General features: G+C 61.2%; 39 protein-coding genes and 1 pseudogene. 16 read left to right on the top strand and 24 right to left on the bottom strand.

Features of this window, described 5'->3' with window-relative positions; translation table 11 throughout:
- The coding region (locus ACQKQA_RS18530; RefSeq protein ID WP_427560571.1) for a hypothetical protein at nucleotides 1-343 on the top strand (343 nt) is incomplete at its 5' end.
- Nucleotides 344-430: 87 nt separating this feature from the next.
- On the opposite strand, the gene ACQKQA_RS18525 is transcribed toward ACQKQA_RS18530, so the two are convergent.
- Nucleotides 431-874, bottom strand: coding sequence for an adenylyltransferase/cytidyltransferase family protein (locus ACQKQA_RS18525; protein WP_427560568.1), 444 nt, complete (start codon nucleotides 872-874; stop codon nucleotides 431-433).
- A gap of 2 nt (nucleotides 875-876) precedes the next feature.
- A complete protein-coding gene (locus tag ACQKQA_RS18520; protein WP_427560566.1) occupies nucleotides 877-1,854 on the bottom strand; it encodes a hypothetical protein in 978 nt (325 codons plus the stop codon).
- A 9-nt stretch (nucleotides 1,855-1,863) separates the two neighbouring features.
- On the opposite strand from ACQKQA_RS18520, the gene ACQKQA_RS18515 reads away from it, so the two are divergent.
- Together ACQKQA_RS18515 and ACQKQA_RS18510 are read left to right on the top strand one after the other, a co-directional pair.
- Entirely contained in the window at nucleotides 1,864-2,379 is a 516-nt protein-coding gene (locus ACQKQA_RS18515; RefSeq protein WP_427560563.1) for a hypothetical protein, read from the top strand.
- Between the two features lie 146 nt (nucleotides 2,380-2,525).
- Nucleotides 2,526-2,789 (top strand): annotated as a pseudogene (locus tag ACQKQA_RS18510) (phosphate-starvation-inducible protein PsiE); the annotation flags it as partial.
- Here the strand turns inward: ACQKQA_RS18510 and ACQKQA_RS18505 are convergent.
- The 3 genes from ACQKQA_RS18505 to ACQKQA_RS18495 form a co-directional block, all read right to left on the bottom strand.
- The gene (locus ACQKQA_RS18505) at nucleotides 2,786-3,115 is read right to left on the bottom strand and encodes a DUF3509 domain-containing protein (RefSeq protein ID WP_427560560.1); all 330 of its coding nucleotides are present in this window, start codon (nucleotides 3,113-3,115) and stop codon (nucleotides 2,786-2,788) included. The pseudogene ACQKQA_RS18510 and the gene ACQKQA_RS18505 sit on opposite strands and share 4 nt — an antisense overlap.
- A gap of 218 nt (nucleotides 3,116-3,333) precedes the next feature.
- Nucleotides 3,334-4,635 carry a serine/threonine transporter gene (locus tag ACQKQA_RS18500; protein WP_427560558.1) on the bottom strand — a complete coding sequence of 434 codons (1,302 nt, stop codon included), beginning with the start codon at nucleotides 4,633-4,635 and terminating at the stop codon, nucleotides 3,334-3,336.
- A gap of 63 nt (nucleotides 4,636-4,698) precedes the next feature.
- On the bottom strand, nucleotides 4,699-6,075 hold the full coding sequence (locus tag ACQKQA_RS18495) for an L-serine ammonia-lyase (protein ID WP_427560555.1): 1,377 nt from the start codon (nucleotides 6,073-6,075) through the stop codon (nucleotides 4,699-4,701).
- A 135-nt stretch (nucleotides 6,076-6,210) separates the two neighbouring features.
- On the opposite strand from ACQKQA_RS18495, the gene ACQKQA_RS18490 reads away from it, so the two are divergent.
- A complete protein-coding gene (locus tag ACQKQA_RS18490; RefSeq protein ID WP_427560552.1) occupies nucleotides 6,211-7,158 on the top strand; it encodes a LysR substrate-binding domain-containing protein in 948 nt (315 codons plus the stop codon).
- A 213-nt stretch (nucleotides 7,159-7,371) separates the two neighbouring features.
- Nucleotides 7,372-7,779, top strand: coding sequence for an HPF/RaiA family ribosome-associated protein (locus ACQKQA_RS18485; RefSeq protein ID WP_427560550.1), 408 nt, complete (start codon nucleotides 7,372-7,374; stop codon nucleotides 7,777-7,779).
- 176 nt (nucleotides 7,780-7,955) lie between these two features.
- Here ACQKQA_RS18485 and ACQKQA_RS18480 read toward each other — a convergent pair whose 3' ends face one another.
- From ACQKQA_RS18480 to ACQKQA_RS18460, 5 genes are all read right to left on the bottom strand, one after another.
- Nucleotides 7,956-9,296, bottom strand: a complete 1,341-nt coding sequence (locus ACQKQA_RS18480; RefSeq protein ID WP_427560547.1) for an ABC transporter ATP-binding protein — start codon at nucleotides 9,294-9,296, stop codon at nucleotides 7,956-7,958.
- Entirely contained in the window at nucleotides 9,289-10,029 is a 741-nt protein-coding gene (locus ACQKQA_RS18475; protein ID WP_427560545.1) for a DUF6875 domain-containing protein, read from the bottom strand. The genes ACQKQA_RS18480 and ACQKQA_RS18475 overlap by 8 nt, the downstream gene beginning before the upstream one ends.
- A gap of 567 nt (nucleotides 10,030-10,596) precedes the next feature.
- On the bottom strand, nucleotides 10,597-12,957 hold the full coding sequence (gene fecA, locus ACQKQA_RS18470) for a TonB-dependent Fe(3+) dicitrate receptor FecA (protein WP_427560542.1): 2,361 nt from the start codon (nucleotides 12,955-12,957) through the stop codon (nucleotides 10,597-10,599).
- A 208-nt stretch (nucleotides 12,958-13,165) separates the two neighbouring features.
- Nucleotides 13,166-14,131: a FecR domain-containing protein gene (locus ACQKQA_RS18465; RefSeq protein WP_427560540.1), complete on the bottom strand. Its 966-nt coding sequence runs from the start codon at nucleotides 14,129-14,131 to the stop codon at nucleotides 13,166-13,168.
- A 36-nt stretch (nucleotides 14,132-14,167) separates the two neighbouring features.
- Nucleotides 14,168-14,656, bottom strand: coding sequence for a sigma-70 family RNA polymerase sigma factor (locus ACQKQA_RS18460; protein ID WP_427560537.1), 489 nt, complete (start codon nucleotides 14,654-14,656; stop codon nucleotides 14,168-14,170).
- A gap of 236 nt (nucleotides 14,657-14,892) precedes the next feature.
- On the opposite strand from ACQKQA_RS18460, the gene dacB reads away from it, so the two are divergent.
- Nucleotides 14,893-16,362 carry a D-alanyl-D-alanine carboxypeptidase/D-alanyl-D-alanine endopeptidase gene (gene dacB / locus ACQKQA_RS18455; RefSeq protein ID WP_427560576.1) on the top strand — a complete coding sequence of 490 codons (1,470 nt, stop codon included), beginning with the start codon at nucleotides 14,893-14,895 and terminating at the stop codon, nucleotides 16,360-16,362.
- Nucleotides 16,363-16,515: 153 nt separating this feature from the next.
- Here dacB and ACQKQA_RS18450 read toward each other — a convergent pair whose 3' ends face one another.
- A complete protein-coding gene (locus ACQKQA_RS18450) occupies nucleotides 16,516-17,391 on the bottom strand; it encodes a helix-turn-helix domain-containing protein (protein WP_427560534.1) in 876 nt (291 codons plus the stop codon).
- 176 nt (nucleotides 17,392-17,567) lie between these two features.
- On the opposite strand from ACQKQA_RS18450, the gene ACQKQA_RS18445 reads away from it, so the two are divergent.
- Nucleotides 17,568-18,467 carry a DMT family transporter gene (locus ACQKQA_RS18445; RefSeq protein WP_427560531.1) on the top strand — a complete coding sequence of 300 codons (900 nt, stop codon included), beginning with the start codon at nucleotides 17,568-17,570 and terminating at the stop codon, nucleotides 18,465-18,467.
- Between the two features lie 251 nt (nucleotides 18,468-18,718).
- On the opposite strand, the gene ACQKQA_RS18440 is transcribed toward ACQKQA_RS18445, so the two are convergent.
- Nucleotides 18,719-19,693, bottom strand: coding sequence for a 2-hydroxyacid dehydrogenase (locus ACQKQA_RS18440; RefSeq protein ID WP_427560529.1), 975 nt, complete (start codon nucleotides 19,691-19,693; stop codon nucleotides 18,719-18,721).
- Nucleotides 19,694-19,850: 157 nt separating this feature from the next.
- Nucleotides 19,851-20,819, bottom strand: a complete 969-nt coding sequence (locus tag ACQKQA_RS18435) for a LysR family transcriptional regulator (RefSeq protein WP_427560526.1) — start codon at nucleotides 20,817-20,819, stop codon at nucleotides 19,851-19,853.
- A 264-nt stretch (nucleotides 20,820-21,083) separates the two neighbouring features.
- Here ACQKQA_RS18435 and ACQKQA_RS18430 point away from each other — a divergent pair, with 264 nt between their 5' ends.
- From ACQKQA_RS18430 to ACQKQA_RS18415, 4 genes are read left to right on the top strand one after another with little or no spacing between them, the layout of a single operon-like run.
- Nucleotides 21,084-22,595: an efflux transporter outer membrane subunit gene (locus ACQKQA_RS18430; RefSeq protein ID WP_427560523.1), complete on the top strand. Its 1,512-nt coding sequence runs from the start codon at nucleotides 21,084-21,086 to the stop codon at nucleotides 22,593-22,595.
- A 38-nt stretch (nucleotides 22,596-22,633) separates the two neighbouring features.
- Nucleotides 22,634-24,841 (top strand): FUSC family protein, encoded by a 2,208-nt coding sequence (locus ACQKQA_RS18425; protein WP_427560521.1) that lies wholly within the window; start codon nucleotides 22,634-22,636, stop codon nucleotides 24,839-24,841.
- On the top strand, nucleotides 24,831-25,031 hold the full coding sequence (locus tag ACQKQA_RS18420; protein ID WP_007930063.1) for a DUF1656 domain-containing protein: 201 nt from the start codon (nucleotides 24,831-24,833) through the stop codon (nucleotides 25,029-25,031). The genes ACQKQA_RS18425 and ACQKQA_RS18420 overlap by 11 nt, the downstream gene beginning before the upstream one ends.
- A 10-nt stretch (nucleotides 25,032-25,041) precedes the next feature.
- A complete protein-coding gene (locus tag ACQKQA_RS18415) occupies nucleotides 25,042-25,902 on the top strand; it encodes an efflux RND transporter periplasmic adaptor subunit (RefSeq protein ID WP_427560518.1) in 861 nt (286 codons plus the stop codon).
- Between the two features lie 96 nt (nucleotides 25,903-25,998).
- Here the strand turns inward: ACQKQA_RS18415 and ACQKQA_RS18410 are convergent, their stop codons facing one another.
- The 3 genes from ACQKQA_RS18410 to ACQKQA_RS18400 all read right to left on the bottom strand — a co-directional run bounded on the left by ACQKQA_RS18410 (nucleotide 25,999) and on the right by ACQKQA_RS18400 (nucleotide 28,602).
- Nucleotides 25,999-27,021 carry a sel1 repeat family protein gene (locus ACQKQA_RS18410; RefSeq protein ID WP_427560516.1) on the bottom strand — a complete coding sequence of 341 codons (1,023 nt, stop codon included), beginning with the start codon at nucleotides 27,019-27,021 and terminating at the stop codon, nucleotides 25,999-26,001.
- Nucleotides 27,022-27,274: 253 nt separating this feature from the next.
- The gene (locus ACQKQA_RS18405) at nucleotides 27,275-28,099 is read right to left on the bottom strand and encodes an SDR family oxidoreductase (protein WP_427560514.1); all 825 of its coding nucleotides are present in this window, start codon (nucleotides 28,097-28,099) and stop codon (nucleotides 27,275-27,277) included.
- A 38-nt stretch (nucleotides 28,100-28,137) separates the two neighbouring features.
- Nucleotides 28,138-28,602, bottom strand: a complete 465-nt coding sequence (locus ACQKQA_RS18400) for a multidrug transporter (RefSeq protein ID WP_427560511.1) — start codon at nucleotides 28,600-28,602, stop codon at nucleotides 28,138-28,140.
- A gap of 181 nt (nucleotides 28,603-28,783) precedes the next feature.
- On the opposite strand from ACQKQA_RS18400, the gene ACQKQA_RS18395 reads away from it, so the two are divergent.
- The 5 genes from ACQKQA_RS18395 to ACQKQA_RS18375 all read left to right on the top strand — a co-directional run bounded on the left by ACQKQA_RS18395 (nucleotide 28,784) and on the right by ACQKQA_RS18375 (nucleotide 31,643).
- Nucleotides 28,784-29,185, top strand: coding sequence for a PAAR domain-containing protein (locus ACQKQA_RS18395; protein WP_427560508.1), 402 nt, complete (start codon nucleotides 28,784-28,786; stop codon nucleotides 29,183-29,185).
- Complete coding sequence (locus tag ACQKQA_RS18390; RefSeq protein WP_427560505.1) at nucleotides 29,182-29,718, top strand: DUF4123 domain-containing protein; 537 nt, start codon at nucleotides 29,182-29,184, stop codon at nucleotides 29,716-29,718. The genes ACQKQA_RS18395 and ACQKQA_RS18390 overlap by 4 nt, the downstream gene beginning before the upstream one ends.
- Nucleotides 29,711-30,097 (top strand): hypothetical protein, encoded by a 387-nt coding sequence (locus ACQKQA_RS18385; RefSeq protein ID WP_427560502.1) that lies wholly within the window; start codon nucleotides 29,711-29,713, stop codon nucleotides 30,095-30,097. Before ACQKQA_RS18390 ends, ACQKQA_RS18385 begins: the two co-directional genes overlap by 8 nt.
- 362 nt (nucleotides 30,098-30,459) lie before the next feature.
- Nucleotides 30,460-30,915: a Tox-REase-5 domain-containing protein gene (locus ACQKQA_RS18380; RefSeq protein WP_427560499.1), complete on the top strand. Its 456-nt coding sequence runs from the start codon at nucleotides 30,460-30,462 to the stop codon at nucleotides 30,913-30,915.
- Between the two features lie 14 nt (nucleotides 30,916-30,929).
- Complete coding sequence (locus ACQKQA_RS18375; RefSeq protein WP_427560496.1) at nucleotides 30,930-31,643, top strand: Imm52 family immunity protein; 714 nt, start codon at nucleotides 30,930-30,932, stop codon at nucleotides 31,641-31,643.
- A 592-nt stretch (nucleotides 31,644-32,235) separates the two neighbouring features.
- Here ACQKQA_RS18375 and ACQKQA_RS18370 read toward each other — a convergent pair.
- The 8 genes from ACQKQA_RS18370 to ACQKQA_RS18335 all read right to left on the bottom strand — a co-directional run.
- Nucleotides 32,236-32,712 carry a hypothetical protein gene (locus tag ACQKQA_RS18370; RefSeq protein WP_427560494.1) on the bottom strand — a complete coding sequence of 159 codons (477 nt, stop codon included), beginning with the start codon at nucleotides 32,710-32,712 and terminating at the stop codon, nucleotides 32,236-32,238.
- Nucleotides 32,713-32,740: 28 nt separating this feature from the next.
- On the bottom strand, nucleotides 32,741-33,133 hold the full coding sequence (locus tag ACQKQA_RS18365) for a hypothetical protein (protein ID WP_427560573.1): 393 nt from the start codon (nucleotides 33,131-33,133) through the stop codon (nucleotides 32,741-32,743).
- A gap of 464 nt (nucleotides 33,134-33,597) precedes the next feature.
- On the bottom strand, nucleotides 33,598-33,990 hold the full coding sequence (locus ACQKQA_RS18360) for a hypothetical protein (RefSeq protein WP_427560492.1): 393 nt from the start codon (nucleotides 33,988-33,990) through the stop codon (nucleotides 33,598-33,600).
- Complete coding sequence (locus ACQKQA_RS18355; RefSeq protein WP_427560490.1) at nucleotides 33,987-34,955, bottom strand: hypothetical protein; 969 nt, start codon at nucleotides 34,953-34,955, stop codon at nucleotides 33,987-33,989. Before ACQKQA_RS18355 ends, ACQKQA_RS18360 begins: the two co-directional genes overlap by 4 nt.
- A 587-nt stretch (nucleotides 34,956-35,542) precedes the next feature.
- Nucleotides 35,543-36,994, bottom strand: a complete 1,452-nt coding sequence (locus ACQKQA_RS18350) for a mannose-1-phosphate guanylyltransferase/mannose-6-phosphate isomerase (RefSeq protein WP_427560487.1) — start codon at nucleotides 36,992-36,994, stop codon at nucleotides 35,543-35,545.
- Between the two features lie 130 nt (nucleotides 36,995-37,124).
- The gene (locus ACQKQA_RS18345) at nucleotides 37,125-37,781 is read right to left on the bottom strand and encodes an alginate O-acetyltransferase AlgF (RefSeq protein WP_427560484.1); all 657 of its coding nucleotides are present in this window, start codon (nucleotides 37,779-37,781) and stop codon (nucleotides 37,125-37,127) included.
- Nucleotides 37,782-37,796: 15 nt separating this feature from the next.
- Nucleotides 37,797-38,972 carry an alginate O-acetyltransferase gene (locus ACQKQA_RS18340; RefSeq protein WP_427560477.1) on the bottom strand — a complete coding sequence of 392 codons (1,176 nt, stop codon included), beginning with the start codon at nucleotides 38,970-38,972 and terminating at the stop codon, nucleotides 37,797-37,799.
- A gap of 11 nt (nucleotides 38,973-38,983) precedes the next feature.
- The coding region (locus tag ACQKQA_RS18335; protein ID WP_427560475.1) for an MBOAT family O-acyltransferase at nucleotides 38,984-40,402 on the bottom strand (1,419 nt) is incomplete at its 5' end.

Raw genomic sequence — 40,402 nt, 5'->3', positions numbered from 1 at the left:
CGCTTCAGGTTTACCTGCAAATTTGGCAAGACCGTTGAAACATTTGAATCAGTTGCGGAATAAGTTTGCTCACAATCTCGAAAAAGAGCTGGAAGACCTAGATGTTAATAAGTACTACACTCTTGTAGATGGTTTTGTTGTTGAGGTGGGAACACCGCATGGGTGTGAAGGACCTGTTAAAAATGCACAAGTGATGTCTGATGGAACACCAGTTAAAGCATCTGATAGTCTCCGAGTGGGGTTAATAGTGGCGACATTTTTTTTAATGACAAAAGCCGGAATATGGTTGGTGAATGATCTCAATCGGCGGGGACAATTAAGTCTTGGTGAGCAGCTAAAATAATTGCTTGTCCTCAGACCGCTATTAGCGGTCTGCTCTGCTTTTTTATAAGGCAGTGATCGTGGTTTTTCCGGCGTTCAATTAATTTTCTTAAACGGGCATAACGGGTTGCGATATTAGAAGTGTAGTGGATATGTTTTTTGTATAGGGGATCATTACTATCTCTTTTGATGGATAGCACTGTTTTAGTTTTTTTATCTTTTGGCTGCGGTCGCTTGAAAGAAATATTATATCGACCTTAAAGTTGGCGATATAGAAGTGGCTATCTGCATTTTTTAGGAAAGTGTATTCGTTAAGTCTTGAAACTTCTGTGATTCGAACGTTTTGATGCTGGATCGGCCTCTGATCTCCTTTCTGTTCTTTCACTCGTTGATCCGAGTCGACTCCGATTATCAGTATGTCGCATTGTTTTTGACATGAGCTAATAAAATTTTTATGCCCCATATGAAGCAGATCAAATACTCCACTTGTATATCCTATCTTGCATGTTTTTTCTAAGTGCTTGCTTTTGATGGCTTCGAGCGTCTCAATCATGATTAAGCGTGGAAGGCGTATTGGAGTTGAGTGATGAGCTCTACGAGGTCAGAGTCTCTATATGTTCCTATATATATATCAAATGGTGTAGAGAATGATTCGTAGGCGGATTTTATTGCGTTGATAGTAGAATTAATTGTTTCATCGGGACTCAGGTTTCCGCTACCTAAAGCAAAAACAGGAATAAAGATGGACTTGTGGTTTTCTTCTTTTGCAACGCTAAATGCAAATTTTATAATTCTTGTTAGTGCTGTGTCTTGTATAGTGGTTGTTTTGTCTTGGTTTTTTTGAATTGCTACTGCGGTAATTATTTTTTTTACGTTATTGTTAATCGCTTCAAAGGCTGGACATGGAATACAAGTGCCAAGCTCAAAATTTGACATCTTGCCATTTTGTGTTTTCCATTCACTAATGAAGTCGGCGAGGTTGTCTTTTTTAATTTCTTGTGTTTTGTGGAATGTGGCGGCAAGCCTTCTAACTCTTCCGGAAACTGATGTTCCAGTGATTGACCCAAGTTCTAGTCCAGTATCTTCTGATGTTATTATTATGTCTGCCTCACTAATTTCAGTGATGTCGCCGTTATAGCAGTGGATGTTGGAGGCTCCTAATTTCCAATGACCCACGATTTTCTTTGTTGAGTTGATTTTCTCTGGTTTTATTTTTCTTTGATCTATCTTCGCTAGAGCTAAAAAAAATAAAGAAAATACGAAAAAAATTGTAAAGGCTACAGCGTTTAAAGAAAGAAAGGTTGTGATGCAGGGAGTTGTTTTTTTTTGTTCAATTAGGCTTGAAATTATTTCGAATAAAGGGTTTATGGCTACGCAGCTAACTGATGCAAATAGCAAGCGAAATGAAAATTTCGTGTACAGGCTTTTTTTGATATGGCTTTTAAATAATGTATGTGCGTAGTATTCGATTTTTACTTTTGCTGCTGAGAGTGGGTTTTTCATTTGGAAAGTCTTAAATTTCTTGCTTATCATGGAACTACCTTGGATAAGGCGAGGTGTATAGTTGAATCCGGCTACGAAGTCAATACTAGTGACGAAGATTGGCTAGGTAGTGGTGTTTATTTTTTTGTTGATGGTTTTGCTTGCCCCAAATCAAATGCGAAAGAATGGGCATTATTTAAGTATCATGGATGTAACCCCTGTGTGGTTGCTAGCGAAGTTTTGGTTTCACCTGAAAAGGTACTTGATCTTAGGGATGCGAGCGGTCTCTATATTTATAATGAGGCAAGAGCGAGGATTCTAAGTGAGAATTATGAAAGTCTTCTAAAGCGAAGAGACTTGTCAAAAAAGAAAAGGCGAGATATACGGTTGGATGACGCTATTGTTACTAGGAAGGTTGTTTCTTTGCTGAATGTTTCTGTGCTTTTTCATAATTTATATATAAAAAATAAAATTCATAGGGGATTGGAGTTGGAGTCATCCTATCCTAATTCTACAGTCTGTTGTGTGGCGGATCCTAATTTGATTGTTCGAAGCTGGGTTGTGGAGAGATACTAGGGGATCATCCTGTTGTGCATAATGTTTTTATTTTGACTTGGCCTGAGTAGTTCTAATAGCAGTGGTGGTGATCTAGGTTTGGAGCTAGAGCTGTTGGATTTGCGATGGGAATTAAAGAGTATGATTTTTGGTTGGTTATGTTGGTCAAGACCAACCACATGCCGGTGCGCTTTCTGATCTACGTGGCGATCACCGCACTGACCCGTCTGCTGATCTCCAACGTGTCGCACCACAACCCGCCGGACATGGGCATCATCTACCTGTGTGGCGGCATCCTGCTGCTGGCGTTCGCCATCCTGGTGGTGCGCTACGCCTCGTCGCAGTTCCCCTCGGTGAAGATCGAGTACCCGCAGCGCAAGACCGGCGCGGGGTCCGGCGAGCACCCGGAAGTCGAGAAGGGCGAGCTTTAAATCGACACGGTCAGCGGCGGTCGCTGATCGGGCCGGTGTTTGCCGGCCGGCAGCGGCAACTTGAAGGTGTCGCTGTCGGTCATGGCTTCGAGGATGGCCACGGCGCTGTGGCCCTGTTCGATGGCGATGCCGAACTGAATGCTCTGCACCAGGCGCTTGAGGCGCTGCGGATCGCCGCGCTGCTCGGCGCTGATCATGCGTTTGGCCACCACCCGGCCAGCCTGGGACAGGGTCAGCATGATGCTGCCGTCCAGGCCCTGGATGCTCAGGTTGACCCGGTATTCCGGGGTGAAGGCATCGGTAATCAGTTGAAAGGGATTGTCCATGGTGCGTCACCGCCTGATTGGATCGTGCAGTCATTGACCGGCCGGGGTCGGGATTGGTTCGTTTGTCCTGACCACTGGCAGGCCGTTCGCCGAGGTCGGCCAACATCCCTATTCCTCGCCTCCTGCAAAGCAAGGGGCATGCCGGGAAAAACGCCGGCCCGTAAATCCGGGGGCGAAAAAAAACGGACCAGAAGGTCCGTTTTTTTTGCCTGCCCGTTTCAGGGCATGACCGAATAAATGATCGCTGACAGTGCGACCAGGCCGACCAGCACCACGAACACATTCGACAGCCGCCCCGAATACTGGCGCAGGGAAGGCACGCGCCGGATCGCATACATCGGCATCAGGAACAGCAGGCAGGCGATGACCGGCCCGCCCATGGTTTCGATCATGCCGAGGATGCTCGGGTTGAACGTGGCCACGGCCCAGCAGGTCAGGACCATGAACAGCGCGGTGCAACGCTCCAGAGCGCGGGGCGACATGGCCCGGCCACGGCCGCGCAGGCTCTTCACGATCAGACCCTGGAAGCCTTCGCTGGCGCCGATGTAGTGGCCGAGGAAGGATTTGGTAATGGCCACCAGCGCGATCAGCGGCGCCGCGTAGGCGATCACCGGGGTCTGGAAGTGGTTGGCCAGGTACGACAGGATCGAGATGTTCTGTGCCTTGGCCGCAGCCAGGTCAGCCGGCGACAGGGCCAGCACGCAGCTGAAGCAGAAGAACATCACGGTCAGCACCATCATGCCGTGGGCCACGGCGAGGATGCCGCTGCTCTTGCGTTCGGCCTGGGCGCCGTAGTGGCGTTTCTGGTCGACGGCGAAGGCGGAGATGATCGGCGAATGGTTGAACGAGAACACCATCACCGGGATCGCCAGCCACAGGGTCTTGAGGAACAGCGGCATGGACATGCCGTCGTTGGCCGAGGCGAAGAACGCGCCGTTCCAGTTCGGAATCAGGCTCACGGCCAGCAGCAACAGCGCGGCGACGAAGGGATAGACCAGCATGCTCATGGCCCGGACGATCACGCCCTGGCCGCAACGCACAATGGCCATCAGGCCGAGGATCAGCAGCAGCGACAGCACCGCGCGCGGCGGTGGCGTCATGTGCAACTGGTGTTCCATGAAGTTGCCCAGGGTGTTGGTCAGCGCCACGCTGTACACCAGCAGGATAGGGAAGATGGCGAAGAAGTAGAGCAGGGTGATCAGCTTGCCGGCGCCGACGCCGAAGTGCTCTTCCACCACCTCGGTGATGTCCCCGGAACGCCCGGACAGCACGAAGCGGGTCAGCCCGCGATGGGCGAAGAAGGTCATAGGGAAAGCCAGCAGCGCCAGCACGATCAGCGGCCAGAAGCCGCCGACCCCGGCGTTGATCGGCAGGAACAGGGTGCCGGCGCCGATCGCGGTGCCATACAGGCCGAGCATCCAGGTGGTGTCGTGCTTGCTCCAGCCCTGGCTGGTGCGCGCGGTGCTGCGGGTCGTCTCTAGCGCCGGGTTTTCGGCAGCGGGTGTACGTACATCGGTCATCGGTATTGCCTCGTTATTATTCTTGCTCGGGCTCACGTATTGCAGGCGGTCAGGGAATGCTCCTCAGCACTCCACCCAGCTTACGGCCAGGCCGCCCCGTGAAGTTTCTTTGTATTTGTCGTGCATGTCGGCGCCGGTATCGCGCATGGTGCGGATCACCCGGTCCAGTGAAATGAAGTGCTTGCCGTCGCCGCGCAGGGCCATCTGGGTGGCATTGATCGCCTTCACCGCGGCGATGGCGTTGCGCTCGATGCAGGGCACCTGCACCAGGCCGCCGACCGGGTCGCAGGTCAGGCCGAGGTTGTGTTCCAGGCCGATTTCGGCGGCGTTTTCCAGCTGTTCCGGGGTGGCGCCGAGGACCTCGGCCAGGCCGGCGGCGGCCATGGCGCAGGCGGAACCCACCTCGCCCTGGCAGCCGACTTCGGCGCCGGAGATCGAGGCGTTTTTCTTGCACAGGATGCCCACCGCGGCGGCGCCGAGGAAGAAGTCGATCACGTCGTCGTCCGACGCTTCGGGGTTGAACTTCATGTAGTAATGCAGCACCGCCGGAATGATCCCCGCCGCACCGTTGGTCGGGGCGGTGACCATGCGTCCGCCGGCGGCGTTCTCCTCGTTCACCGCCAGGGCGTACAGGTTGACCCACTCCATGGCCGACAGGGTCGAGCTGATGACGTTCGGCTTGCCGATTTCCAGCAGGTTGCGGTGCAGCTTGGCCGCGCGGCGCGGTACATCGAGGCCGCCGGGCAGGGTGCCTTCGTGGCGCAGGCCGTGCTCGACGCATTCGCGCATCACCGCCCAGATATGCAGCAGGCCGCTGCGGATCTCCGCGTCGCTACGCCAGGCCCGTTCGTTGGCCATCATCAGTTCGGAGACCCGCAACTGATGCCGCTGGCACAGGGCCAGGAGTTCCACCGCGCTGTTGAAGTCGTAGGGCAACTCGACGCTGTTGGCCGCCGGGGCACCGTCGCTGACTTCGGCTTCCTCGACGATAAAACCGCCGCCCACCGAGTAGTAGGTCTGCTGCCACAGCGGGCCGTCCGCGCCGAAGGCCGCCAGCGTCATGGCGTTGGGGTGGTAAGGCAGGCTTTCGTCGAGCAGCAGCAGGTCGCGCTGCCAGTCGAAGGCGATGGTCGAGCGACCGCCGAGGTTCAGCTCGCCGCTGTCGCGCAGCTGCTGGATGCGCGGGCCGATGCTGGTCGGGTCGATGCTGTCGGGCCATTCGCCCATCAGGCCCATGACGCAGGCGCGGTCGGTGGCATGGCCGACGCCGGTGGCGGACAGCGAGCCGTACAGACGGATCTCCACCCGCTGTACCTGCGCCTGCAAACCCTGTTCGAACAGGCCCTGGGCGAAGGTCGCGGCAGCGCGCATCGGGCCGACGGTGTGGGAGCTGGACGGACCGATGCCGACTTTGAAGAGATCGAAAACACTGATAGCCATGCTAAAGCCTTACAAGCAATGGAAGAGAAATCGCTGCCATTTTTTGTAGGCCGAGCGTTAGGTCGGCGATACTGCCTAGCTCGGTCAATGCTGACCAACGAATTTTCCTAAGACAGCCTTTAGCAGGACTAAACGATGAGCCGTCAGTTTCATGCCCAGACCTACGTCTGGCTGCATGTGTTTTCCTGTGCCGCGCGGCACTTGTCGTTCACCCGCTGCGCCGAAGAGCTGCACATCACCCCGGGGGCGGTCAGCCAGCAGATCCGCCTGCTGGAAGAGCGGCTCGGGTTTCGCCTGTTTCACCGCCGTGCCCGCGGAGTGGAACTGAGCGCCGAGGGGCAGCGGCTGGCGATCACGGTGAACGAGGCCTACGGCAGCATCGACGCCGAGTTGCGGCGGCTGGATGCCGGGATGATCAGCGGCACCTTGCGCCTGCGCTCGATCCCGTCGTTTCTCGGCAAGTGGCTGACCCCGCGCCTGCCCCGGTTGCAGCAGCGCTTTCCGGACATTCAACTGCGGCTGGTGGCCGAGGACAGCAGCGTGGCCTTGCACGAAGGCGATTTCGACCTGGCCATCGACCTCAACGACGGCAGTTATCCAGGGCTGTTATCCACAACCCTGCTGGACGAGCAGATTTTTCCGGTCTGTGCCCCGGGCCTGCTGCGCGGCCGCCCGCCCCTGCACGGCCCGGCGGACCTGGTGCACTTTCCGCTGTTGCACGACATCACCGCCTGGCGCGGCAGCTATGAGTACGCGGAGTGGGAGTTCTACCTCAATGCCATCGGTTTCGAGGGTGCGGATGTGCGGCGCGGGCACACCTTCAATCGCAACCACCTGACCATCGAGGCGGCGATTGCCGGCATGGGCGTGGCGATTGCCCGGCGCACCCTGCTCAACGATGAGCTGGAGCGCGGCACCCTGATCGTGCCGTTCGGTCTCGCGGTGCCCAATCACAAGCGTTATGTGCTGCTGTATGCGCCGGGCGCGCTGAGCCATCCGGGCGTGCGCGCGGTGCATGACTGGCTGGTGGAAGAGGCGGAGATCTTTCGCGGTTTGCACCCGTTGGGAGGGGGGCACGGCTAAGCAGAAAGGACAGGGGAGTGGGGCGACCCAACTCCCGACATTAACAGCGCTTTTGCACTTTGTCCGGCTTTATTTGCCAATAAATATTTATCTTTTTCCAGGGGTTGAATTGTTCTTCGCCGTGCCTAATTGTGTAACCAAGAGGTCACGAAATGCAGGTTCGAACGCATTGACCTGACTCTCTTACGAGCAAGCTGAAATAAGGGAAGAACTATGCAAATCCAAGTCCATAGCGATAACCATATTCAAAGCAGCCTTCGGATGGAGGAGTGGGTGCGCAGCACCGTTGAAAGCACGCTCGAACGCTACGAGGAGGACCTGACCCGGGTGGTGGTCCACCTGCGGGACGAGAACGGTGACAAGGCCGGTCCCCACGACATACGTTGCCAGCTGGAGGCACGGCCAAAAGGCCATCAACCAGTCTCCGTGACCCACAAGGCCGATACCCTGGAGCAGGCCATCGACGGCGCCAGCCTCAAACTGGAAAGTGCCCTGGAGCACATGTTCGGCAAGCTGCGCGGCAAGCGCGCAACGGTGGTGCCGATCCGCGATGGAGCCAAGGCGGACGCCTTGCTCGAAGAAGAATTCCTGGAGAACCAACAGGCCGCGCTCAATAGCTGACGGCGCAGTGATCTTTCAAGAACAGGCGCCTGCGGCTCTGACGAAAGACATCTAAATGCAGGCCCTCATGAGTTGGAGGGAAACAGCAAAAGGCCATCGCCGTGCGATGGCCTTTTTTGTTGATCGTCCTGGCGTTTTCGCGGCAGGTCGATGGCTGATCGGGCAAGAACGGGTAATCAGATCACCCCCTGGAAGTGCCGCACTTCAATAATCAATGTTTCTTCGGCTTTCTGATTCAGGATATTGCCGACCCGTACCTTGTTCTGCGTGTCCAGATTGGCGTCCCATTCATCCAGCAGGATGATTGGGGCTTTTTGCTCCAAGACATGAAGGAGCTTCTTGACCTGACTTTCTCCCGTGGAAAGCGGCGCTTCTGTTTCATGAAAACTGGCGTGACTGGGCAGCAGGATCGACTCGGTGAATTCTGACTTGATCAGTTTCAGCAAGGATGACTTTCCCGCGCCATTCTTGCCTGATATGAGAAATCTGCCTTTCAGGTGGGCGATTGTACGAATGTCATCGAACAATCGATCTATGGGGATGGTCTGCCCGTTGAGGGTATTGCAAATCGACAGGTCATCGCGAGCGACTTGTTGGTTGAGGTTCAGCGATTCCAGGGTGTTGGTGAAATCCAGCAGATTGCTGATTCTTTTACGAAAGTACAGATACTTGCTGTTGTACAGGCTCATCGAGTGAACGTTTCCGAATACCTGCAGAGAGCGCGGTAAAGTGGCAACGATCATTCCCCAAGGGACAGACTGACTCAGGGGCAGCCCTTGCAGATATATCAGGATCAAGACGACGGCAATGCATATTGGAAGGCACGCCGCCAGTTGCTCGAGCCTGACGTAGTACAGGGAGGATCTGAGGAAGTCCGCGATCAATGATCTGGACGATGCCTCGGAGGCGCCAATCATGGATGAGTTTGCATTCAGGTAGTAGTCCCAGAGCGAACTTGTACGTTTGACTACATTGAGCCTCTTTTGCTGTATCTCCGTGGCGGAGATGTTGATCCTGCTTTTCATTGCCTTGACCAGGAAGTATGAAAGCAGGATCGAAGTCGCCATGACGATGGCAATGTGGATTCCGAGCACCCAGTAAAATACATAGAGGGTGGTGATGATGTTGCTGTATACGGACGTCATGCCGAAATAGAGATTGACTGTGCCATCCAGCGTTGTCGGCACTTCGCTTCCCAGCCAACCCTGGACGTTTTTTCGGTTCGCTTCAGACGAAAGAGGCTGGTTGTGGCGAAGGTGTTCGTATACGGAGAATATATATTTCTCCCATAAGTCGATCTTCAGCTTTGCTGAAATGAACTCTACGGCGGAGCTGATCAGATACCCCAGCAGGGCAAATGAGAAAAAAAGGATGATCCGGGTCTTGAGCAGTTGGTAATCCTGCAGGGAAAGGGCTGCACCCGCCATGGCGATGTAATAGGTCGATATGGCCAGGGATACTTGTTGGGCGATGATCAGCACGATGCCCGATATGAAGTACCTGTTGGAGCTAAACATGCGTTGCTCCTTCAATAGCGACGGTGATGATGCCGATGATGATCGAGAGCAGCGCCAGTCGGAAAGCCCAGTCCCAGGCGACCTTTATACGGTATTGCTTGATGATCTTCTTCGAGGCGGCAACCTGGCGCATTTCGTACTCTGAAGATTGAGAAGTTCCGAAACGACGGACATAGGACCTAAGAAACTTCAGGCGGGTAGAAACGCTGTAATGCTCAGGTTCGAGGAACACTAAATCTCCCGCGGTGATTTCTCGTATTACCAGAGTCGGGGTCGGTGTTCGCAGAGGGAAAAAGTCGGGGCTGTGAAGACTTTTTGCATTGCTCTCCTTGTAGAGGGCACCGAGCATCAGAAAGGACTCTACACATTTTACTTTGTTGTCTACATGAATCCGCAGCAAAAGCTCCAGGTCGAAATCCTCGGGAAGCAGGATGATCAAGGCACGACCGAACTTGTTGTCTTTTCGCTTGCTCTGCATGAACTTGATGCATTGTTCTATGAAAGAAGCCCAGTCATGTTGTTCATGGAAGTCGGCAAAGCTGAAATACAGCGTTTGGTTTTTAAGGGCACCAGCGACAAATGGACAGACAGCGCCATTACGGTGGGGATGCCTGGCGGTCAGGAATTGAGTCACATAAGGCAGTGTCAGCTTATAGGCTCTTGCCGCGAATTCGGGAACGCTGACTTCGTTAAAGTCGGAAATGGAGTAGAAGTTTGAACTCATGCTGTCCATGCTCGCTTTCAACCGATTACCAGAACCTCTTTGCTGGCAAAGAGGTTCTCCACTGTCAAACTGCCATGTTTACCACTTCCAGCCTTCGCAGTTGCCGGCTGCGAAGGACTGACTGCAAATAGAGGTCTTGGATATGATTCTCATCAGGATGTTTTTCTTCCTGGGTTTGAAATCGATATCTGAACCTGTGTTGGAGAAAACAACGGAGTTCGGGGAAGTGAAGTCGTTTTGCATAGCAAGCTCCAATTGAGGGTGTCCGTGAGATCGATACTCCTGGAAAGGATGGGCATCACGTGACGGATGACTGCCTTCAACTCATCGACATGGCTATGTGCAACCTGCCTCGGGTTTTTATAGGTGTTATTTGTTTATAAGGTTATTGCCGAATGATAGGAGCGCGCTGGAGCAACGAGCTTGGCGCCGTTGTAGCTGTTTTTTGATCTTGCGAGCGGAACAGGTCGAGCTGTTCTATCCGCCCGGATGGCATTGCGAGCAGCTGACTTCTACAGGACCGCGGCCATTCCTGCAGGAGCCAGCTTGCCGGCGCTAGGGAGGGAAGGGGCTGGATCAGAACGCCACGGACGTCTGCACGTACAGGGTCCGCGGTTCGCCCACGTATTTGCCTTTGTTGTTGTCGTCGAACGAGCGGGTGAAGTACTGGTGGTTGAAGATGTTCTTCACCCCTACCGCCACGTTCAGGTCCGACAGTTGCGGGCCGAAGTCGTAGGCGGCGCGGCTGCTGAACAGCATGTAGCCGGGAATCCGCCCGGTGCTGCCGTCGGCGCTTTCGGCAGAGGTGTTGGCGTTGTCGGCGAACTGGCTGCTCTGGTAGCTGCTGTCGAAGTTCAGCTTCCACGGGCCCTCGGTATAACCGATGCCGAGGGTGCCTTTGTGCTTGGACGAGAACGGCACGCGGTTGCCCTTGTTCGGCCCGTCCTCACGGATGGTGGCGTCGACGTAGGCGTAGGTGGCGTACACATCGAAACCGGCCAGTGCCGGGCTCAGGCCGTCCAGCGCGTAGTTGACGCTGGTCTCGATCCCCTGGTGGCGGGTTTCACCGCGGGCGATCACCGAGTCGTTGGTCTGGTTGCTGTCGTACTGGTTGTCGAAATTGATCAGGAACGCGCCGATCTCCGCCCGCAGCGCGCCGTCGTCGTAGCGGGTGCCCAGTTCCCAGGTGCGCGCCTTCTCCGGTTTCACTTCGCCGCTGCTCACGCGGTTGGGCATCTGGCTGTACTGCACGCTGCCGAAGGAACCTTCGGTGTTGGCGTAGAGGTTCCAGCTGTCGGTCAGGTGGTACATCACGTTCAGCGCCGGCAGCGCGGTGTTGTAGTCGCCCTTGTACTTGACGTTGCTCAGGTTGTTGGTCTGCTGGGACTCGATCATCTCGTAGCGGATGCCCGGGGTGACGGTCCACTTGCCGATGTCGATGCGATCGTCGACGAAGAACGCATTGGCCTCGGTGCCGCCGCGGGTATCGCGGTCGTTGCGGCTGTCGGTGTTCGGCAATTGCTGGTTGGCGCTTTTCGGCGTGCGGTAGCGCAACTCGTGGCCGGCCTCGTTGATGTAGCGGTAGCCGATGCCCAGCTCGTGGCGGGTCGGCCCCAGGTCGAAGCCCTGGGCGAAGCGGGTTTCGATGCCGCGCACCCAGTATTCGCGCGGCGACAGCGAGAGGAAGCTGCCCTGGTCCAGGTAGCCGCTGCGCAGGGTCTTGGTGAAGAAGCTGTTGACGGTAAATTCGCGGCGATCTTCCTGGTAGCGATAACCGAAGTTGACCAGGGTGCGACGGCCCCAGAACTTGTCGTAGGGGCGGGTCGACTGATACGGATCGGCCTTGTAGTCGGCGACGTTCAGACCGCCGGGCATGTCCGCCTCGCCCTCGTAGTACTGGGCCATGGCGTTGAAACTGTTGGCGTCGTCGAGTTGGTAATGGCCCTTGAGGATCAGGTCGTCGATCTGGGTGTCACTGTGTTCGCGCCAGTCGCCGCCGCGGGTACCGGAGTACAGCAGGGCGCCGCCCAGGCCGTTGTCGGCGGTGCCGCCGGCCAGCAGGTTGCCGGTGCTCTTGAAGCCGTCGTGGCTGGACGACGGGCTGGTTTCGGTCTGGAAGCCGCCTTTGACCGTCGGTGCATCAGGGATGGCGCGAGTCACGAAATTGACAATACCGCCGACGTTCTGCGGGCCGTAACGTACCGCGCCGCCGCCGCGCACCACGTCCACGGCGTCCATGTTGCCCATGCTGATCGGGGCGAAGGACAGCTGCGGTTGGCCATAGGGTGCGAAGGGCACCGGGATGCCGTCCATCAGCACCGTGGAGCGCGAGGCCAGGCGCGGGTTGAGCCCGCGGATGCCGAAGTTCAGCGCCATGTCGTGGCTGCCGGTGCCGTTGTTTTCCGGGGCGTTGACCCCGGGGATGCGGTTGAGCACGTCGCGGGCCTGGGTCGCGCCCTGGCGTTCGAATTCTTCGCGGCGGATCACGTCACGGGCGCCGGGATGCTCGAGGACATTGGTCTGCGCCGCATCCCCCAGCCAGTCGCCGACCACGCTGGAGGTGCCCAGCTCCAGGGCCGCCGGGGCGTTCTCGGCGCTGGCCGGTTGCAGGCTGAAGGCATTGTCGCCTTCGGCCCGGGCTTGCAGGCCGGTGCCCTTGAGCAAGGCGTTCAAGCCTGCTTCGGTGGTGTAGCTGCCTTCCAGGCCCTGGCTCTGCACGCCGCTGGCGACCTGGGAGCCGAAGGAAATCAGCACCCCGGCTTCGCGGCCGAACTGGTTCAGCGCGTTTTCCAGCGAAGAGGCGGCGATGTGGTAGCTGCGCGCCGGGCCTTCGGCGGCCATGGCCAGGGGCGAGGCGGCCAGGCTCAGGCCGGCGCCCAGCAGCAACGGGCGCAGGGTGCGGGCAAGGGGCGTGAAGCGGGTGGGGTGCAGGGGCATGGACATCGATCCTGAGAAGGTTGAGTCAAGGTGGCTTTCCTTCTCTGTCACGCGAGTACGAGAAAACGGCTCACACAAAATGAAAAAAAATTCTCCACAAAACCGTAGGAGCGAAGCTTGCTCGCGATAAGGCCCGGCCAGTCGATGAAGATGCCGACTGACAGATCGCCATCGCGAGCAAGCTTCGCTCCTACAGGTGGTTTCGGGATCAGGCGCGGGCCTCGACCGTGACCCAGTAACGGGTAAAGCGCCTGACCTTTACCGGCAGGCTGATTTCCAGCAGGTCGAGGATCCGTTCGCTGTCGTCCAGCGGATAACTGCCGGAGATCAGCAGGTCGGCTACCCGCGGATCGCAGTTGAGCTGGCCGCGACGATAACGACCCAACTCGTCGAGGAAGTCCGCCAGGCGCATATGGGCGGCCACCAGCATGCCTTCGCTCCAGGCGCCGCTGCCGGCATCCAGCGGGCTCGGGGCGTCCCAGGCGCGGTCGGTGAAACTCACTTGTTGCCCCTGGCCCACTTGCAGCGGTGCCCCTGGATAAGCCGAGGGGTGCAGGCCGACGCTGCCGGCGAACACCGCCAGTTGCGTACGCTGACGGAACTGGCGCAGGTTCAGGCGGGCCTCTTGCGGGTGCAGCAGGCCCTGGGCGGTCTGTACCCGCAGCGGGCGGCTGTCGCGGGCGACGCTGAGCAGGATTTCCCCTTCGAGCAGGCGAATCAGGCGTTGCTGGCCGTCGAAGCTTACGTCCACCGCGCTGTCGGTATTGAGTTGCAACTGGCTGCCGTCGCTCAGTTGCAGCTTGCGCCGCTGGCCCAGCGGGCTGCGATAGTCGGCCAGCAGCGGGGGCAGGGGATTGTGTTCGCGCAAGCCCCAGGCCGCGGCGGAGCCGGCACCGAGGATCAGCAGCAGCTTCAGCGCCTGGCGCCGGCTGGAGGACTTTGGCGCGTTGAGCGCAGCGTGAGCGAGGGGCGAAGACAGGCCGCGCAGGCGCTGGTTGACTCGCTGGATATGCTCCCAGGCCCGTCGATGTTCGCTATGGGCATCGTGCCACTGCTGCCAGGCCCGTTGCTGGCGCGGGCTGAGTGGGCCGGCCTGCATTTCGAGCAGCCAGTGCACGGCCTGTTCGGCGACCTGGGGGCCGATGTCCGGCGGGCCGGGGAGAGCCGGATTCATAGGGATAGGCTCATAGGGATGGCTTCATGGGGCGGTTCACAGGGCGAAGTAGCAGCGCAGGGCTGCCTTGTGCAGGTGGCGCTTGACCGTGGCGACGGAGACTCCCAGTTCGCGGGCGATCTCGCCGTGTTTCAGGCCGTCGACCTGGGCCAGCAGGAACGCGCGTTTCACCGCATGCGGCAAACCGTCGAGCAACTGGTCCAGCTCCAGCAGGGTCTGCAGGATGATCGCCTTGTCCTCCTCGGACGGCACCAGCGGTTCCGGCATCTGCGCCAGGGTTTCGAGGTAGGCCCGTTCCAGGTCCTGGCGCCGGTAGTGGTTGCACAGCACCCGTTTGGCGACGGTGGTGAGGAACGCCCGGGGCTCGACGATCGCCGGCGTTTCCCGGGCGCCGAGCACCCGCATGAAGGTGTCCTGGGCCAGGTCGGCGGCGCTGTCGGGGCAGCCGAGCCGGCGCCGCAACCAGGCGTTCAGCCAGCCGTGATGGTCGTGATAGAGGACTTCGACGGTAGAGGAGTGGGCCAAGCCGAACGCTCCGGCAGCATGCAGATTCTTAAGAGAACAAGAATTGTTCGCATTGTAGTGGCGAGGCAGGGTATTCGGCAATCGGCCCGGACCGGCGGGAGATCCTCCCAGTGGCCAGGGGGATGGCGCCTGCCCGAAGCGCCCTGTAGCGGCCTGCCGGCAAATCCGTCGTTGACAGCAGGGCCGTCCGCACCGTTATCTGGGCGGCCATCCATTGTCCGGATCACGGAGGACGTCTGTTGTTCACAAGGTCTGCCCATCGTTTGTCTGCCAGGGGCCTGCTGTTGGCCCTGAGTCTGTCCCTCGGCGCCTGCGCCGTTTCTCCCCAGGACCGCTGGGGCGCCTCCCTCGATCAGTTGCTGGCCGACCCGGCGCTCCAGGGCGCCACGGTGTCGCTGAGCGTGCGCGACGCCGAGAGCGGCGCGACCCTGTACCGGCACAACCCCGACAGCCGCCTGATCCCGGCCTCCAGCCTCAAGCTGCTGACCACCGCCGCCGCGCTGGATGTCCTGGGCCCCGACTACCGATTCGCCACCCAGGTGCTGGGCGACGGCAGGCAACAGGGTGAACGCCTGCTGGGCAATCTCTACCTGCGGGGCAGCGGCGACCCGAGCATGCAGGCCGCGGATTACCGTGAGTTGGCGGCGGCCGTGGCGCGCAGTGGGATCCGTCAGGTCAGCGGCGACCTGGTGCTCGACGACACCGCCTTCGACGACCAGCGGCTGGGCGTCGATTGGGCCAGCGACGACGAAAGCCTGTATTACGCCGCGCAGATTTCCGCCCTCAACATCGCGCCCAACGACGACTTCGACGCCGGCAGTGTGCTGGTGTCGGTCACGGCGCCGACGCGGCCGGGTGCGCCGCTGGCGGTCAGCGTCAGCCCGGCCAACAGGCTGATGAGCCTGCGCAACCAGGGCCGGGTCGGGGCGCAGGATAGCCAGCAGGACAGCCTGCAGGTCGGCCGTGAGCATGGCAGCAACCTGCTGCTGGTCAGCGGTGCCTTGCCGCCCGGGCAGTCGCGACGCAACTGGGTCAGCGTGTGGGAGCCGACCCGCCTGGTGGCCGACGTGTTCCAGCAGGCCCTGGCCGAGCAGGGCGTGACGGTGCAGGGTCAGGTACGGATCGGCCAGGCCACGGCGCCGGCGGCGCGGGTGTTGGCCAGCCATGCGTCGATGCCGCTGGCGGGCTTGATCATGCCGTTGCTCAAGCTGTCGAACAACAACATGTCCGAAGTGCTGCTCAAGGCCATGGGCCGCCAGACCGCCAGCGCCGGCACCGCCGCGGCCGGGGTGGCGGCCATCGAGGGCTTCCTGCGGCGCCAGGGCCTGGATCCACAAGGGCTGGTGCAAGTGGACGGTTCGGGGCTGTCGCGGCGCAACCAGATTTCCAGCCAGAGCCTCAGCGACCTGTTGCTGGTGGCGCGCAAACAGCCCTGGTTCGCCACCTGGTACGCGGCGTTGCCGGTGGCCGGCGATGCCGCGCGCATGACCGGCGGCACCCTGCGTTATCGCCTGCTGGGCACGGCGGCGGTGGACAACCTGCATGCCAAGACCGGGTCGATGCAGGGCGTGTCGTCGCTGTCGGGCTACCTGAACGCGGCCGATGGCCGGCGGCTGGTGCTGGTGATGCTGTCGAACAACTACCGGGTCGAGGGCGCGCGGATCAAGGCCCTGGAAGACCGGGTGGCGCAGGCCCTGATGCAATAAGGCTGGGGAGCGGGGTTTGCCTGACACACCGCCGTCGCGGGCAGGTCGGATCGCCGCCCGCTCGTTCCTGCAGAAAAACCGCACACGCCCGCGCAACTTGTAGGAGCGAAGCTTGCTCGCGATAGGGGCACACGCTGTATCTGACGGTTGTGCTCAGCCGAGAAACGCCTGGCGATATTCCCCGGGCGTGCCGCCCAGGGCCTGGCGAAAACGATTGGCGAAGTGGCTGGCGCTGGCGAAACCGCAGGCCAGGGCGATTTCGCCCAGGGGCAGGCGGGTGCCGCGCAGCAGGTCGCGGGCGTGGCTCAGGCGGCGGGCCAGCAGGTATTGGTGGGGCGGCAGGCCGAAGCTTGTGCGGAACATCCGCGCGAAGTGGTATTCCGATAGGGCACATAAACTGCTGAGCTGCCCCAGGCTGATGGGCTCGGCCAGCCGGCTGTCGATGTAGTCCACCAGTTGCCGGCGCTGATATGCCGCCAGCCCGCCCTTGAGGCGCAAGCCCTGGCGCTGGCCGACCTGGGTCAGCAGGGCATGGCCGAGCATCTCGTGGGCCAGGCTGCTGGTCAGCAGGCGCTCGCCCGGCTCGTCCCAGTTCAGCTGGATCAGCTGGCGAAAACGCCAGGCCTGCTGCGGGTCGTCGAGGAAGGTGTTTTCCTGCAATTGCAGCGCGCGGGGCTCGCGGTCCAGCAGGGTCACGCAGCCCAGGGCGAACTGTTCCGGGCTGAAGTACAGGTGGGCCAGGCGGATCTCGCCGTTGATCACCCAGGCCGAGCGGTGTTCGGCGGGCAGCACGCACAGCTTGTCCGGGCCGCCCTTGGTTCCCGGCTGGCCCCGGCGAAAGGTACCGGTGCCGCCGGCGATATAGCACGACAGGGTGTGATGGCTCGGCGCTTCGTAATCCTGGGCGTCGTGATGGTTGCTCCACAGGGCTGCGGCCAGGCCGTCACCAAGCTCGGCGCTGTGCTCCAGGCGAGCATTGGGCGAGCGGTTCAGGGCTTGAAAGACTTGCAGGGTTTCCAGGGCCGACATGATTTCGATTCGATAAGGGGCCGCGGCTACAGGGGATCGGTGGCATTGGGCTGTTTTCGCATCCTACTCCGTAGCGCTTCGGCTGCCAGCCAGGCAAGCGATAAAAGCGCAAGTTTATGCAAGCGCGCAGATGGGGCTGGCCTGAAACTGGGTTGCCCTACACAGGAGTCCGCGCCATGAACCTCTCGCTCTATCTGCTCACCGTCCTGATCTGGGGCACCACCTGGATCGCCCTCAAATGGCAGCTGGGGGTGGTGGCGATTCCGGTGTCCATCGTCTATCGCTTCGCCCTGGCGGCCCTGGTGCTGTTCGTCCTGTTGCTGCTCAGCCGCAAGCTGCAGCCGATGAACCGGCGCGGGCACCTGATCTGCCTGGCCCAGGGGCTGTGCCTGTTTTGTATCAACTTCATGTGCTTCCTGCATGCCAGCCAGTGGGTGGCCAGCGGCCTGGTGGCGGTGGTGTTTTCCACGGCGACCCTGTGGAACGCCCTGAACGCGCGGGTGTTCTTCGGCCAGAAGATCGCCCGTAACGTGCTGCTGGGCGGGGCGTTGGGCCTGCTGGGGCTGGGCCTGCTGTTCTGGCCGGAACTGGTGGGTCATGGCGCCAGCCCGCAAACCCTGATCGGCCTGGGGCTGGCGCTGCTGGGCACCCTGTGTTTTTCGGCGGGCAACATGCTTTCCAGCCTGCAGCAGAAAGCCGGCCTCAAGCCGCTGACCACCAACGCCTGGGGCATGGCCTATGGCGCGGCGATGCTGGCGGGTTATTGCCTGGTCAAGGGCATCCCGTTCGATATGGAGTGGAACGCGCGTTATATCGGCTCGTTGCTGTACCTGGTCATTCCGGGTTCGGTGATCGGCTTCACCGCCTACCTGACCCTGGTCGGGCGCATGGGCCCGGAGCGCGCGGCCTACTGCACGGTGCTGTTCCCGGTGGTGGCGCTGAACGTCTCGGCTTTCGCCGAAGGCTACCAATGGACCGCGCCGGCCCTGGCCGGGCTGGTCCTGGTGATGCTGGGCAACGTGCTGGTGTTCCGTAAACCCAAGCCGCTGGCCGTCCCCGGCGCCCGGCTTGCCTGACCTGCCTGATCCGTAGCCGCAGCCAAACCAGGCGACCGTGCAGGTCAGGTGCACTGCGTTGCCAGGATTTACGGGGCTGCGCCCCGATCGCAGCCTCGCCTCGCCCCGGCTCGGCAGCGGCTACAGGGTTTGCGGTGTTTCTGTAGGAGCGAGCGGGCGGCGATCCGACTTGCCCGCGATAGGGGCGATGCGGTGGGCCTGACGAACCGCTATCGCGAGCAAGCTTCGCTCCTACAGGTTTGGCGCGGTGTTCAGCCTTTCCACACCTGCGGGTTGACCAGGTCTTGCGGGCGTTCGCCGAGCAGGGCGCTGCGCAGGTTGGCCAGGGCGCGGTTGGCCATGGCGTCGCGGGTTTCATGGGTGGCCGAGCCGATATGCGGCAGGGTCACGGCGTTTTTCAGCTGGAACAGCGACGACTCGGCCAGCGGCTCCTTCTCGTAGACATCCAGGCCGGCGCCGCGAATCGTGCCGTTCTGCAGGGCCTCGATCAGCGCCGGCTCGTCCACCACCGGGCCGCGGGAAATGTTCACCAGGATCGCCCCCGGTTTCATCAGCGCCAGTTCGCGACGGCTGATCAGGTGCCGGGTCTGCTCGCTGAGCGGCACCACCAGGCAAACGAAATCCGCTTCGGTCAGCAACTGGTCGAGTTCGCGGAACTGCGCGCCCAATTCCTGTTCCAGCGCGGTCTTGCGGCTGTTGCCGCTATAGATGACCGGCATGTTGAAACCCAGGCGCCCGCGACGGGCGATGGCCGCGCCGATATTGCCCATGCCGACTATCCCTAAGGTCTTGCCGTGCACATCGCAACCGAACAGCGCCGGTCCGACGCTGGCCTGCCATTGCCCGGCCTTGGTCCAGGCGTCCAGCTCGGCGACGCGCCGGGCGCTGCCCATCAGCAGGGCGAAGGCCAGGTCGGCGGTGCTTTCGGTGAGTACGTCCGGGGTGTTGGTGAGCATGATCCCGCGTTCGTTAAAGTAGGCCAGGTCATAGTTGTCGTAGCCCACCGAGACGCTGGAGACCACTTCCAGCCTGGCGGCATTTTCCAACTGCGCGCGGCCCAGCTTGCGCCCGACGCCGATCAGGCCGTGGGCATGGGGCAGGGCTTCGTTGAATTGCGCAGCGATATCGCCCTGCTTGGGGTTGGGCACTATCACCTCGAAGTCCTGGCGCAGGCGCTCGATCATGTCCGCAGTGATGCGGCTGAAGGCAAGTACGGTCTTTTTCATCGCGGGAAAGCTCGTCAGGCGGGAAGAATGCCAAGCAAGCTAACATTCCCGGTGAGCTTTTTGTAGCCGCTGCCGCAGGCTGCGATCGACCCCGAAGGGGGCGCAGGGTCTTGAGATCGCTGAAGGCCTGCGGCAGCGGTTACAGGGAACGTAAAACTCAGGTGGTCAGGCGCGCGCCGTTGAAGCCGCCGCTCAGCTCATACGCCGCCAGCTCCGCCTGATGGGCGGCGAGAATTTCCGGCAGGGTGCTGCGCAGGTACTCGACCCAGGTCTTGATCTTGGCGTCCAGGTACTGGCGCGACGGGTAGATGGCGTACAGGTTCAGCTCCTGGGAGCGGTACTTGGGCATGACCCGCACCAGGGTGCCGTTGCGCAGGCCTTCGATGGCCGCGTACACCGGCAGCACGCCCAGGCCCATGCCGCTGGTGATCGCGGTTTTCAGCGCGTCGGCGGAGTTCACCAGGAACGGCGAGCCGTTGAGCGACACCCCTTCCTGGCCCTCGGGGCCGTCGAACAGCCACTTGTCCAGGGCGACCACCGGGCTCACCAGGCGCAGGCAGGCATGGTTTGGCAGGTCGCTGGGCTTGTGCGGGCAGCCGTTGGCTTTCACGTAGGCCGGCGAGGCGCAGACGATGCTGTAGGTGATGCCCAGGCGCTGGGACACGAAACCCGAGTCCGGCAACTCGCTGGCCAGCACGATGGACACGTCGTAACCCTCGTCCAGCAGGTCCGGCACGCGGTTGGCCAGGGTCAGGTCGAAGGTCACGTCCGGGTGCGACTTGCGGTAGCGGGCGATGGCGTCGATCACATAGTGCTGGCCGATCCCGGTCATGGTGTGCACTTTCAGTTGCCCGGCCGGGCGCGCATGGGCGTCGCTGGCCTCGGCCTCGGCTTCTTCGACGTAGGCCAGGATCTGTTCGCAGCGCAGCAGGTAGCGCTTGCCGGCTTCGGTCAGGGCGATGCGGCGGGTGGTGCGGTTGAGCAAGCGGGTTTGCAGATGGGCCTCCAGGTTGGAGACCGCGCGCGAGACGTTGGCCGTGGTGGTGTCGAGCTGGACGGCGGCGGCGGTGAAGCTGCCGGCTTCGGCGACACAACTGAAGGCGCGCATGTTTTGCAGAGTGTCCATGGGATGCTCTTTGGGAAGATGGCAAATTGTGACACGAAGTAACAGATTCTTGGCTATTCCACCAAGGGATTATCGCGCGAACGGTAATAAAGATTCACAGGAATCCCAGCTTATCGCCGTCAAGGCCGCCGCCTAGAATTGCGCCGATCTGTAGGGGCCGGCGTGTTGGCGATCCCGCAACGCGGTGTTCCAGTGATGCCGCCTCGCGAGCAGGCTCGCTCCCGCACAGAATCGCCTCCCTCCCTATTTCAGGAATTCGCAGCAGTGCCGCGTCGCATCAGCAGAGAGCTGAAGACTCTCAGTGTTTGGGCTTTATCGTTAGCAATCAGCGGCTGCATCGGAACCGGGGGCATTGCCCCACAAGGCAAGGCACTACCGGCCAATACCCTGGCCACCGACGAGGCGATCCAGAGCGCCGCCCGCGACGCCCGCTGGCCCGCCTCCCAGTGGTGGCAGGCCTATGGCGATGCCCAGTTGAACCATTGGGTGAACCTGGCCGTGCAGGGCAGCCCGAGCATGGCCATGGCCGCCGCCCGGGTGCGCCAGGCGCGGGCCATGGCCGGGATCGCCGAGGCGGCCGAGTCGCTGCAGATCAAGGGCGACGCCACCCTCAAGCGTCACAACTGGCCCACCGATCAGTTCTACGGCCCGGGCGAGCTGGCCAACACCACCACCTGGGACAACAACGCTGCGCTCGGCTTCAGCTATGCCCTCGACCTCTGGGGCCGGGAAAGCAATGCCAGCGAGCGCGCCGTGGACCTGGCGCACATGAGCGCCGCCGAGGCGCGCCAGGCCCAGCTGGAACTGCAGAACAATGTGGTACGCGTCTATATCCAGCTGTCGCTGCAATACGCCCAGCGCGACATCGTCAGTGCCACCCTGAAGCAGCAGGAGCAGATCCTCGAACTGGCGCAACGGCGTCTGGCCGGCGGTATCGGCACCCACTTCGAAGTCAGCCAGGCCCAGACCCCGCTGCCGGAAACCCATCGCCAGCTGGACGCCCTGGACGAAGAGATCGCCCTGGGCCGCAACCAGCTCGCCGCCCTGGCCGGCATGGGGCCGGGGGCGGGCGCGCAGTTGCAACGGCCGAGCCTGTCCCTGGCCGCACCGCTGAAACTGCCGTCGGCCCTGCCCGCCGAACTGCTCGGCCAGCGCCCGGACGTGGTCGCCAGCCGCTGGCAGGTGGCGGCCCAGGCCCGGGGCATCGATGTCGCCCACGCCGGCTTCTACCCCAACGTCGACCTGGTGGGCAGCCTCGGCTACATGGCCACCGGCGGCGGGGCGCTGGAGTTCCTCACCGGCAAGAAACTCAACTACAACGTCGGCCCGGCCATATCCTTGCCGATCTTCGACGGCGGCCGCCTGCGCGCCGAACTGGGCGAGGCCGCGGCCGGCTACGACATCGCCGTGGCCCGCTATAACCAGACCCTGGTCAACGCCCTGAAGAACATCTCCGACCAGTTGATCCGCCGCGAGTCCATGGACAAGCAGGCGCACTTCGCCGCCGAATCGGTGGCCTCGGCGCAGCAGACCTACGACATCGCCATGGTTGCCTTCCAGCGCGGCCTGACCGACTACCTCAATGTGCTCAATGCCCAGGGCATGCTGTTCCATCAGCAGCAGATCCAGCAGCAGGTCCAGGCCGCGCGCCTGAGCGCCCATGCCGAACTGGCGACGGCCCTGGGCGGCGGCCTGGAGGCGGGAGGCGATGTGCCCGAGGACAGCAAGACCCTGCCGAGCAAGCCCCCGGCCGCGCTCGCCATCTTTGACCATTGAAAGCCGATCATTAAAAAACGAGCACCAAGAAGGTTGTCATGACTCCCTTGCCTGCACCCTTGCGCTGGCTGTACTCCCTTGAATGGCGCCGGGGTTTCTTCGACTGGGCACGCAGCGACGGCGTGACCTGGGTCTATATCTTCAAGGTCCTGGCCGCCGCGTTCCTCACCCTGTGGCTGGCCATGCGCCTGGAACTGCCGCAGCCGCGCACGGCGATGATCACCGTGTTCATCGTCATGCAGCCGCAGAGCGGCCAGGTGTTCGCCAAGAGCTTCTATCGCTTCCTCGGCACCCTGGCCGGGTCGGCGGTGATGGTGGCGCTGATCGCCCTGTTCGCCCAGAACACCGAACTGTTCCTCGGTTCGCTGGCGATCTGGGTCGGTATCTGCTCGGCCGGCGCCGCCCGTTATCGCAACTTCCGCGCCTACGGTTTCGTGCTTGCCGGCTACACCGCGGCCATGGTCGGCCTGCCGGCCCTGGCCCACCCTGAAGGCGCCTTCATGGCGGCGGTGTGGCGGGTGCTGGAAATCTCCCTGGGGATTCTCTGCTCGACCCTGGTCAGCGCCGCGATCCTGCCGCAGACCGCCAGCGCGGCGATGCGCAATGCGCTGTACCAGCGCTTCGGCGTGTTCGCCCTGTTCGTCACCGACGGCTTGCGCGGGCGCAGCCGGCGTGAGGCCTTCGAGAGCGGCAACGTGCGTTTCATCGCCGAGGCGGTGGGCCTGGAAGGCCTGCGCAGCGTCACCGTGTTCGAGGACCCGCACATGCGCCGGCGCAACGGCCGCCTGAGCCGCCTGAACAGCGAGTTCATGGGCATCACCACCCGTTTCAACGCCCTGCATCAGTTGCTCGAACGCCTGCGCAGCAGCCAGGCCGAACATGTGCTGGCGGCGACCCGGCCGGGGCTCAACGACCTCGCCGAACTGCTGGACGGTTTCTCCGGTCGGGCCCTGACCAGTCCCGATGCCGCGCGCCTGGCCGAACAGCTGGCGAGCTACAAGGCCGAGCTGCCAGGGCGGGTGCGCAGCATGCGCGCGCTGTTCCACGAGCACGAGCCGAGCGATGCCGAGCAGCTGGATTTCCACACCGCCTATGAGCTGCTCTATCGCTTCGTCGACGAGCTGCACAGCTATGCCCAGACCCACGCCTCCCTGGCCGAGCACAGCCACGAGCGCGAGCGCTGGGACGAGCCCTTCACCCCGCAGACCAACTGGCTGGCCTCGGCCGCCTCGGGGATCCGCGCCTCGTTCATCCTGATCGTGCTCGGCAGCTACTGGGTGGCCACCGCCTGGCCCAGCGGCGCCACCATGACCCTGATCGCGGCGGCCACCGTCGGCCTGTCGGCGGCCACGCCGAACCCGAAACGCATGGCGTTCCAGATGGCTTGCGGGACCTTTATCGGCGCCCTGGTGGGCTTCGTCGAGATGTTCTTCGTCTTCCCCTGGATCGACGGTTTCCCGCTGCTGTGCGTGATGCTGGCGCCGGTGATCGTGCTGGGTTCGTTCCTCGCTTCGCGGCCGCAGTACGCCGGGGTGGGCCTGGGTCTGCTGATCTTTTTCAGTACCGGCTCGGTGCCGGACAACCTGACCATTTACAACCCCTACGCCTTTATCAACGACTACATCGCCATGGTCATGGGCATGCTGGTCTGCGCCGCGGCCGGGGCGATCATCCTGCCGCCCAATAGTCGCTGGCTGTGGCGCCGGCTGGAGCAGGACCTGCGCGGCCAGGTGGTGTACGCCATCAGCGGCAAGCTCAAGGGCCTGGCGTCGAGCTTCGAGAGCCGTACCCGCGACCTGCTGCACCAGGCCTATGGCCTGGCGGCGGGCCAGCCCCAGGTGCAGCGCGAACTGCTGCGCTGGATGTTCGTGGTGCTGGAAGTGGGGCACGCCATCATCGAGCTGCGCAAGGAACAGGCGATCCTCCCGGTGCACCCGGCCTACGCCGAATCCCAACCGTGGCGCCAGGCGATCCGGGTCATGGGCCGTTCGCTGGTGCGGCTGTTCCTGCAACCGAGCCAGAGCAACCTGGAGCGCGCCCTGGTCGCGGTCGACCACGCCATCGGCCGGGTCCAGGCCAGCGACGAACCCTTCGCCCCCCACTTCGACACCTCGGTCCTGCGCCGGGTGAAGAGCTACCTGCATTTCATCCGCACCTCATTGCTCGACCCGCAATCGCCGCTGGCGGCCTATGCCCGGACCCAGCCGGTAGCGCCTGTACCCCAAGGACTTGAACATGCCTCGTGAAATCGCCTTCCACGGCGTTTACATGCCCACCATGACCCTGATGTTCTTCATCGCCGCGGCCCTGGCCTGGGCCCTGGACCGGTTCATCTCGGGTTATGACCTGTACCGCTTCTTCTGGCATCCGGCGCTGCTGCGCCTGAGCCTGTTCTGCTGTCTGTTCGGCGCCATGGCGCTCACTGTCTACCGTTGAGAGTCACACGATGAAAAAGTTTTTCAGCCTGCTCGCGACCCTGCTGGTGCTGGCCCTGGCCCTGTGGATCGGGCGCACCCTGTGGGAGCACTACATGAATACGCCATGGACCCGCGACGGCCGGGTGCGCGCCGACATCGTCAACGTCGCCGCCGATGTCACCGGGGAAGTGGTGGACGTGCCGGTGCGCGATAACCAGTTGGTGAAAAAGGGCGACCTGCTGATGCAGATCGACCCCGAGCACTATCAGATCGCGGTCAAGCAGGCGCAGTCGCTGGTGGCCGCGAAAAAGGCCACCTGGGAGATGCGCAAGGTCAACGCCCACCGCCGCGCCGACCTGGACAACCTGGTGATCTCCAAGGAAAACCGCGACGACGCCAGCAACATCGCCGACTCGGCCCTGGCCGACTACCAGCAGGCCCAGGCCCAGCTGGAAGCTGCCGAGCTCAATCTCAAGCGCACCCAGGTGCGGGCGGCGGTGGACGGCTACGTGACCAACCTCAACGTGCACCGTGGCGACTATGCGCGCATCGGCGAACCGAAGATGGCGGTGGTCGACATGCATTCGTTCTGGGTCTACGGCTTCTTCGAGGAAACCAAGCTGCCCCACGTGCGGGTCGGCGACGAGGCCGAAATGCAACTGATGAGCGGTGAAGTGCTCAAGGGCCATGTGGAGAGCATTTCCCGGGGCATCTACGACCGCGACAACCCGGAAAGCCGCGAGCTGGTCGCCGACGTCAACCCGACCTTCAACTGGGTACGCCTGGCCCAGCGCGTGCCGGTGCGCATCCATATCGACGAAGTACCGGAAGGCGTGCTGCTGGCGGCGGGGATCACCTGCACGGTGGTGGTCCGGCAGAGGGGGGAATGACGTACTGCGCTTGTAGATGAACAGACGGCGGGTGAAGAGAAGGGCGGCGAAGGCAAAGGGTGTGGCGAGCAAGCAGGCCCGCTCGCCACGACCGGGTTACCGATAGGTCTTGTTGACGATCGACAGGGCCTGCTCGATGGTTTCGGCGACGGACAGTTCGTCGTCGGCCATCACCGCGACGATTTTCTTGTTCTGCGCGATGTCCACGCCGGGCTTTTTCAGCTGGGCCTGGCGGTTCACCACGATGTAGCTCAGGACGTGGCCACGGCCCTTGACGAACGGCAGGTCGATGGCCTTGTACATGCTTTGCTTGACGTAGTCGTAACGCTCGGCGGACGACAGGCCTTTGAAGGTGTCCGGGTAGTCCTGATAGATCTCGGCGGAGTAACGGCCGACGTCTTCTTCCCGCGCTTCGGCGTACATCGCCTGTTTGCTGGTGACCTGGCCGGCGAGCTCGTTGTAGCGCTGGTCGCCCTCGGCGATCTGCGCGGCGCTCATCCGGGCTTTCAAGGCATCGCTGGCGCTGGTGTCATCGACCTTGGCCATGATGCGGGTCCAGGCATAGGCGGCGCTCAGGTTGCCCTGCTCTTCATACTTTTCGATCAGGTCCTTCTGCGCTTCGGGGTAACCGTGCCGCGCCGAGCGCTCCAGCCAGCGCAGGGCCAGGGCCTTGTCCTGGGTGGCGCTGGTATGGCCGTAATAGTAGGCCTGGTATAGGCCGTATTCGGCGCACCAGTCGTTCTGCATCGCCGAGTAGGCCATGTAGTTGAAGGCTTCGGTATTGCGCTGTTCTGCGGTTTTGCCTTCATCTTGACCGGCGATCATCGACAGGTAGCAAAAGGCGCGAGGGTGTTTCGGCGCGGCCATCACCATGCAGTTTTTCGCCGCGTCGAGTTCCTGGTTCTCGTACAGCTGGAAACCGATGCCGAACAGGATGTCGCTGTCCATTTGCGTATTGCACTGTGCGTTGCTGGCAACGGTCGGCAATACGCTTTGCAAGGTCAGCTTGGGCAGCGTGTCGTTGAGGGACGGTTCTTTGTTGGCGGTCTTATCGGATATGGCAGTGCAGCCGGCCAGCAAGGCAACCAGCGCCAGCGACGGCAAGTGGGAGAGTTTCAAAAGAGGTTTCCTGATCTGCATGGAATGAAGCGTACGGGCAGGGGTTCGCGTCAAGCAGGTCAACACAGCAGTGTCCGTTTCCGGGAGGAAACGGTCGGGGGAGGGGTGGAGCTGTTTCAGCAATTCCCTTGCTTGTGATGCCAGCGACTCCATGTTCCGTGGATTGCGCTATGGGGTTACCTGAAGCGCGAGGCGCTCCAGGTGCGGCGCATTCTACGTGGCCAGGCCGATTTGGCAATTTCACCGGCGTGAATCAAAGCGAGCCGCGCAAGCCGAAGCGCTTCATCAAGGTCGACTCCAGCAAGCCCTTGGGCAGTAACGCCGCGAGCAGCGGCAGGGCGCGGCTGCCGTTGCCGATCCGCACCAGGCGCGCAGGCTTGTCCTGTTGCACCGCCTTGAGCAGCCTGGCGGCAAACTCGCTGGCCGGGGTCGGGTGATCCTGGGAGGCCTTGGCCCGGGCGCGGATGCCTTCGCGCAGCGGCCACCAGGGCGATTGTTCGCTGAGCAATTGTTCGGCCTCGTGGCCGGCGTTCTTGGCGAAGCTCGAGGCGATGGCGCCGGGCTGGACCTCCATCACGCGGACGCCGAACGGCGCCAGCTCCATGCGCAAGGCATCGCTCAAGGCATGCACCGCGGCTTTCGAGGCGCAGTAGGCGCCGGCAAAAGGCGTCACCAGGACCCCGGACACGCTGCCGATATTCACCACCAGGCCACGGCCGCGGCGCAGCACGGGGAACAGCGCCCGGGTCACCCCGACGATGGCGAACACATTGGTTTCGAACTGGCGCTGCATGGCTTCCACGCCCCCGTCCAGCAACGGGCCCATGGCGCCGTAGCCGGCGTTGTTGATCAACAGATCGAGGCCGCCATGTTGCTGGTTGATACGCTCGCCCAGGGCGGCGAGGGCCGGGCCGTCGTTGACGTCCAGCTGCACCGCGTCGAAGCCGGCGGCTTGCAGCATGGCTACATCCTCGGCCTTGCGGGCGGTGGGCAGGACGGTGAAGCCGGCGGCCTTGAAGGCGTCCGCCAGGGCGCGGCCGATGCCGCTGGAACAACCGGTGATCAGCGCAACGGGCATGGCGCGGTCCTTGTGCATGTATTCAGAAGGGAGAGGTTTCAGTCGGAGAAACTACCCTGCAAGCGCTCGGCACGAAACTCCAGGGTTTGCGGGCGGTAGCCGGGGCGCAGCGGCGGCAGGGGCAAACAGTCTTCCCAGTTGGCGCCTGCCTGCAGTTCGCCGGGGCCGCGGTAGCGCGGGGCGGTGTATTGGTTGTCGGCCAGGTTCACGGTGTCGCCTGGTGCGTAAGCAGCGATGCGCCAGCGCAGTTCGGTCAGCGGCACATCGTTGCCGTTGTTCATCTTCAGCAGCAGCGGGCGATCCGCCGGGCAATGCTCGGGGGCATAGCTGATGCGCAGTTCCAGGCGCGCCAGTTGCTGGGCTTCGCGGTTGTCCAGCCAGACCACCCACACCGCCACCAGCCCCAGGCCGAACGCCGCCGCGAGCGACACCGGCAAAGCCTTGGCGGGGTAGCGGACCAGCAGGATCAGCCAAGTGATGACCAGCAGAACGCCGATGAACATGGGGAAACCTCGGGAAAGAGAGCATTCATCCTACCTAAGCGTAGGCGCGCTTGGCCAACCCTGATCCCTGGAGACAAAGCCGAGGCAGTTCCGGAAAGATTTTGCAAAGGATTGGGGGATTGTCTGTTTTTTGTACATTCGGCAGAGTCGATCGTCTAGCCAGTTCGATAGGGAAGTTGAAATGTCTGGAAAGCCTGCCGCGCGCGTTGGAGATCCAACCGCCTGTCCTTTGCCTGGCCACGGTAGCAATCCGATTACCAGTGGCTCGCCTGATGTTCTTTTCGATCACCTGCCCGCTGCCCGGGAGGGCGACCCCACCGCTTGTGGTTCGGCCTTGAACGCCAATGTCATCCCTAATGTATTGATCAATGGCAAGCCTGTCGCGGTACTGGGCTCGCTGGGCAGCCACGGCAATGTCGTGGTGGGAGGCTCGGGGACGATCATCATCGGCAACAGCGGCGGTGGCGCCGCTGTTGCCAGCCCGCTGCCCGCGGTGCCCGGGTTGTGCCTGAAATGCCTGTTGCTGGCCGCGCAGCGCAACCAGACCTTCGTACCGCTGGAAGCATTGGGGAGCGGCGCATGAAGCGTGTCGGCTCGCTGTTCTGGCGGCTTTCGGAGCTTTCCGAAACCTCATCCAGGCTGTTCGCGCTGATCGATGGCGCCCGCTACCTGACCTTGAACAAACGCCTGGAAGAGGCGGGCGACAGCATCCATTTTCACTGGCTTCTGAGCGCGGGGGCTCTGGATGAAATTCGTCATGCCGGCCCGGTATTGGTCGAGTTTCCAGGCTCCGGCCAGGGCTTGAACGCAGAGTTCGGCAACTGGCTGATCACCCGGGACCAGCAGGCACCGATGGTCTCCTGGCTGTGGAGCAAGCAGCCTTTCGAAACCTTGCGCGACTATCACCAGAGCCTGTTGTTCAGCCGGATGCCGGATGGGCGCCAGGCACTGTTTCGCTACTACAGTCCCGAGGTCAGGCGCGCACTGGACAAAGTGGTATCGCCCGCCCAGGTCCAGCAGCTCATGTGTCATGTCGATGACTGGCTGGTATGGCAGCCCCTGCAGAATTGCTATCTCAGCTACGGTTTTGCCGAGGCGGAGGCGTACCATGTTTGAGCTGAGTAACGAGCAGGTTGCCCAACTGGATGACATTCGCCAGAACGAAGTATTCGAGCGGTTGCTGCTGGACGTACAGCAGGAGAACCCGCAATGGCTGGCCCGCAAAGGGCTGATACCGGCGCTGCAGATGCTCAAGGAACTGCGTGAGCGTGCATGGGGTTTCGGCATCAGGGAGGAGGAAGTCGTCGAGCGTTTCATCCGGCACGGATTGACCTTTACCGACTTTGACAGGCGGCCGGCCTTTGTCGAATTCATGAACAGGCCCGTGGCGGACAGCGCCGAGCGGCGATTCGAGGATTACGAGGATATCGTGGCGTTCAGGATGAACATGCAGCAGTGGCGTGAATGGCAAGCCACCGGGGAGGTTCGACCATGAGTGGGCTGGGCATTCTTCCAAGTACGGGGCCCATGTCTTTTCGCATGGGGCCCCGATTGGGGCCACGTTTACCGTTCGAGTTTCCAGCACCGCCTCCCAGGTTGCCGATGCCGGCTCCGCGGCCCATGCCGATGCCCGCGCCCAGGCCGACCCAGCCACTGCCGGCGCCCAGGCCAGTTCCCCAGCCCGTTCCTTTGCCCCAGACGCAACCCCAGGCAAAACCCAGGGTGGATGCGCCTCCGACTACCGCCGATCGGACTCGCGAAGCCGAGCGCGACTGCACCAAGCGGGACAAGGACTGTGTGAAATGCTCTCCCGAACAGGGCACCATGGCGATACCCAATAACGGCAAGGGCCATAGCATGTCCGCCCGTTCCGCCCTCTATCAGGCTTGGGTCACCGCTTTCCCGACCCCCTACGAGTGGTGGTGGAACAACACTTGGTGGGACGGTTTCGACAAACTGCGCTGCACCTTGCTGGAGGCCAAGGCCAATTACGCCTTCATGTTCATTCCGCTTATCGGGCTGCCGCGCCCCTGGGCCAATGTGGAGAAGACGCTGATCACCCCGGCCGAGACGCACTCCCTGAAAGCCCGGCCGAGCCCGCCGGTTTCCGTGGAATGGCATTTTCTGCAACGGGTGGTTTATGCGTACTGTGCCGAACAGTATGCCGAGAAGGGGCTCACCAACCTGACGGCCTACTGGAACCCGATGCCGGGTACCAAGGATCATGATGAGTACATCGAGCAACGTGCAAAAGAACAGAAAGAATGGGATGAGTACCGCCGTGAAAATCCCGACCGTGTCTTTGAAGCCTGACTGAGGACGAGCGCTTGTTCAGAAAATTTTCATTCGTGCTGCGTTTCGACAAGCAGAAGATCTCCGCGGTCTCGCATGAGGCGCAACTGGAAAGGGCCGAGCGCTTTTTTCAGGGCCTTGGCGAGATTCATCCTCTGTTGCGGGACTGGTATCTGCAGGCCGGCTCCCGGGAAGAGTCGATGCGCAAGCGGATCAACGACAACTTCGAGTACCTGCGAGAAGAAGCGCGGAGCAATTACAACGCGGACTTCCCCACGAAATTGCAGTTTTCCGTGTGGAATGGCCTGGACGATCCACTGAAAGGCGGCCTGGCGTTTCATTACAACGCCCACGACCTGGACTCCGTCGCCAGCATGCGCTTCGAGGATGGCGGGGCGCTGGTGGCGGCTATCCCTGATGTGAAATCGGTAGCGATCAGGGTTATTCAGCTGGCCGTTGAACTGTGGCCTGAACTCGACTGGTGCGTGTTGGCGCCAAAAGATCACTATCTGCGTACCAAGGTGTTCAAGGACCGGCAGACTGTCGGCTGGATCGGCTTTTGCCCACACGTGTTGCGGGCCGGGGATTTTCCGAGTGCCGACCAGCTTATCGACATTCCAAAACGTGGCACGCTGATCGTGAGTTGTCCACAGGTGATGGATGAGGGCAAACGGGCTGATGTCCAGCGAGTGGCCGAGATCGATATCAAGCTGGTGGAGCTGGGGTATTTGCCGCTGTTCATGAATTAGCTCAAGGGGCCTCGCCCGGGTATAAAAAAGCCCCATCCAGCTGGATGAGGGCTTTTTTGTTTCTGGCGGAGTACTGGACGATGGTGTTCATCGACTCGCAGCAGCCTAGCCGGGGCGATGCTGCGGCGTGGATGGTAATTGGATGGCTGACGCTAAGTGGCCGCTGCCACAATCACTGGAGGGAGCCTGTGCATCGTCAGCCCGTCAATTTCAGCAACGCATACATGATTGCGGACCAGACGAAGAGAACACCATCCATCCTGTTTTGTATGCTCAGAAGGTGTTTGAGTCGGGGGGGAAAGCTGTGTACATCCTCCGGCGAAAGTAACCCTCTACGTAATCCAGGGCCGGGACAGAGCATCATTCCTCTTACGCGGCCAAACATCAGAAAATGTTCGAACCATCCGATGAATTGAAGCCTGTCAGTCCATTGATAGAAATAGCGGCTCCTCTGAAAAGCTTCGAGCATCTCCCGTAAGTAGCGCTGGCTGAGGTAGTAGCTGAATGCAAGGCTTGTGGCAGCTAGCAGAATTGGGCCTAGCAAAAGTGCAAAGGCGAGCCAAGAGCTCCAGAATTGTTGTGCTGCCATCTCTCAGTGCTTAGTCAGTTTCAACAGTGCATACATGACCGAACCCCAGATCAGTAGCACAACATCCATCCAGTTTCTGATGGTCAGCAGGCGTTGGAGATGGGGAGGGAAGCTGTCTATGTCTTCCGAGGAAAGAAAGCCTCTGCGAACCGCAGGGCCAGGCCAAAGCATCGATCCTCGAACGGAGGCCAGCATTACAAAATGAGTGAACCATCCCAGGTATGGAAGGCTGTCGACCCAGCGATAAAAGTGTTGGCTCCGTTGCAGGGCCTGCAGCATTTCTCTCACGTAGCGACGGCTCAGGTAGTAGCTGAACGAGAGGTTGACTACGCACAGCAGAAGCGGACTGGCGACCAGTACGAGGCCTAACCATGAATACCAAAAACTCTTTGCCATCATGGTCGGATTACCCCGTAAATAACTTCCTTGGTCCTCTCCCGGTACATCACCTGAATAGCTGTCTTGGATGCCTTCATCCAACGAGACGTGCAAAGCTCCATGGATGTCATCAGCTATCCAACTTTAGAAACGTATACACAATGGCTGTCCATAGGATCACGACGCCGTCCAAAGTATTTTTTACAGTCAGAAGGCGTTTCAGTCGTGGAGGGAAGTTGCGTACATCCTTTGCACAAAGGAAGCCTCTGCGAACTCCGGCGTTAGGGAAGAGCATCATTCCTCGAACGCTGACAAACATCAGAACGCGCTCGAACCATCCCTGATAGGGAAGCTTGTCGATCCATCCATAGAAGTAAGAACTCTCCTGCATGGCTACCAGCATCTCTTTCAAGTGGCGGCGACTCAGGTAGTAGCTGAATGTAAGGCTTGTGGCAGCTAGCAGAATTGGACATACCAAAAGTCCGAAAGCGGGCCAGGAGTGCCAGAATTGTTGTCCTGTCATGGTGAGGTTTTTCGCAAAAAGCGTGTTCATTTTTCTTCGGGCAGGGCACCGGAATGTGTTTTGATCAGTGCTTCAGGCGGGTGACTAAAGCTTTATCAGCAGATATACAAGCGCACCCCACACAATAATCACCCCATCGAGAAAGTTCTGCGCTTTTAAAAGGCGCTTATATTGCGGAGGAAAATTGCGCACATCGTAAGGGGAAATTATTCCCTTACGTATTCCTGGCTCTGGCCAAAACAACATGCCTCTGAGTTTCGCGAACATCAAATAGCGAGGATGCCATCCCAGATAAGGCAGGTAGGTTAGCCAGCCAGCGAAATAGCTACTCCCCTTTAGCGCACCCAGCATCTTTTCGAGGTAGCGTCGACTCAGGTAGTAGTTGGATAGGAGACTGATGAAAGCAAGCAGAATTGGGCCTCCAGTCAGAATCAGGATTATCAGGGGCGGGAGCCTGTGCATCGTTAGCCCGTCAATTTCAGCAACGCATACATGATCGCAGACCAGACGAAAAGAATGCCGTCCAACCTGTTCTGTATGGTCAGAAGGCGTTTGAGTCGGGGTGGAAAGCTGTGTACATCCTCCGGCGAAAGTAACCCTCTACGTAATCCAGGGCCGGGACAGAGCATCATTCCTCGAACGCTGGCGGACATCAGAAAGTGCTCGAACCATCCCCGGTATTGAAGCCTTTCAGTCCATCGATAGAAGTATTTACTCCGCTGTAGGGCCTCCAACATTTCCCTCAGGTAGCGTCGGCTCAGATAGTAGCTGTACGCGAGACTTACAGCACATAACAGAATCGGACATGCCAAAAGTCCAAAAGCGAGCCAGGAACTCCAAAATGGTTGTCCCATCATGGCTGTGTATTCTCGTAGAGAATCTGGCCTGCTTTTTCTCCAAAATCATCGCCGATATTTGTACCCAGCCATGCACCTGCTCCTATCAGGACCGCTGTGCATATGACTCCACCTACCCCGGTAGAAGCCCCGAGCGCCGCGCATACGAATCCGCGGCCTGCATAACCAACGTGTGCTCCCATGCTTCCTCCAAATGTTGACCCCGCAAACTTCCCCGTCTCAGTAAACATCACCTTCCTGCAACTCTGACTATCTGACCCTCCCTGACAAACCTCCTGAACCTTCAACGCCGACGAAACCCCACCCAGGGCAATCCCTACATACCCACCTGCCCGCATGTACTTCGCCGCGCGGCTGACCGATTTTATGTGGGCGACATAGCCCGGTATCTGCCCGGGCCCACCGGCTTTGTCCCATTGATGGACCAGGCTACGGCTGGATATACCGAGGGCGGTTTTCAGCTTCGGGTGGTCGCCCAGGGTGGTGTAGCCGCGCAGGTGGGTGGAGTTCAGCAGTTGGGCGTCGAGCTGCTTTAGCAATTGCTGGCGCCGGGCGAAGAACTCGGGGGATTTGAGGTGGCCGTGTTGGCGGTAGCTGTCCTGATGCAGACGTTCCATGTCGTGCAGGGTCTCGCGCAATTTGTCCAGGTGTTTGCCCAGCGTCGCGGTGCCGATGCCAAGCCAGGTCGAGGCCTGGCCGGTGAAGCCGGCGATCTCGGCCTGATGGCGGAGCATGAAGTCGGCCTCGGCGGGCGTCAGCGGTTCGAGGGCGATCTTAACCTGTTCGGCGGCCTGCATCAGTTGCGCTTCCTCGTAGGTGCAGGCGTGGTTGGCGGGATCGCTGAGCACGATCAGGCTGCCGGCTTTGACTGTTGCGGGCAGGTCCGGATTGAGGGACAGGTATTTGGCGATGGCGCCAGATGATGGGCTGTCGAACAGGCGGCGTTGCAGTTCGGCCAGCGGCATGCTCTGGGGCACGATGTAGAAGCCGGGTACCGCTGGGGGGGATGGGCGAACCGGCTCCGTAGGGAGAGGAGAGGTTTGTGGCCTGCCCAGTATCGCGGTGCTCTTCGGCCGTGCTCCGGGTAGCGGCGGGTTGGGGGTGGCCGGGCGCAGTACGCGGGGCATTGGTGTCGGTTCGCCGCGGGAATCGGTGGTGTATTTATTGCCGGAGGGTTGCTCGGCCATCGCTGTGTTCGCCGTGTTTTTGAGCCTCGCGAAACCCTAATGAGCGGCATGGATGAAGTCGTTGGGAGCTATCTGAAACGCCCTGCGGCGCTTTCGAAATGTCGGGTAGGAATGGCTGAACACATATCCCTGTAGCCGCTGCCGAGCCTTGGCGAGGCTGCGATAGGACCGCAGGTCCTCCAGCGGTCTCCGGATTCTTGCGCCTGCTTCGCAGTCGATCGCAGCCTCGCCGGAGCTCGACAGCGGCTACGGGCGTGGTCGTTGGGCGGGGAGAGGGGCAGGTGCGCGGGCATGAAAAAGCCCCCGCCCAACCGGCTGCGGATAGGGGACGCAGTCGGCTGGACGGGGGCTTCTTGTATTGCGGGTTACTGGGCGATGGTTTTCACCGAGATGCCGCGTTCCACGGGGGTGGAGCGGCCGTAGATGTCTTCGAAGCGTTCGATGTCATCTTCGCCCAGGTAGCTGCCCGATTGCACTTCGATGATCTCCAGGGGGATCTTGCCCGGGTTGCGCAGGCGATGCACCGAGGCGATCGGGATGTAGGTGGACTGGTTTTCGGTGAGCAGGAACACGTTCTCGTCACAGGTGACTTCGGCGGTGCCGCTGACCACGATCCAGTGTTCGGCGCGGTGGTGGTGCATCTGCAGGGACAGGCAGGCGCCCGGCTTGACCGAGATGTGCTTGACCTGGAAGCGGCCGCCCATGTCCACCGAGTCGTAGGAGCCCCACGGACGGTAGACCTCGCAGTGGTTCTGGGTTTCGCTGCGGCCCTGTTCGTTGAGGGTGTTGACCAGTTGCTTGACGCCTTGGACCTTGTCCTTGTGGGCAATCATCATGGCGTCCTTGGTTTCCACCACCACGATGTTTTCCAGGCCGATCACCGACACCAGCTTGCCGTTGCCGTGGATCATGCAGTTGCGGCTGTCCTGGATCACCACGTCGCCCTTGCTGACGTTGCCGTTGGCGTCCTTTTCATGCACGTCCCACAGCGACGACCAGCAGCCCACGTCGCTCCAGCCGGCGGTCAGCGGCACCACGCAGGCGCGCTGGGTCTTTTCCATCACCGCGTAGTCGATGGAGTTGTCCGGGCAGCAGGCGAAGGTGGCTTCGTCGAAGGTCAGGGTGTCGGCGTCCTGGGCGCTGCGTTCCAGGGTCAGCAGGCAGGTGTCGTAGATGTCCGGGTCGTGCTTTTTCAGCTCTTCGAGGAAGCGGCTGGCGTGGAACAGGAACATGCCGCTGTTCCAGAAGTAGCCGCCGGCCTGGACGAACTCGGTGGCGCGCTTGACGTCGGGTTTCTCGACAAAGTGCGAGACCCGGCTCACGCCTTCCGGCAGCAGCGCATCGTTGGTCGACTTGATGTAGCCGTAACCGGTTTCCGGCTTGGTCGCCGGCACGCCGAACAGCACCATCTCGCCGCGCTCGGCGGCCACGGTGGCCAGGGCCAGGGCGCGTTGCAGGGCTTTCTGGTCTTCCAGCACGTGGTCGGCCGGCAGCACCAGCATCAGCTCGTCGCGGCCTTCGTTGACCAGCATCATCGCGGTCAGGGCCACGGCCGGCGCGGTGTTGCGCCCGAACGGCTCCATCAGGATGCGCTGGGCTTCGAGTTTACGCGCCGCCAGCTGTTCGTTGACGATAAAGCGGTGGTCCTTGTTGCAGACCACGATCGGCGTGTCCATGCCTTCGAACACCAGGCGTTCGACGGTTTGCTGGAACAGGGTGTGCTCGCTGGTCAGGGCGAGGAATTGCTTGGGGAATTGCTTGCGCGAAAGCGGCCAAAGACGTGAGCCGCTACCACCTGACAAGATCACCGGAATCATGTTGTTACTCCTTCACATATCGTTTGGGTTAGAGCTACTGCGTTCTGTCGTTTCACTCTCTTGTTTTTGTGGCGTATCCGGATTGACCTAGCGTTCCTCCGTAGGGGAGCGTCAAGCCGGAAAATTCATATCAGCGGGTCGAGACCGGGCGCTTGACCCAGACCGGCGACAGGCTGCTGCCGTTGCCAGTGACGTAGAGCACCGCGGCCTCGCCGCGCTCCAGGGCCACCGGCTTGAGGTCGCTGACTTTTTTCTCGCCCTCGTACAGCGCGAAGCTGACTTTCACCGGGTTGATCTCGCGTTCGCCGCGGCCCTTGGCGGCCACCGACTGGACCACATCGGTCTTGCCGTCGGCGGTCTTCAGGGTCAGGGCCTTGTCGCTCAGGTTCTGCACCCGGACCAGGGACTTCTGCTTGTTCTTGAACGGCGGTTCCTCGATCAGTTGCGGTTGGCCGCTGGCGTTGTTGACCAGGGTGTAATAGTGGTCGGCGGCGAGTTTCACCGGCAGGCTCTGGCTGCCGACCTTGGCGGTGTAGTCGCCGCCGGGCATGAAGCTGAAGTCGCTGCTGGCCAGCGGCGCGACGTCGTTGACATTGGTGCTGCCGACGGTGGCGCTGACTTCGGCATTGCTGGCGTTGTAGATGCGCACGAAGGACGAGCCCTTGGGCGCGGTCGGGCCGTAGAGGGCGGCGTCGCCGCCGGCGAAGGCTTGCAGCGACAGGGCGCTCATGCCGGCGACCAGGGCGAAAGTCTTGGCGAGACGGCGCGGAGTTGGAGTGAAAGTCATGGTGTACCTCTCTCTTTAGTTTTGCGCCCGATCGGGCGTCTCGGATTTGCTGTTGATGGCTAGGTTCTGTTGGCGCGCGCCGGCTTGTTTGAGCTCTGCGACCCACTGCGGGTCGGCGTCGCCGATTTCGTTGTTGACCGGCAGATAGCGTTCGGGGAATTCCCAGATCAGCACCTGGGGCGGGCTGTTCTTGAAGGCATCGCTTTTCAGGTAGCTGAGCATCGGCAGCACCGGGCCGTGGCCGTCCTCGGCGTAGCTGACCACGTCGCTGTGCAGGGCCTGCTTGAGCGCGCCGACAAAATTCCAGTTGGGGTTGGCGCTGTAGCTGGTGCCCACCAGGGCCACCGGCACTTCGGCGTCGGCGAACAGCGCGTCGGCGGCGGCCGGTTGGTCGTCGGCGGTACGGGTCACGCGTTTTTGCAGCGGTTCCTGGGCCGGCATCAGGTTCTCGAACAACGGGTCCAGGGGCAGGAACAGGCGCAGGTCGCCCTTGTGCACCACGGTCTGCTCGGCTTCGGTGACGAAGCGTTGCGGCTGGCCCATCAGCGGTGCCTTGTCGGCAATCGCCTTGGCCAGCTGGCTGGCGGCGATTTCGGCGCCGGCCGGGGTCCAGTGGGTGTCGGTGCGCAGGAACACTTGCTGGCCGTTCTGCTTGGCCTGTTGCAGGGGCCCCAGCAGGTCGGGAGCGAGGATCTTGTCGGCCGCCACGCGGGCGTGGAAATCCTTGTAGAGGTTGGCGTGGATGCTGGCCGGACGGACGTCGCCCAGGTGTTCCGGGTACAGGCGCACCTTGGCCGGCACGATGGCCATCACCAGTTTCACGCCTTTGTCCTTCAGCACCTGGCGCACGCCTTCGACCAGCGCGTAGTTGCCTTGCAGGTTGAGTTCTTCGTTGACCACCGGGTGGAACTCTTCGTCGCTGTACAGCCACTGGTCGCGGCCGAGCACCACGCCCGGACGACCTTCGTTGAACAGCTTGAAGTCCAGGGCCGCCCACAGGTTGGTGCCCAGGCGCTTGATCGGGAACTCGTCGTCGTAGTGGGTTTCCACGGCCTTGGCCCAGCGGCCGTTGAGCACGGTGGCGTCGTTGTGGGTACTGAAGCCGAAGAAACTGCGTACCGACCACAGGCCCAGGGCCAGCAGGAGCACCAGGAACAGGGCGATGTAGAAGATGCGTAATGAGCGGGTCATAGTCAGATCCCTCAGAACTGGAAGTAAAGGAACGGCGAGAAGCTTTGCGCCGAGAGTTTGAAAATCGAGGCGATGAACAGCAGCAGCACCAGGGCGCGCATGGCGTAGCGCGGCCAGTCGGCGACCCAGTAGGCCGGCTGGACCTGGGCCTCGACGCCGGCGCTGTAGCCAGGCTGATGGATGCTGCCCGGCGCATCCCCCGGCACCGCCTTGAGCAGGCCGGGCTGGGCGGTGGCCGGGCCGTCGGCCGCGGTGTCGGCTTCAGGCTTGCGCTTGGCCGGCATCGGGTTGCGGTATAGGTCGCGCAGGCCGAAGAACGCCAGGGTGGCGTAGGCCACGACCAGGGTCGCCACTTGCAGGCCGGTGAGGCTGGCGCGGTTGAGTTCCGACAGCGACCAGTCGTTGAAGCTGAACATGGCGCCGTACATGCGCCCGGCCACGTGCAGGTTCTCGGCGCGGAAGATCACCCAGCCCATCACCACCAGCAGGAAGGTCAGCGCCCAGCGGATCGGGTTCAGGCGGCGCGGCGTGGTGTTGATGCCCAGGGCCTTTTCGATGGCCAGCCACATGCCGTGCCAGGCGCCCCAGACGATGTAGGTGAAGTTGGCGCCGTGCCACAGGCCGCCCAGCAGCATGGTCAGGAACAGGTTGCGGTAGGTGATCAGGGTGCCTTTGCGGTTGCCGCCCAGGGTGATGTACAGGTAGTCCCGCAGCCAGGTGGACAGGCTGATGTGCCAGCGCCGCCAGAACTCGGTGATCGACTGGCTGATGTAGGGCTGCTTGAAGTTCTCCATGAAGCGGAACCCCATCATCAACCCCAGGCCGATGGCCATGTCGCTGTAGCCGGAGAAGTCGAAGTACAGCTGCGCGGTGTAGGCCAGGGCGCCCAGCCAGGCATCGCCCGTGGTCGGGTTCTGCAGGGCGAAGCAATGGTCGGCGACCACTGCCAGGGTGTCGGCGATGAACACTTTCTTGATGAAGCCCTGCATGAAGCGGGTGCAGCCTTCGGAGAACTTGTCCAGGGTGTGGGTGCGGTGGTTGAACTGGTCGGCCAGGTCGCGAAAGCGCAGCACGGGGCCGGCGATCAGGTGCGGGAAGATCGCCACGAACGCCGCGAAGTCGATCAGGTTGCGGGTCGCCGGGGTGTCGCCGCGGTAGACGTCGATGATGTAGCTGATGGACTCGAAGATGTAGAACGAGATCCCGATCGGCAACAGCACGTGGGTCAGGATGAACGGCTCCAGGCCCATCGACTTCATCATCAGGTTGATGCTGTCGACGCCGAAGTTGGCGTACTTGAAGTAGCCGAGGATGCACAGGTCCACCGCCACGCCGAGCAGCAGCCAGCGCTGGGCCGGTTTGTCCCCCGCCGCGGCGATCCAATAGCCGGCCTTGCCGCGAGGGTCCACGGTTTTCATCGGCGCCGCCGC

Origin of the sequence: Pseudomonas sp. NPDC089530 (assembly GCF_050280705.1) — a bacterium.
Lineage (GTDB): Bacteria > Pseudomonadota > Gammaproteobacteria > Pseudomonadales > Pseudomonadaceae > Aquipseudomonas.
Note: the sequence above shows the minus strand (reverse complement) of the source record. Positions and strands in the feature narration are given on the sequence as shown.

Excerpts from the sequence above, each read along its gene's own strand:
- ACQKQA_RS18525 (WP_427560568.1), bottom strand. The coding sequence starts at position 874 with ATGATTGAGACGCTCGAAGCCATCAAAAGCAAGCACTTAGAAAAAACA.
- ACQKQA_RS18520 (WP_427560566.1), bottom strand. The coding sequence starts at position 1,854 with ATGATAAGCAAGAAATTTAAGACTTTCCAAATGAAAAACCCACTCTCA.
- ACQKQA_RS18505 (WP_427560560.1), bottom strand. The coding sequence starts at position 3,115 with ATGGACAATCCCTTTCAACTGATTACCGATGCCTTCACCCCGGAATAC.
- ACQKQA_RS18500 (WP_427560558.1), bottom strand. The coding sequence starts at position 4,635 with ATGACCGATGTACGTACACCCGCTGCCGAAAACCCGGCGCTAGAGACG.
- ACQKQA_RS18495 (WP_427560555.1), bottom strand. The coding sequence starts at position 6,075 with ATGGCTATCAGTGTTTTCGATCTCTTCAAAGTCGGCATCGGTCCGTCC.
- ACQKQA_RS18490 (WP_427560552.1), top strand. The coding sequence starts at position 6,211 with ATGAGCCGTCAGTTTCATGCCCAGACCTACGTCTGGCTGCATGTGTTT.
- ACQKQA_RS18485 (WP_427560550.1), top strand. The coding sequence starts at position 7,372 with ATGCAAATCCAAGTCCATAGCGATAACCATATTCAAAGCAGCCTTCGG.
- ACQKQA_RS18480 (WP_427560547.1), bottom strand. The coding sequence starts at position 9,296 with ATGTTTAGCTCCAACAGGTACTTCATATCGGGCATCGTGCTGATCATC.
- ACQKQA_RS18475 (WP_427560545.1), bottom strand. The coding sequence starts at position 10,029 with ATGGACAGCATGAGTTCAAACTTCTACTCCATTTCCGACTTTAACGAA.
- fecA (WP_427560542.1), bottom strand. The coding sequence starts at position 12,957 with ATGCCCCTGCACCCCACCCGCTTCACGCCCCTTGCCCGCACCCTGCGC.
- ACQKQA_RS18465 (WP_427560540.1), bottom strand. The coding sequence starts at position 14,131 with ATGAATCCGGCTCTCCCCGGCCCGCCGGACATCGGCCCCCAGGTCGCC.
- ACQKQA_RS18450 (WP_427560534.1), bottom strand. The coding sequence starts at position 17,391 with ATGTCGGCCCTGGAAACCCTGCAAGTCTTTCAAGCCCTGAACCGCTCG.
- ACQKQA_RS18445 (WP_427560531.1), top strand. The coding sequence starts at position 17,568 with ATGAACCTCTCGCTCTATCTGCTCACCGTCCTGATCTGGGGCACCACC.
- ACQKQA_RS18440 (WP_427560529.1), bottom strand. The coding sequence starts at position 19,693 with ATGAAAAAGACCGTACTTGCCTTCAGCCGCATCACTGCGGACATGATC.
- ACQKQA_RS18435 (WP_427560526.1), bottom strand. The coding sequence starts at position 20,819 with ATGGACACTCTGCAAAACATGCGCGCCTTCAGTTGTGTCGCCGAAGCC.
- ACQKQA_RS18425 (WP_427560521.1), top strand. The coding sequence starts at position 22,634 with ATGACTCCCTTGCCTGCACCCTTGCGCTGGCTGTACTCCCTTGAATGG.
- ACQKQA_RS18420 (WP_007930063.1), top strand. The coding sequence starts at position 24,831 with ATGCCTCGTGAAATCGCCTTCCACGGCGTTTACATGCCCACCATGACC.
- ACQKQA_RS18415 (WP_427560518.1), top strand. The coding sequence starts at position 25,042 with ATGAAAAAGTTTTTCAGCCTGCTCGCGACCCTGCTGGTGCTGGCCCTG.
- ACQKQA_RS18405 (WP_427560514.1), bottom strand. The coding sequence starts at position 28,099 with ATGCCCGTTGCGCTGATCACCGGTTGTTCCAGCGGCATCGGCCGCGCC.
- ACQKQA_RS18400 (WP_427560511.1), bottom strand. The coding sequence starts at position 28,602 with ATGTTCATCGGCGTTCTGCTGGTCATCACTTGGCTGATCCTGCTGGTC.
- ACQKQA_RS18395 (WP_427560508.1), top strand. The coding sequence starts at position 28,784 with ATGTCTGGAAAGCCTGCCGCGCGCGTTGGAGATCCAACCGCCTGTCCT.
- ACQKQA_RS18390 (WP_427560505.1), top strand. The coding sequence starts at position 29,182 with ATGAAGCGTGTCGGCTCGCTGTTCTGGCGGCTTTCGGAGCTTTCCGAA.
- ACQKQA_RS18385 (WP_427560502.1), top strand. The coding sequence starts at position 29,711 with ATGTTTGAGCTGAGTAACGAGCAGGTTGCCCAACTGGATGACATTCGC.
- ACQKQA_RS18380 (WP_427560499.1), top strand. The coding sequence starts at position 30,460 with ATGTCCGCCCGTTCCGCCCTCTATCAGGCTTGGGTCACCGCTTTCCCG.
- ACQKQA_RS18365 (WP_427560573.1), bottom strand. The coding sequence starts at position 33,133 with ATGACAGGACAACAATTCTGGCACTCCTGGCCCGCTTTCGGACTTTTG.
- ACQKQA_RS18360 (WP_427560492.1), bottom strand. The coding sequence starts at position 33,990 with ATGATGGGACAACCATTTTGGAGTTCCTGGCTCGCTTTTGGACTTTTG.
- ACQKQA_RS18355 (WP_427560490.1), bottom strand. The coding sequence starts at position 34,955 with ATGCCGCTGGCCGAACTGCAACGCCGCCTGTTCGACAGCCCATCATCT.
- ACQKQA_RS18350 (WP_427560487.1), bottom strand. The coding sequence starts at position 36,994 with ATGATTCCGGTGATCTTGTCAGGTGGTAGCGGCTCACGTCTTTGGCCG.
- ACQKQA_RS18345 (WP_427560484.1), bottom strand. The coding sequence starts at position 37,781 with ATGACTTTCACTCCAACTCCGCGCCGTCTCGCCAAGACTTTCGCCCTG.
- ACQKQA_RS18340 (WP_427560477.1), bottom strand. The coding sequence starts at position 38,972 with ATGACCCGCTCATTACGCATCTTCTACATCGCCCTGTTCCTGGTGCTC.